Origin of the sequence: Streptomyces adustus, assembly GCF_009377175.1 — a bacterium.
Classification (GTDB): domain Bacteria; phylum Actinomycetota; class Actinomycetes; order Streptomycetales; family Streptomycetaceae; genus Streptomyces; species Streptomyces adustus.
The window spans coordinates 1-51,985 of sequence record NZ_VJZD01000038.1 but is presented as its reverse complement, the minus strand read 5'-3'; the positions used below and the strand labels follow the sequence as shown (position 1 = coordinate 51,985).

At 71.9% G+C, this 51,985-nt stretch carries 43 protein-coding genes, 1 tRNA gene and 1 pseudogene; 25 read left to right on the top strand and 20 right to left on the bottom strand.

From position 1 onward, the window contains the following. Positions 1-640: pseudogene (locus FNH09_RS47045) on the top strand (serine/threonine protein kinase); the annotation flags it as partial. Positions 641-767: 127 nt separating this feature from the next. Further along, positions 768-2,300 (top strand): substrate-binding domain-containing protein, encoded by a 1,533-nt coding sequence (locus FNH09_RS12515; RefSeq protein ID WP_162468481.1) that lies wholly within the window; start codon positions 768-770, stop codon positions 2,298-2,300. Positions 2,301-2,334: 34 nt separating this feature from the next. Here the strand turns inward: FNH09_RS12515 and FNH09_RS12510 are convergent, their stop codons facing one another. Continuing rightward, positions 2,335-3,081 carry an SLATT domain-containing protein gene (locus tag FNH09_RS12510; RefSeq protein WP_162468480.1) on the bottom strand — a complete coding sequence of 249 codons (747 nt, stop codon included), beginning with the start codon at positions 3,079-3,081 and terminating at the stop codon, positions 2,335-2,337. Positions 3,082-3,371: 290 nt separating this feature from the next. On the opposite strand from FNH09_RS12510, the gene FNH09_RS12505 reads away from it, so the two are divergent. From FNH09_RS12505 to FNH09_RS12475, 7 genes are all read left to right on the top strand, one after another. Beyond that, positions 3,372-3,716 carry a YbaB/EbfC family nucleoid-associated protein gene (locus tag FNH09_RS12505; RefSeq protein ID WP_162468483.1) on the top strand — a complete coding sequence of 115 codons (345 nt, stop codon included), beginning with the start codon at positions 3,372-3,374 and terminating at the stop codon, positions 3,714-3,716. Positions 3,717-3,815: 99 nt separating this feature from the next. Then, positions 3,816-4,415 (top strand): recombination mediator RecR, encoded by a 600-nt coding sequence (gene recR, locus FNH09_RS12500; RefSeq protein WP_152887147.1) that lies wholly within the window; start codon positions 3,816-3,818, stop codon positions 4,413-4,415. Beyond that, entirely contained in the window at positions 4,408-5,067 is a 660-nt protein-coding gene (locus tag FNH09_RS12495; RefSeq protein WP_152887144.1) for a DUF5063 domain-containing protein, read from the top strand. Before recR ends, FNH09_RS12495 begins: the two co-directional genes overlap by 8 nt. 266 nt (positions 5,068-5,333) lie before the next feature. Further along, complete coding sequence (locus tag FNH09_RS12490) at positions 5,334-6,608, top strand: aspartate kinase (protein ID WP_162468479.1); 1,275 nt, start codon at positions 5,334-5,336, stop codon at positions 6,606-6,608. Continuing rightward, complete coding sequence (locus FNH09_RS12485; protein ID WP_152887140.1) at positions 6,608-7,675, top strand: aspartate-semialdehyde dehydrogenase; 1,068 nt, start codon at positions 6,608-6,610, stop codon at positions 7,673-7,675. Before FNH09_RS12490 ends, FNH09_RS12485 begins: the two co-directional genes overlap by 1 nt. A 498-nt stretch (positions 7,676-8,173) precedes the next feature. Next, positions 8,174-8,749: a SigE family RNA polymerase sigma factor gene (locus FNH09_RS12480; protein WP_152887173.1), complete on the top strand. Its 576-nt coding sequence runs from the start codon at positions 8,174-8,176 to the stop codon at positions 8,747-8,749. A gap of 116 nt (positions 8,750-8,865) precedes the next feature. Beyond that, positions 8,866-9,903, top strand: coding sequence for a hypothetical protein (locus FNH09_RS12475; protein WP_162468478.1), 1,038 nt, complete (start codon positions 8,866-8,868; stop codon positions 9,901-9,903). A gap of 156 nt (positions 9,904-10,059) precedes the next feature. Here the strand turns inward: FNH09_RS12475 and FNH09_RS12470 are convergent, their stop codons facing one another. Further along, a complete protein-coding gene (locus FNH09_RS12470) occupies positions 10,060-10,842 on the bottom strand; it encodes an SURF1 family protein (protein WP_338017547.1) in 783 nt (260 codons plus the stop codon). Between the two features lie 172 nt (positions 10,843-11,014). Here FNH09_RS12470 and FNH09_RS12465 point away from each other — a divergent pair, with 172 nt between their 5' ends. Continuing rightward, entirely contained in the window at positions 11,015-12,841 is a 1,827-nt protein-coding gene (locus FNH09_RS12465; RefSeq protein WP_152887135.1) for a S9 family peptidase, read from the top strand. Between the two features lie 147 nt (positions 12,842-12,988). Here FNH09_RS12465 and FNH09_RS12460 read toward each other — a convergent pair whose 3' ends face one another. After that, the gene (locus FNH09_RS12460; RefSeq protein WP_152887169.1) at positions 12,989-14,944 is read right to left on the bottom strand and encodes an NAD(P)-binding protein; all 1,956 of its coding nucleotides are present in this window, start codon (positions 14,942-14,944) and stop codon (positions 12,989-12,991) included. Between the two features lie 186 nt (positions 14,945-15,130). On the opposite strand from FNH09_RS12460, the gene FNH09_RS12455 reads away from it, so the two are divergent. From FNH09_RS12455 to FNH09_RS12440, 4 genes are all read left to right on the top strand, one after another. Continuing rightward, a complete protein-coding gene (locus FNH09_RS12455) occupies positions 15,131-16,186 on the top strand; it encodes a permease (protein ID WP_162468476.1) in 1,056 nt (351 codons plus the stop codon). Then, positions 16,183-17,022 carry a TIGR03943 family putative permease subunit gene (locus FNH09_RS12450; protein WP_162468475.1) on the top strand — a complete coding sequence of 280 codons (840 nt, stop codon included), beginning with the start codon at positions 16,183-16,185 and terminating at the stop codon, positions 17,020-17,022. The genes FNH09_RS12455 and FNH09_RS12450 overlap by 4 nt, the downstream gene beginning before the upstream one ends. A gap of 123 nt (positions 17,023-17,145) precedes the next feature. Continuing rightward, a complete protein-coding gene (locus tag FNH09_RS12445; RefSeq protein ID WP_152887131.1) occupies positions 17,146-18,369 on the top strand; it encodes an amidohydrolase family protein in 1,224 nt (407 codons plus the stop codon). 114 nt (positions 18,370-18,483) lie between these two features. After that, entirely contained in the window at positions 18,484-19,407 is a 924-nt protein-coding gene (locus tag FNH09_RS12440; RefSeq protein WP_152887165.1) for an FkbM family methyltransferase, read from the top strand. Positions 19,408-19,510: 103 nt separating this feature from the next. Here the strand turns inward: FNH09_RS12440 and FNH09_RS12435 are convergent, their stop codons facing one another. Together FNH09_RS12435 and FNH09_RS12430 are read right to left on the bottom strand one after the other, a co-directional pair. Further along, the gene (locus FNH09_RS12435; protein ID WP_338017546.1) at positions 19,511-20,281 is read right to left on the bottom strand and encodes a glycosyltransferase family 2 protein; all 771 of its coding nucleotides are present in this window, start codon (positions 20,279-20,281) and stop codon (positions 19,511-19,513) included. Between the two features lie 185 nt (positions 20,282-20,466). Further along, the gene (locus FNH09_RS12430) at positions 20,467-24,657 is read right to left on the bottom strand and encodes an nSTAND1 domain-containing NTPase (RefSeq protein WP_420802752.1); all 4,191 of its coding nucleotides are present in this window, start codon (positions 24,655-24,657) and stop codon (positions 20,467-20,469) included. 550 nt (positions 24,658-25,207) lie between these two features. On the opposite strand from FNH09_RS12430, the gene FNH09_RS12425 reads away from it, so the two are divergent. Both FNH09_RS12425 and FNH09_RS49465 read left to right on the top strand, forming a co-directional pair. Further along, positions 25,208-26,458 (top strand): hypothetical protein, encoded by a 1,251-nt coding sequence (locus tag FNH09_RS12425; protein ID WP_162468474.1) that lies wholly within the window; start codon positions 25,208-25,210, stop codon positions 26,456-26,458. Between the two features lie 5 nt (positions 26,459-26,463). Then, a complete protein-coding gene (locus tag FNH09_RS49465) occupies positions 26,464-26,589 on the top strand; it encodes a hypothetical protein (RefSeq protein WP_274390220.1) in 126 nt (41 codons plus the stop codon). 87 nt (positions 26,590-26,676) lie between these two features. Here FNH09_RS49465 and FNH09_RS12420 read toward each other — a convergent pair whose 3' ends face one another. The 5 genes from FNH09_RS12420 to FNH09_RS12400 all read right to left on the bottom strand — a co-directional run bounded on the left by FNH09_RS12420 (position 26,677) and on the right by FNH09_RS12400 (position 32,119). Further along, positions 26,677-28,482, bottom strand: a complete 1,806-nt coding sequence (locus FNH09_RS12420) for a hypothetical protein (RefSeq protein WP_162468467.1) — start codon at positions 28,480-28,482, stop codon at positions 26,677-26,679. Positions 28,483-28,732: 250 nt separating this feature from the next. Further along, entirely contained in the window at positions 28,733-29,944 is a 1,212-nt protein-coding gene (locus tag FNH09_RS12415; RefSeq protein ID WP_152887123.1) for a helix-turn-helix domain-containing protein, read from the bottom strand. A gap of 202 nt (positions 29,945-30,146) precedes the next feature. After that, positions 30,147-30,220, bottom strand: a tRNA-Pro gene (locus FNH09_RS12410). Positions 30,221-30,262: 42 nt separating this feature from the next. After that, entirely contained in the window at positions 30,263-31,057 is a 795-nt protein-coding gene (locus FNH09_RS12405; RefSeq protein WP_152887121.1) for a Pr6Pr family membrane protein, read from the bottom strand. Positions 31,058-31,192: 135 nt separating this feature from the next. Further along, positions 31,193-32,119, bottom strand: coding sequence for a metallophosphoesterase (locus FNH09_RS12400; RefSeq protein ID WP_152887119.1), 927 nt, complete (start codon positions 32,117-32,119; stop codon positions 31,193-31,195). A gap of 212 nt (positions 32,120-32,331) precedes the next feature. Between FNH09_RS12400 and FNH09_RS12395 the strand changes: the two genes are divergently transcribed. After that, positions 32,332-32,796 carry a GatB/YqeY domain-containing protein gene (locus tag FNH09_RS12395; RefSeq protein ID WP_152887117.1) on the top strand — a complete coding sequence of 155 codons (465 nt, stop codon included), beginning with the start codon at positions 32,332-32,334 and terminating at the stop codon, positions 32,794-32,796. Between the two features lie 106 nt (positions 32,797-32,902). On the opposite strand, the gene FNH09_RS12390 is transcribed toward FNH09_RS12395, so the two are convergent. Beyond that, positions 32,903-35,152 (bottom strand): transglycosylase domain-containing protein, encoded by a 2,250-nt coding sequence (locus FNH09_RS12390; protein ID WP_152887115.1) that lies wholly within the window; start codon positions 35,150-35,152, stop codon positions 32,903-32,905. Between the two features lie 409 nt (positions 35,153-35,561). Here FNH09_RS12390 and wblA point away from each other — a divergent pair, with 409 nt between their 5' ends. Next, complete coding sequence (gene wblA / locus FNH09_RS12380; protein WP_202919653.1) at positions 35,562-35,900, top strand: transcriptional regulator WblA; 339 nt, start codon at positions 35,562-35,564, stop codon at positions 35,898-35,900. A 28-nt stretch (positions 35,901-35,928) separates the two neighbouring features. Here the strand turns inward: wblA and bagB are convergent, their stop codons facing one another. Next, positions 35,929-37,338, bottom strand: a complete 1,410-nt coding sequence (bagB, locus tag FNH09_RS12375; protein WP_152887113.1) for an ATPase BagB — start codon at positions 37,336-37,338, stop codon at positions 35,929-35,931. After that, entirely contained in the window at positions 37,335-38,312 is a 978-nt protein-coding gene (bagA, locus tag FNH09_RS12370) for an ATPase BagA (protein ID WP_162468473.1), read from the bottom strand. The genes bagB and bagA overlap by 4 nt, the downstream gene beginning before the upstream one ends. A gap of 278 nt (positions 38,313-38,590) precedes the next feature. Between bagA and FNH09_RS12365 the strand changes: the two genes are divergently transcribed. From FNH09_RS12365 to FNH09_RS12350, 4 genes are all read left to right on the top strand, one after another. Continuing rightward, on the top strand, positions 38,591-38,752 hold the full coding sequence (locus FNH09_RS12365) for a Sp36 family protein (RefSeq protein ID WP_010986011.1): 162 nt from the start codon (positions 38,591-38,593) through the stop codon (positions 38,750-38,752). Beyond that, the gene (locus FNH09_RS12360) at positions 38,749-39,216 is read left to right on the top strand and encodes a RidA family protein (protein ID WP_152887111.1); all 468 of its coding nucleotides are present in this window, start codon (positions 38,749-38,751) and stop codon (positions 39,214-39,216) included. The genes FNH09_RS12365 and FNH09_RS12360 overlap by 4 nt, the downstream gene beginning before the upstream one ends. A gap of 152 nt (positions 39,217-39,368) precedes the next feature. Continuing rightward, positions 39,369-40,238: an NUDIX hydrolase gene (locus tag FNH09_RS12355; RefSeq protein WP_152887109.1), complete on the top strand. Its 870-nt coding sequence runs from the start codon at positions 39,369-39,371 to the stop codon at positions 40,236-40,238. Next, entirely contained in the window at positions 40,235-41,080 is an 846-nt protein-coding gene (locus FNH09_RS12350; RefSeq protein ID WP_152887107.1) for an MBL fold metallo-hydrolase, read from the top strand. Before FNH09_RS12355 ends, FNH09_RS12350 begins: the two co-directional genes overlap by 4 nt. A gap of 23 nt (positions 41,081-41,103) precedes the next feature. On the opposite strand, the gene FNH09_RS12345 is transcribed toward FNH09_RS12350, so the two are convergent. Next, positions 41,104-41,925, bottom strand: coding sequence for a nucleotidyltransferase domain-containing protein (locus FNH09_RS12345; protein ID WP_162468472.1), 822 nt, complete (start codon positions 41,923-41,925; stop codon positions 41,104-41,106). 154 nt (positions 41,926-42,079) lie between these two features. Beyond that, entirely contained in the window at positions 42,080-42,754 is a 675-nt protein-coding gene (locus FNH09_RS12340; protein ID WP_020129286.1) for a Crp/Fnr family transcriptional regulator, read from the bottom strand. Between the two features lie 275 nt (positions 42,755-43,029). Here FNH09_RS12340 and nth point away from each other — a divergent pair, with 275 nt between their 5' ends. The 3 genes from nth to FNH09_RS12325 all read left to right on the top strand — a co-directional run bounded on the left by nth (position 43,030) and on the right by FNH09_RS12325 (position 46,181). Beyond that, positions 43,030-44,082 (top strand): endonuclease III, encoded by a 1,053-nt coding sequence (nth, locus tag FNH09_RS12335; protein WP_162468471.1) that lies wholly within the window; start codon positions 43,030-43,032, stop codon positions 44,080-44,082. A gap of 108 nt (positions 44,083-44,190) precedes the next feature. Then, positions 44,191-44,886 carry an NUDIX hydrolase gene (locus tag FNH09_RS12330; RefSeq protein ID WP_152887103.1) on the top strand — a complete coding sequence of 232 codons (696 nt, stop codon included), beginning with the start codon at positions 44,191-44,193 and terminating at the stop codon, positions 44,884-44,886. 95 nt (positions 44,887-44,981) lie between these two features. Next, positions 44,982-46,181: a MarP family serine protease gene (locus tag FNH09_RS12325; protein WP_162468470.1), complete on the top strand. Its 1,200-nt coding sequence runs from the start codon at positions 44,982-44,984 to the stop codon at positions 46,179-46,181. Positions 46,182-46,229: 48 nt separating this feature from the next. Here FNH09_RS12325 and FNH09_RS48440 read toward each other — a convergent pair whose 3' ends face one another. The 5 genes from FNH09_RS48440 to acs all read right to left on the bottom strand — a co-directional run bounded on the left by FNH09_RS48440 (position 46,230) and on the right by acs (position 51,683). After that, on the bottom strand, positions 46,230-46,409 hold the full coding sequence (locus FNH09_RS48440) for a hypothetical protein (protein WP_152887101.1): 180 nt from the start codon (positions 46,407-46,409) through the stop codon (positions 46,230-46,232). A 127-nt stretch (positions 46,410-46,536) separates the two neighbouring features. Beyond that, positions 46,537-47,487, bottom strand: a complete 951-nt coding sequence (locus FNH09_RS12315; RefSeq protein ID WP_152887099.1) for an alpha/beta fold hydrolase — start codon at positions 47,485-47,487, stop codon at positions 46,537-46,539. Next, positions 47,484-47,978, bottom strand: coding sequence for a phage holin family protein (locus FNH09_RS12310; protein ID WP_152887097.1), 495 nt, complete (start codon positions 47,976-47,978; stop codon positions 47,484-47,486). The genes FNH09_RS12315 and FNH09_RS12310 overlap by 4 nt, the downstream gene beginning before the upstream one ends. Before the next feature lie 118 nt (positions 47,979-48,096). Continuing rightward, the gene (gene nhaA, locus FNH09_RS12305; RefSeq protein ID WP_162468469.1) at positions 48,097-49,530 is read right to left on the bottom strand and encodes a Na+/H+ antiporter NhaA; all 1,434 of its coding nucleotides are present in this window, start codon (positions 49,528-49,530) and stop codon (positions 48,097-48,099) included. Positions 49,531-49,712: 182 nt separating this feature from the next. Next, on the bottom strand, positions 49,713-51,683 hold the full coding sequence (gene acs / locus FNH09_RS12300; RefSeq protein WP_162468468.1) for an acetate--CoA ligase: 1,971 nt from the start codon (positions 51,681-51,683) through the stop codon (positions 49,713-49,715). Positions 51,684-51,985: the final 302 nt, after the last annotated feature.

Sequence of the window (51,985 nt, the reverse complement as noted above, 5' to 3'; positions counted from 1 at the left end):
GTCGTACGGTCCCCCGCCCGTCGGCGCGACCGTCTTCCACCAGCCCGGCGGCCCTCAGGAGGAACAGCCGCGCGACGGCCGCTCCACGGCTCTCCTCGTCGTGATCGCCCTGGTCGTCGCGCTGGCCGCGGGCGCCTCGGTGTTCGCCCTGATGAGCGGCGGCGGCCCCACCGCGGGCGGCCCCACCGCCGCACCGACCGCCGCCGCCTCCGCGCACCCCACGGCCCCCGGCCCCTCCGGGAGCCGCCCGGCGAGTTCGGGGCCCGCCTCCGAGCCGCCCGCCGACGGGGCCGTGCCCGAGGCGTACCTCGGCACCTGGGCCGCGACGATCGACGGCGCCGACGGCCCGAACACCCGCCGGCTGACCATCAAGCAGGGCCGGGTGGGCGAGGCGGTCCTCACGCTGGTCGCCGAAGGACCCGCCGGACAGGGCACGTACCACTGCGAGTTCACCGCGCGGCTGACCCGGAAGCCGGGCGCGGACGGCCCGTTGGAGATCGGTCCGTCCACCGTGACGTCCGGCGAGCCGCGTGCGTCCTGCTCGCCGGGTGCGGCGACCGAGGTCACCCTGCTGCCGAGCGGCGGCCTGGAGCGCGTGAACACCAGCACGGGGGAGTCGCTGACGTACGTCAGAGGGTGAGCAAGTGCCCTGGGTCCTGGGCGTAGTTGAACGTACGGCGAACTTCGCAGGCGTGGCCTGGAATGCCCGTTCGCGCGGCCTTACGGTGACCGCACGATTTCGGCTCGGGGCAGCGGGGGCACCCACGGTGGAGTGGCTGAGCGCAGAGAACGTCGTGGCCGTGGGGACGGCGGTCCTCGGCATCGTCGCGTCGGGCGTCATGGTCTGGTACGAGCGCCGGGTGCCGCGCCGCAAGCGGATCGGCTACCGCGTACAGATGGACAACCCGATCGGCGACGACGTCAGATCGGGTCGGGCCAACCGACGGCTGGGCCTGTTCGACGAGGCCCCGGGGATGACGGACGCCACGCTCGTCCTGCTGCGGATAGAGAACGACGGTTCGCAGAGCATCGCCGACAACGACTACACCGGACGCGAACTCCACGGTCTGACCGCGGTGTTCACCGACCGCACCATCCGGGGGGTCTCGGTCACCCAGCCGTCCGGGACCGACCACCTCATGGACCACTTCACCCCGGCCGCCGGGCTCGGCTACGAGGGCAACACCCTGCGCATCCCGCGCGTCCCGCTCAACCGCGGCGACCATTTCAAGCTGCTCGTGCTGCTCTCCGGCGGCGACGTGGGCTGCGAGATCCGGCTCAGCGGCGGCATCCGGGACGGGGAGGTGCACCCCAACCGCAGCGCGACCCCGGACGAGAAGCCGCCCCTGTTCAGCCGGGCGGCCCGGATGATCACCATCATGCTCACGCTCAGCGTGCTGACCCTCGCCGGGATCGTCGTGTCCGGCGACGGGACCCCGCCGCCCATCGGCTGCGCGCACGGCACCCTGAAGGTCACCGGCTCGACGGCCTTCGCCCCGGTGCTGAAGGAAGTCGCGCAGAAGTACCAGCAGGACTGCGAGGGGGCGACGGTGGTGGTCGACGCGCACGGTTCGACGGCCGGCATCCGGGACCTGGCGGCGGCCGGCAAGGACGGCAAGGACGGCACGGGCACGCCGTCCCTGATCGCCCTCTCCGACGGGCCCAAGCCCGGCGACATGCCCGAGCTGCGCGAGAACCGGATCGCCGTGTCGGTCTTCGCGCTCGTCGTCAACGACGACGTCCCGCTGAAGAACCTGTCGACGCGGGACGTACGGCGTCTGTACCGCGGCGAGATCACCGACTGGCGGCAGCTCGGCGGGCCGGACCTGGCCGTGCGCATGGTCAGCCGGGACGCCAACTCCGGGACCCGGCAGGTCTTCCAGCGCCGGGTGCTGGGCCGGGGCGAGATCGCGAACTCCTCCGTCGACTGCGTCCACAAGGACGACCGGACGGCCCCGGTGATCCGCTGCGAGCTGGACTCGACGGACCAGGTGCTGTCGACGGTCGCCGAGCTGCCCGGCGCGATCGGCTACAGCGAGCTCAACGCGGCCGACCGCGCGCCGGGCCTGCACCATGTGAACCTCGACGCCGACCCGCCGTCCGTCGACGCCATCGAGCACGGCACGAGCGCCTACCCCTACCGGGAGATCGAGTACGCCTACACCTACGGCCGGCCCCCGGCCGACTCGCTGGCGTCGAGCTTCCTGACCTATCTCTCGCGCGGCAACGGCCAGGACGTGATCCGCACGTACGGGCACATCCCGTGCTGGACGCCGGAGGGCATGAAGCTCTGCGCGTAGGCCGCCCGCGCACGCGCCTGCGCCGGCCGCCGGTTCAGCGCGGCTCGGGCGGGCGCTGCCGGGGCATGTTCGGCCGGGTCGGGCCCGGTGGCAGCGGGAAGCGGCCCGGTCCGGACCCGGTGTCCTGCCGGGGCACCGAGGCCATCGCCGACTGGATGCCCAGCGGTGCCGACCCGGTGCGGAACTCCACCATCCAGTCGGCGGTCTCCGTGCGCACCAGCTCGGTCACGTCCTCCGAGAACCGCCGCAGCACGCCCAGACAGCGTTCGGCGGCCTCGCTGGCCGTGCCCTCCGCCGGTCCCAGCACCTCCCGCACGCTCTCCGAGGCCCAGTCGAACTGGAGGAGCTGGAGCCGCCGCTGGACCGCCTGCGCGGTCGCCACGTCCCTTATCCATCCCGACGTCACCCCGAAGAACCGGTCGACGCCCACGCACGCCCCCGCCAGCAGCAGCGCGAGATACCCCCAGGGCGCCGCCCCGTCGAGGACCCCGGTGAAGTCCAGGAAGGGCAGCGCGGCCCCCGAGACCGCCCCGACCGCGGTACCGGTGCGCAGGCCCCACGCGACCCGCCGCTTGCCCACCCGGTCGGACAGGTACCAGGACGCGGTCTCCAGCGCCCCGCGCTCCACCCACCGGTACAGCTCGTCCAGCCGCTCGGCGGGCTCACCCCAGTCGCCGAGCGGGAACGCCCGCCCGGTCAGGTCGCCCGGCCGCGGCCCGGCAGGGCCCTCGCCCCGCCCGTCCTGAGGCGGACCCTCGGGCTGCATCTCCGGCTGACCCACCCGGCACTCCCTACTGATCCCGACCGATCACGTTGTGTGACGTACTGACATCCTCACATCGCGACACCGTGACGTCTGATGCTGATGCGCCGCATCCTTCCTACCGCCCAATGGGTGGCGAAGAGGCCGGTTTCCATGCTTTTACGCCTGGAAGAGGGTCTTGATCAGGTATAGGGCGGACAATCGTGTCACTCGAAAGAGTGCTAGGGCGATGCCTGGCTGGACCACGTAGGCTCGTGCCAGGCGAGGAAAACCTCGCCCCGACAGCCGTACGAAACCAGGAGCTGATCGTGATTCCCGGTGGTGGCCAGCCCAATATGCAGCAGCTGCTCCAGCAGGCCCAGAAGATGCAGCAGGACCTGGCGCGGGCGCAGGAGGAACTGGCGCGGACGGAGGTCGACGGTCAGTCGGGTGGCGGTCTGGTGCGGGCGACCGTGACGGGGTCCGGCGAGCTGCGCGCCCTGAAGATCGACCCGAAGGCGGTGGATCCGGACGACACCGAGACCCTCGCCGACCTGGTCGTCGCGGCCGTCCAGGCGGCCAACGAGAACGCGCAGACCCTCCAGCAGCAGAAGCTCGGCCCGCTGGCCCAGGGGCTGGGCGGCGGCAGCGGCATCCCCGGCCTGCCGTTCTGACGTTCGTACCGAGTCGGGTCCGTACCGCCTTCCTCGAACGGGCGACGGCCAACTACGGTACGTACTGAAAGTCCTCGAAAACCCAGGAAGGGCAGTCCGTTGTACGAAGGCGTGGTCCAGGACCTCATCGACGAGCTGGGGCGGCTCCCGGGCGTCGGTCCCAAGAGCGCGCAGCGGATCGCCTTCCACATCCTCCAGGCGGAACCGACGGACGTCCGTCGGCTGGCGCACGCTCTCCTCGAAGTGAAGGCGAAGGTCCGTTTCTGCGCGACCTGCGGCAATGTGGCGCAGGAGGAACTGTGCGGGATCTGCCGCGACAGCCGCCGCGACGCCACCGTCATCTGTGTCGTCGAGGAGCCCAAGGACGTCGTGGCCATCGAGCGCACCCGTGAGTTCCGCGGCCGCTACCACGTCCTGGGCGGCGCGATCAGCCCGATCGAGGGCGTGGGCCCGGACGACCTGCGGATACGGGAACTCCTGGCCCGCCTGGCCGACGGCGCGGTCACCGAGCTGATCCTGGCCACGGACCCGAATCTGGAGGGCGAGGCGACAGCGACGTATCTCGCCCGCATGATCAAGCCCATGGGCCTGAAGGTCACCCGCCTGGCCAGCGGCCTCCCGGTGGGTGGCGACCTGGAATACGCGGACGAGGTCACCCTCGGCCGCGCCTTCGAGGGGAGACGACTCCTAGATGTCTGACGCCACGCTGCACGCGATCGAGCCGAGTCCGGACGACTTCGCGGTCCAGATCGCGGACCAGATCGAGAGCTTCCTGGTAGCCGTCACCGAGGTCGCGAAGGGCGACGAACCCGGTTCGACCGTTCCCTTCCTCCTGCTGGAGGTCTCCCAGCTGCTGCTGGCGGGCGGCCGGCTCGGCGCGCACGAGGACATCGTCCCCGACGAGCGCTATGAGCCCGACTCGGGCCCGGAGGCGGACGTGGACGACCTGCGCGAGAACCTGGCCCGGCTGCTGGACCCGATCGACGTCTACTCGGAGGTCTTCGACCCCTACGAGCCCCGCAAGGCGCCGGTCCCGGCCCGGATCTCCGACGACCTCGCGAACGTCATCACCGACCTGCGCCACGGTATGGCCCACTACCGCGCGGGCCGCATCACGGAGGCCCTGTGGTGGTGGCAGTTCTCCTACTTCTCCAACTGGGGCTCGACGGCCTCGGCCACGCTCAGGGCGCTGCACTCGCTGCTGGCCCACATCCGGCTGAACCAGCCCCTGGAGGAGCTGGACGGTCTGGACACGGACATGGACGTGAGCGACGACGCGCTGGAGATCGAGGCCGGCCGGGTCATGGCCGAGGAGATCGCGGGCCCGCTCGGGCTCGGGCCGGTCTCCTAGGGCGCGAGGGGGCGGGATACCCGGCCCGGGATCCCGGCTCCGCCCGCCGGGCGGGTGCCCGGTCGCCTCTGCAAGCTGGATCACAGTCCCCCGCCGGTGTGTCACGGGTGTCAGCGGGCAGGGAGTCCCCGGGTACGAACGAGCGGCCGGACATCTCACCATGCGATACCGCGGAGGTGAAATTCGGGCGCTCGTTAGACTGAGCCGACCCCGCAGTACACCGGCGTATGTGCGGGAAATCAGACAAAACTGAGCGAGGAGCGCACGTGGGCCTTGTCGTGCAGAAGTACGGAGGCTCCTCCGTAGCCGATGCCGAGGGCATCAAGCGCGTCGCCAAGCGAATCGTGGAAGCGAAGAAGAACGGCCACCAGGTGGTCGTCGTCGTTTCCGCGATGGGCGACACGACGGACGAGCTGATCGATCTCGCCGAGCAGGTATCCCCGATGCCTGCCGGGCGTGAGTTCGACATGCTGCTGACCGCCGGAGAGCGTATCTCCATGGCACTGCTGGCCATGGCGATCAAAAACCTGGGCCACGAGGCCCAGTCGTTCACCGGCAGCCAGGCAGGCGTCATCACCGACTCGGTCCACAACAAAGCCCGGATCATCGACGTCACGCCGGGCCGGATCCGCACCGCGCTGGACGAGGGCAACATCGCCATCGTCGCCGGTTTCCAGGGTGTCAGCCAGGACAAGAAGGACATCACCACGCTCGGGCGCGGCGGGTCCGACACCACGGCCGTGGCCCTGGCCGCCGCCCTGGACGCCGAGGTCTGCGAGATCTACACCGACGTCGACGGCGTGTTCACCGCCGACCCGCGGGTGGTGAAGAAGGCGAAGAAGATCGACTGGATCTCCTTCGAGGACATGCTGGAGCTCGCCGCGTCCGGCTCCAAGGTGCTGCTCCACCGCTGTGTGGAGTACGCCCGCCGTTACAACATCCCGATCCATGTGCGCTCGTCCTTCTCGGGACTCCAGGGCACCTGGGTCAGCAACGAGCCGAAGCAAGGGGACAAGAAGGTGGAGCAGGCCATCATCTCCGGTGTCGCGCACGACACCTCCGAGGCCAAGATCACGGTCGTCGGTGTGCCGGACAAGCCGGGCGAGGCCGCCGCGATCTTCCGCACCATCGCCGACGCCCAGGTCAACATCGACATGGTCGTGCAGAACGTGTCCGCCGCCGCGACCGGCCTGACGGACATCTCCTTCACCCTGCCGAAGACCGAGGGCCGCAAGGCCATCGACGCCCTGGAGCGCAACCGGTCGGGCATCGGCTTCGACTCGCTGCGCTACGACGACCAGATCGGCAAGATCTCCCTCGTCGGCGCCGGGATGAAGACCAACCCGGGTGTCACGGCGTCCTTCTTCGAGGCGCTGTCCGACGCGGGGGTGAACATCGAGCTGATCTCCACCTCCGAGATCCGCATCTCGGTCGTCACGCGTGCCGACGACGTGCCGGAGGCCGTCCGCGCGGTGCACACCGCCTTCGGTCTGGACTCCGACAGCGACGAGGCCGTCGTCTACGGAGGCACCGGCCGCTGATGACCGCAACCGGTCGCTCCGGACGGCCGGCGCTGGCGGTCGTGGGAGCGACCGGCGCCGTCGGCACCGTCATGCTCCAGATCCTGTCCCAGCACGCGGACATCTGGGGCGAGATCCGTCTGATCGCCTCGCCGCGCTCGGTCGGCCGCAAGCTGGCCGTGCGCGGCGAGCAGGTCGAGGTGGTGGCCCTGTCGGAGGAGGCCTTCGACGGGATCGACGTCGCCATGTTCGACGTGCCCGACGAGGTCGCCGCGCACTGGGCCCCGCTCGCCGCGGCCAGGGGCGTGGTGGTCGTGGACAACTCCGCCGCCTTCCGGATGGACCCCGAGGTGCCGCTCGTGGTGCCCGAGGTCAACGCGCACCGGGCGCGGGTGCGGCCGCGCGGGATCGTCGCCAGCCCGAACTGCACGACCCTGTCCATGATCGTGGCGCTGGGCGCGCTGCACGCCGAGTTCGGGCTGCACGCGCTGGCCGTCTCCTCCTACCAGGCGGTGAGCGGCGCCGGCCGGGCGGGCGTCGAGACCCTGCGACGGCAGCTGTCCCTGGTCGTCGGCACCGAGCTGGGGTCCGGCCCCGGTGATGTGCGCCGGGCCGTCGGGGACGACACCGGGCCCTTCCCCGAGCCCGTGGCCCTGAACGTCGTGCCGTGGGTCGGATCGCTGCGCGAGGACGGCTGGTCGTCGGAGGAGATGAAGGTGCGGGACGAGTCCCGCAGGATCCTCGGACTGCCGGAGCTGCCCGTCGCGGTGACGTGCGTACAGGTGCCGGTGGTGACCACGCACTCGCTCACCGTGCACGCCCGCTTCGAACGCGAGGTGACCGTCGGGCGGGCCCGGGAGATCCTCGCCACAGCCCCCGGGGTCGTCCTGTACGACGACCCGGGCGCCGGCGAGTTCCCGACGCCCGCCGACGTGGTCGGCACGGACCCGACCTGGGTCGGCCGGGTGCGCCGGTCGCTGGACGATCCCACCGCGCTGGAACTGTTCGTGTGCGGCGACAATCTGCGCAAGGGTGCCGCCCTCAACACCGCGCAGATCGCCGAACTGGTGGCGGCCGAGATCCGCTGAGCCGGTCGCCCGCCGGGGAAAATGCCTGGCGGCGGCCATCTTCTTTGTACTATCCATGAGTCGCGTGTGCGGTACGTGTGAGACGGCTGGGGGTGGACAAGTGGTCCGGACCACTTGATCATGAAGTGCGCACGGCCGAAGATTTTCTCCCCGTCCTCCGCAACCGCGCCGAGGGCGGGGAGCGTCTTTGCGGTCGCCCTTCCGGGTGTTGGGGGCGTGTGTGATCCAGGCGTGGGGACACCGTGGCGCGGGAGTGGGGACGCCCGCGTATGGACATAGGGGAAGAGCGGGACGCATGAGGGCGATAGAGGCAACTTTCGTTGTGCTGCCTGACGCGAGACCGTCGGCCGGCGCGGCCGACGCAAAACTGACGCCCGGCACGTACAACCCTCACCGGGGGGAGCGTGTCCAACTGGCGTGGCAGAGGTACTCGAACTCACAGCGGCGCCCCGCGGCATCATGCTGCGCCCGCCCCGACCGCCGCGCATGCCCGGCGGCATGCCGGTGATCTCGCCCGTGCCCGCAGCGCGGCCAGCCCGCATCCCGAGCCAGCGTGACGGCGCCGACGACACCGTGGCGGCCGGCACCACCGTCGACCATCTCACCGAGACCTACCGCACCCACTACCGCTCGCTGCTCGGGCTCGCGGCGCTCCTGCTCGACGACACCGCCTCCTGCGAGGACGTCGTCCAGGAGGCGTTCATCCGCGTCCACTCGGCGCGCAAGCGCGTACGGGACCCGGAGAAGACCCTCGCGTATCTGCGCCAGACGGTCGTCAACCTCTCCCGCTCCGCGCTGCGCCGGCGCATCCTCGGCCTCAAGCTGCTCTCCAAGCCGATGCCGGACATGGCGAGCGCCGAGGAAGGGGCCTACGACCAGCTGGAGCGCGACTCCCTGATCAAGGCGATGAAGGGCCTCCAGCGCCGCCAGCGCGAGGTCCTGGTGCTGCGCTACTTCGCGGACATGACCGAGGCCCAGGTCGCCGAGGCGCTCGGGATCTCGCTGGGCTCGGTGAAGGCGTACGGGTCCCGTGGCATCGCGGCCCTGCGCGTCGCCATGGAGGCGGCGGCGTGAGGGAAGAAGCCGAGGGCAGGGACTCCCATGAGCGGCACGAGCCGTACGCGTGGCACGAGCCGATGACGTCACTGCACGAGCAAGGATCGAAGCAATCGCACGCTGGGAACGGAACCGTGAACCACAGCCCTGACGAAAAGAGCCCGGCCGGGCTCGACTCGGGCGAGCTGGCGCTCCGCAGCCTGCTGCACGAAGCCGTCCGGGACATCGAGCCACGCGACGGCACCCTGGACCACCTGCGGCGCGCGGTACCGGCCCGCCGGGCGCGCAAGCGGCAGGCAGCCGTCGGTCTGGCGGCCGCCGCCCTCTTCGTCGGCACCGCCATCCCCGCGCTGCTGCACGTCTCCTACTCCGGCGGCTCCGACGCCGACCCGTCGATCGCGGCCGACAGCTCCCAGGCACAGGGCGGCGCCACCTCGGGCAAGGGCCCGGACGGCGGCTCCAGCACCTCGGGCGGGGCCGGCGGCAAGACCTCCGGCACCGGCCAGGGCGACTCCAAGGACAGCGGCCAGAGCAAGGACCCCGGCACCGCCACCGGCGCGTCCGCCGACCCCTCGGCCAGCAGCACGCAGACCGTCGCCGCCTGCACCGCCGACCAGCTCGGCTCCAGCAGCGCGACCGCCGAGGTCCCCGACTCGGCCGGCGTCGTCTACGGCACCTTCCGGATCGCCAACGTCTCCACCACGGGCTGTACCGTCGGCGGGCCCGGCAGCGTCTCGCTGCTCGCCCAGGGTGCCGCGGACGCCACCCGGATCACCGTCGTGGAACACGCCGCGGGCGACGCGGCGGCCGGACTGCCCGACCCGTCGCTCTACGTCCCCCAGCTGACCATCGCACCCGGTTCCGCCTACGAGGTGAAGTTCGCCTGGGTGCCCTCCGCGACCTGTCCCACCACCGGCACGGGCAGCGGCACCGACAGCGGCGGCTCCACCCCCGCCCCGAGCCCGAGCCCGACCGGAGCGAGCGCCGCGTCCGGCTCCACCACCGGCAGCGACACCGGCACCGCCGCCCAGATGATCAGGGCGGACGGCACGGTCGACGGCGGCGTGGCCGTCTCGTACACCCCGGAGGCGGGCTCGCCGACGGCTTCGGTGACGGTGTCCAACGCCTGCGCGGGCACGGTCTACCGGACGGGCGTGCTGGCGGCGTCGTAACAGCGACGGCGGCCGGCACGGTCACGGGCCCGGGATCCGGTGCTGCCCGGTCCGTCCGGGTCCGGCGCGGGATCCGGTGACGCCGGAGGCCGTCCGGGGCCGTGCGGGATCCGGTGACGAGACGGGCCGTCGGGGAAATCCTCGGCGGCGGCCCGGTCAGACGGCCGCCGGCTGCTCCCCCTCGGGCAGCAGCCCCAGCTCCGCGTCCCGCGCGAACTCCACCTCACGGCGCATCAGCCGGAACCACATGAAGACCACGAAGCCGGCGAACACGAACCACTCGCCGGTGTAGCCGAGGTTCTGGAACGCCTTCAGATCCAGCCCGGTGTCCGCCGGGGCGGCCGCGGGCACGGCCTTCATCCCCGAGTCCCCCCGGTCCAGCGTGACCCAGGCGTCGTACACGTCGTAGGGCACGAGGTTCACCAGGGACGCCGCGCTGATCGCCGCCGTCTGCCCGGCGGGCAGCCCGCCGCGCGCGCTGACGCCGTTGTCCCCGGGGGTCTCGGACGCCTGGAGCGCGCCGGTGACGGTGACGTCGCCGGCCGGCGGGGCCGGGGCCTTCGCCGGGTCGGCGTTGCCGGGCAGCCAGCCGCGGACCACGGGCAGGGCCTTGCCGTCGTCGGTGCGCAGCAGCGTCAGCACGTAGAAGCCGGCGCGGCCGTCCAGCTCACGGCCGGGGACGAGCAGCTGCTTGCCGTACCGGCCGGTCGCGGTGACCCGGTCGCCGGACGTCTCCTTGTCCACGGGCAGCAGCTCGGCCAGCGGCCGGGGCGTCTGCGTCCGGTCGGCCGTGGCCTGCGCGCCCGCCTCGCGGTGGTCGGCCACCCGGGACTCGAACCGACTCAGCTGCCAGGACCCCATGAAGACGCAGAAGGGGATGGCCAGCAGCACGAAGAGGTTGATCCCCCACCAGCGGGGCGTCAGCAGGAACCGGTACACACCGACCACGGTACGGGGCGCCCGTGCGAGGCCGGTCGGCGGGGGAGCGGCGGACCTTCCGGGGCGGGAAAGGTAAGAGAAGGAAAGCGGAACGGTAAGGGACTGCCTGAAGTTGTCCACAGCCTGGGGACCTCGCCGGTGGATCGGCGCGCGGGACGGGCAATATGGGGCCATGACTGAGAGCAACGGGTCCGTCTCGCCGGATCAGCAGGTACAGCGCGAGGAGATGCCGGACTGGGAGAAGCGCTTCCGGGCGCCGCGGGTGTCGCTGCCCGACTGGGCGGAGGACGCACCGCACCGCTCCGTGTTCGTGTCGAACGCGACCGGGACGTACGAGCTGTACGCCTGGGACCGTTCGACGGACGAGCAGCGTCAGGTCACGGACCGGCCGAACGGCACGACCGACGGCGTGCTCTCCCCGGACGGCGCCTGGATCTGGTGGTTCGACGACAAGGACGGCGACGAGTTCGGCGTCTGGCGCCGCCAGCCCTTCGAGGGCGGCGAGGACGAGCTCGCCGCGCCCGGCCTGGACCCGTCGTACCCGGCGGGCCTGGCCCTGGGCAGGGACGGCCGCACGGCCGTCGTCGGCCGCTCCACGGACGACGACGGTACGACCCTGCACCTCGCCCGGGTGGGCGAGCCCCCGGTGGAGATCTACCGGCACCGCGAGTCGGCGGGCGTCGGCGACCTCTCGCACGACGGCTCGCTGATCGCCATCGAGCACACCGAGCACGGCGACGCGATGCACTCGGCGCTGCGGGTGCTGCGCCCCGACGGCACGGCGGTCGCCGAACTGGACGACACCGAGGGCGGCACCCGGGAACTGGGCCTGGAGGTGCTCGGCTTCGCCCCGGTCGACGGCGACACCCGGCTGCTCATCGGCCACCAGCGGCGCGGCCGCTGGGAGCCGCTGGTGTGGGACGTGGCCACCGGCGCCCAGAGCGACCTGATGCTGGACCTGCCGGGCGATGTGAGCGCCGAGTGGTACCCGGACGGCAGCGGGCTGCTGATCGCGCACGGCTTCGAGGCCCGCAGCGAACTCTTCCGCTACGACCTCGCCACCGGCGCGCTGGAGCGGGTCTCCACGCCGCCCGGCACGGTCTCCGGGGCGACGGCCCGCCCGGACGGCACGGTGGAGTACCTGTGGTCGTCGTCGGCCGAGCCGTCCACCGTCCGCTCGACGGGCGGCGGCGTGGTCCTGGACCCGCCGGGCCTGAAGTCCCCGGGCTCGGTGCCGGTCGAGGACGTCTGGGTGGAGGGGCCGGGCGGCCGTATCCACGCCCTGATCCAGAAGCCCGCGGGCGCCACCGGCCCGCTGCCCACGGTCTTCGACATCCACGGCGGCCCGACCTGGCACGACAGCGACTCCTTCGCGGCGGCCCCGGCGGCCTGGGTGGACCACGGGTACGCGGTGGTCCGGGTCAACTACCGTGGCTCGACCGGCTACGGCCGGGCCTGGACGGACGCCCTGAAGCACCGCGTCGGCCTGATCGAGCTGGAGGACATCGCCGCCGTCCGCGACTGGGCGATCGGCTCCGGCCTGGCCGACCCCTCCCGGCTGATCCTCACCGGCGGCTCCTGGGGCGGCTACCTCACGCTGCTGGGCCTCGGCGTCCAGCCGGACGCCTGGACCCTGGGCATCGCCGTGGTCCCGGTCGCCGACTACGTCACGGCCTACCACGACGAGATGGAGGCCCTGAAGGCGATGGACCGCACCCTGCTGGGCGGCACCCCGGAAGAGGTCCCGGACCGCTTCGAGGCGTCCTCCCCGCTCACCTACGTCGACCGGGTCAAGGCCCCGGTCTACATCTCGGCGGGCGTCAACGACCCGCGCTGCCCGATCCGCCAGATCGAGAACTACGTCAAGCGCCTGGAGAGCCGCGCCGCGGTCCACGAGGTGTACCGCTACGACGCGGGCCACGGCTCGCTGGTCGTGGACGAGCGGATCAAGCAGGTACGGCTTGAACTGGAGTTCGCGGAGAGACACCTCGGCGGCTGACGACCGTACGGATCCGGGCCCGTCCGGCGGACCAGGACGGGCCCGCCCGCCCCGGCCGGCCTCCGGGACACCGCCCCCGAAGCCCGGAACGGGCGGGCGTGGGGGCGCGAACGGGAACCGGCGCCGCCCGGCGGGGTGCGGGTGCTCCTACACCCCGCCCTGCCTGCGGGTCCGGCGGCCCAGCAGCTCCGCCATGCCCCGTCGCGTCGCCGCCAGCACCACCCGGTCCTCGTTCCCCAGCACATAGGTGTCGGGCAGGTTCCACACCAGCCCCGACTCGCCCTGCCCCGCCTCGGGCGCATCCGTTCCCGATTCCGGCCGGGCACCGGCGGACCCGGACCCCGCCGGGACGCACGACCCCGTCGGGTCCAGCGCCAGCACCCGCCAGGCTCCCGCCCGGAACGCCTCGGCAACCGTCTTCCCGGCCAGCTGCGGATGGTCGGCAACCCGCACCGCCGCGAACAGCAGCACCCGCCGCTCCACCGGGATCGCCCCCAGGATCTGCCGCCCCAGCATCGCCCCGGCGAAAGCGGGCGCCGCCAGATGGGAGACGCTCCGGCTGCGGGTGAGCGCCTGGGGATGCGCGGCCCGCAGGGTCCGGAACACGGCGGTCGAGAAGTCGTCGTCGTACAGCCGCAGCACCACCCGCAGATCGGGCCGCAGGGCCCGCGCGTACAGCACCGCCTCCAGGTTCGTGGTGTCCGAACTCGTCACCGCGAGCAGCGCGTTGGCCCGATGGATCTTGGCAGCCTCCAGGACGCCCTCCTGGGTGACGTCCCCCAGCACCACCGGCACCCGCAGCCGCCGGGCCAGCGCCAGTCCCCGTGCCTCGGGTCCGCTCTCCACGCACACCACGGGGATGTTCAGTTCCCGCAGCCGCTTCAGCACCCGGGTGCCGATCTTGCCGAGCCCGAGCAGCACCACATGCCCGCTCATCCCGCGCGGCGGCTTGCGCAGCGCGGCCGCGCTGCGGAACGTGCCGAGCGCCTCGAGGACCGCCGCCAGCAGCACCGGCAGCAGCAGCAACCCGACCAATCCGGACAGCAGTTGCAGCACCTGCCGTTCGGTGGACGCCCCGATCGCCGGGTCGTCGATGGCGAAGAGGTCCAGCAGCGTGAGATACAGCGCGCCCAGCGGATGGATCCCGGTCACCAGCCACAGGGCCACCGCCAGCGCCAGCACACAGCCCGCGAGCCCGGCCAGCGACAGCCGCAGCTGCCGCGAGAACAGCGAGGTGAACGGCGGTACGACGCCCCTGCCGAGGCCGGCCGACGCCGATGCGGGCGGCGCGGAGTACGACACCTGTTCCAGCACGACGGTCCCGCGCCCGGAGGCGGCCCGGACCGTGGCCGCGTCGGGCAGCAGTTGCGGTTCGTGCTCGCCGCCGGTCTCGGAACCGTCCGTGCCCGAAGGGTCGTTGAGCGTCGGGGACAGCAGGGCGAGCGTGGCCAGCCCGGGATCGGCCGCCTGGCCGGGCCCCGGCGGCGGCCGGTCCACCGCGCGCAGCAACAGCCCTTCCGTCTGCACGACCTTGGTGGTGCCGGCGACGGCCGAGGCCACCAGCGCGGGCGCCGCGGTGTCGGCGTCGGACAGCACGATGGTGGAGGCGTCGCCCGGGCCCGCGGTACCGTCCGCGGCGGCCGCCAACGCGGCTGTCTGGTCCAGGAGTTCCTCGATGTGCTGGCCGAGTCGCCAGTTGTACAGCCGCAGCACGAGCCGCAGGCGGGGATTGATCCGCCGGGCGGTGAGGGCCGCACGGATGTTGGTCTCGTCGTCCTCGTACACCAGCGCCAGCGCGGCCGCCTGCGCCACCCCGGCCTCGGCCAGCACGACCTCGGACGGCTCGTCCGCCGTCAACGTCCGCTCGCGTGCGCCTGGTTCACTGCCGGAGCCACCGCCACCGCCGTTGCCCGAGGCCCGGTTGACCGCCGCGCTCACCACCCGGTCGAGCAGCGCCGCCGACACCGCCCTGGCCCGTTCGACCGCCGGCGCCCGGGTCGTGCGCTGCACCGGCGGGACGACGAGCGTGACCTGCTCCTCGTACACCCCGCGCAGCTCGGCGGCGAGCCGGTGCGCGAGCCCGTCGTCGCCGCAGACCACCATGTGCGCGCCGACGTCCGTCGGCAGACCCTGATTCGGAACGCTCGCCACGAGGGAGAAGACTGCCCCACCGGGACGGATGGTTCCAGACGGGACCTGAACACCGCCCCCCACGGCCACGTAGTAATGGGGGGAAACACGGAGAACCCGGAGAACCCGGAGAACGCGGAAAGCGGAGGTGCCCGACCCGTGGCGATCACCGACACGGCCCCGCCGGGAGCCGACGACGGTGCCGGTCTCGATCCCGAGGCCGGCCCGGGCCCCGACACCGGCCCCCGCGAGCCGCAGCGGGAGGCCCGCCGGCTCGACTCCACCCTCGCCCTGACGATGCTCCTGCTGGTGCTGGTGGTGTTCCAGGGCCCGCTGCGCCGGGCGCTGTCCGCACCGGTGATGCAGAGCTGGACCACGGTGTTCGTGGCGGTGGTCGTCCAGGCCCTGCCCTTCCTGGTCCTCGGAGTCCTGCTGTCGGCGGCCATCGCCGTCTTCGTGCCGCCCTCCTTCTTCGCTCGCGCCCTGCCGAGCCGCCCCGCGCTGGCGGTGCCCGTCGCGGGGATGGCGGGTGCGGTGCTGCCGGGCTGCGAGTGCGCGTCGGTGCCGGTGGCGGGCGCGCTGGTGCGCCGGGGCGTCACCCCCGCCGCGGCCCTGGCCTTCCTCCTCTCCGCCCCGGCCATCAACCCGATCGTGCTGACCGCGACCGCCGTGGCCTTCCCCCGCGACCCCGAGATGGTGCTGGCCCGCTTCGTCGCGAGCCTGGTGGTGGCGTGTGTGATGGGCTGGCTGTGGCAGCGCCTGGGCCGTACCGACTGGCTGCGGCTGCCCGCGCACGCGCCGCACGACGGCGAGAGCAGGGGCGCCGCGTTCTGGGGCTCGGTCCGGCACGACGTGATGCACGCGGGCGGCTTCCTGGTGCTGGGCGCGATGGCGGCGGCGACCCTGAAGGCGGTGGCGCCCGCGAGCTGGCTGCGGACCGCGGCCGACAACCCGGTGCTCGCCGTCCTCGCGCTGTCGGTGCTCGCCGTGCTGCTGTCGATCTGCTCGGAGGCGGACGCGTTCGTGGCCTCGTCGCTCTCCCAGTTCTCGCTGACCGCCCGGCTCGCGTTCCTGGTCGTCGGCCCGATGATCGACCTGAAGCTGTTCGCCATGCAGGCCGGCACCTTCGGCCGGGCCTTCGCCCTGCGCTTCGCTCCCGCCACGTTCGTCCTCGCGATCACCGTGGCGGTCCTGACCGGGACGGTGCTCCTGTGAACCGCCTTGCCCAGGCAGCCGTGATGTTCCTGCTCGGCGCGGCCCTGCTGCACGCCGGGACGACCGACCTCTATCTGCGCTACGTCAAGGCGGGCCTCCAGCCGCTGCTGCTGGCCTCGGGCGCGGTGCTCATCGTGACGGCGCTGGCGACCGCGTGGTACGACCGACGCGCGACGAAGGCACCCGCGACGGCCGCGACGGCCGCGACGGCCGCGACGGCCTTGGTCGCCGAGGCGGCGAAATCGCCCGCGCCGACCGCGACGGCCGGAACGCCGGAGGAAGCCTCCGCGGCCGAAGCCGCCCACGGCCACGGTCACACCCACGTCCACCGCGAGCCCCGGATCTCGTGGCTCCTGGTCCTTCCCCTGCTGGCCCTCATCCTGGTCGCCCCGCCCGCCCTCGGCTCCTACAGCGCGACCCGCACGGGTACGGCGCTGCAACAGCCGCTCGCCTATTCACCGCTGCCCGCCACCGGCCCGCTGCGCCTCAGCGTGGTCGACTACGCGGGCCGGGCGGTCTACGACCACGGCCGCACCCTCACCGGCCGCCGGATCCAGCTCACCGGCTTCGTGGCCCTCGACCGCGACGGCACCCCGTACCTGGTCCGGATGGCCCTCAACTGCTGTGCCGCGGACGCCCAGCCGGTCAAGGTCGGCCTGACCGGGCACATCCCGCCGGTCCTCCAGCCGGACACCTGGCTCCGGATCACCGGCACCTACACCCCCCGGCGGGTGAAGGACCCCGTCAACAACGGCCCGATCCCGTTCATCGAGGTCATCGCGGCCGAGCCGGTGCCGGTGCCGCACGACCCGTACGACGAGACCTGGAACACCTGACGGGGTCCGCGGGAGCCGGGGGAGGGAACCGTCCGGCTGCCCCTTGCGGTCGAGGTGAGCACCACCTAACTTGAACTGACGGACCGTCAGATTCGATGGTGGGTCGGCAGTGAGGGGTTGGTCATGGTCGGCAAGGACGGCGGCACCGCGGAACTGCCCAGGGTCATCAGCGTGGACGACCACGTGATCGAGCCGGCGCACCTGTTCGAGACCTGGCTGCCGAGCAAGTACCGGGACAAGGGGCCGAAGCCCTTCACCGCCGGGATCGGCGACCTGGCGTACGTCGGCGGGAAGTACCGCTTCACCACCGACCCGGACGGCCAGCAGACCGACTGGTGGGAGTACGAGGGCGAGATCTTCCCGTACAAGCGCATCATCGCGGCCGTCGGCTTCTCCCGCGACGAGATGACCCTCGACGGCATCACCCGCGAGCAGATGCGCCGCGGCTGCTGGGACCCGAAGGCCCGGCTGGCGGACATGGACCTCAACCACGTCGAGGCCTCCCTGTGCTTCCCGACCTTCCCGCGCTTCTGCGGCCAGACCTTCGCGGAGGCCCGGGACAAGGAGGTCGGACTCGCCTGTGTGCGCGCCTACAACGACTGGATGGTCGACGAGTGGTGCGGGGACAGCGGCGGGCGCCTGATCCCGCTGTGCCTGATCCCGCTGTGGGACGTGCACCTGGCCGTCGCGGAGATCCGGCGCAACGCGGCCCGCGGGGTGCGGGCGGTGACCTTCAGCGAGATCCCCACCTATCTCGGGCTCCCCTCGATCCACTCCGGCTACTGGGACCCGTTCTTCGCCGCCTGCGAGGAGACCGGCACGGTCGTCAACATGCACATCGGCTCGTCGTCGCAGATGCCCGCCGCCTCCCCGGACGCGCCCCCGGCCGTGCAGGCCGCGCTGAGCTTCAACAACGCCATGGCGTCGATGATGGACTTCCTCTTCTCCGGGGTGCTGGTGAGGTTCCCGCGGCTGAAGCTCGCCTACAGCGAGGGGCAGATGGGGTGGATCCCGTACGCCCTGGAGCGCGCCGACGACGTGTGGGAGGAGCACCGCGCCTGGGGCGGGGTCAAGGACCTGATCCCGCAGCCGCCCTCGACGTACTACTACCGGCAGATCTTCTGCTGCTTCTTCCGCGACCGGCACGGCATCGAGGCGATCGAGACCGTGGGCGTGGACAACGCGACCTTCGAGACGGACTACCCGCACGTCGACTCGACCTGGCCGCACACCAAGGCGGTGGCGCAGGAGCATGTGGCGGGTCTGCCGGACGAGGTGACGTACAAGCTGCTGCGCGGCAACGCCATCCGGATGCTGGACCTGCCCTTCGACCGCGACGGGAGCTGAGCCGGGCGGTTCGCCGGGTCCCCGCACGGGCAGGCATCAGGCAGGCGGCCGCGCGGGCCGCAGCACCGGGTTCCGATCGATCCGACGGGAGTGTGGATGACGGCCTTCGCCCCGATGAGCGGTCCGGTCGCGGAGCTGCTGGTCACGCTCGGCCGTCGCTACGTACGGGACGCCCCCGGCTCGTTCGGCAAGGGACGGCTCGCCGCGCGCCACCTCAACCCCTATCTGCGCGAGCACCCGCGCCGACGCGTCGTCGAGACCCGCTCCGGAGCCCGGTTCGCGGTCGACACCCGGGACCTGATCCAGCGTTACCTGTATCTCTTCGGGGTGTGGGAGCCGCATCTGACGAGCTGGCTGCGGCGTCGGCTGGGGCCGGGCGACTGCTTCGTCGACGTCGGCGCCAACGTCGGGGTGTTCAGCGTGCTGGCCTCACAACTCGTCGGTGACACCGGCCGGGTGGTGGCGATCGAGGCCTCCCCGGACTTCCACCGCAGGCTGTCGCAGCAGTGCCGGCTCAACGGCTGCCGCAACGTCCGCGCGGTCAACGCGGCGGTCTCGGACGGCCGCCGGACCCTGACCTTCGTCCTGGCCAGCTCCGCCAACACGGGGGCGAACAGCATCGTCCCGTACGACGGTCCGGCGGAGTCCACCTTCGACATCGAGGCCCGGCCGCTGCCGGAACTGCTCGAACCCGCCGAGATCGCCGCCGCCCGGGTCGTCAAGATAGACGTCGAGGGCGCCGAGGGGAGCGTCGTACGCGGCCTGGCGCCCTTGCTGGACCGGCTCCGGCCCGACGCGGAGATCTGCGTCGAGGTGACTCCCGAGCGGATGGCCGCGCTCGGCGACTCCCCGGGGGAACTGTTGCGCACGATGACCGACGCGGGTTTCCACGTCTACCGGCTGGCCAACGACTACGCCGCCGAGAGCTACCCCGCGGCGCTCGGCGGAACCCCCGGCATCGCGGTCCGCCTGCGCGGCCCGGTCAACGCCGAGAGCGACCTGATCTTCTCCCGCGTGGACGCGGAGATACTTCCCTAGGCCCTGTCCGACGGAGTCATGCCGCAGACGCGGGATCCGACAAGGCGCCGCTGCTTTCCCGCGACGTGATCCGCCGGACAGGCCCCGGCGGCGCGGCCGGGCGTCAGTCCGCGGCCGGATACCCCCACCGCAGCCCGGCCAGCGCCCGCGCCCGCTGCTCCACGACCGTCATCCGGGCGGCCCGTTCGGCCGGGTCGGTGTGGGCCGCCTGGCCGGTCGCCTGCCCCTCCCACTTGCGGTACAGCAGCCCCACCTCCGCCGAGAACCAGCCCCGGCTCACGGAGTTCAGCGCCAGCAGCAGACCCGTGTCCTCGGACGCGGGCAGCGCCATCCAGCCGCCGAGGGCGAGCAGCAGTTCCCGGCGCACGCAGAGCGTCGCCGGATGGACCGGGGCACGGAAGTCGTTCGCCTTCCAGAAGTCGAGCACGGCGCCCCGCTCGACGGGCCCGTCGTCGGGGTCGCCGGGGAAACCGGCCGTCGAGCCGTCGGGCAGCACGTCCAGGGCCCGGGACGTCGTCCAGCCGATACCGGGATCGGCTTCGAGGACCGCCAGGTCGCGGGCGAGCGCCCCCTCGGCGAGCCGGTCGTCGGCGTCCAGGACCTTCACGTACGGGCCGTCCGCGCGGGCCAGGGCGATCGTGCGGGCGACGCCGGGGCCACCGGGGCGGCCCTGCCCGAAGGAGATCCGCCGGTCGTCGGGGACGTGACGGCGGACCGCGTCGGTGCGGCCGTCCTCCTGGATCACCCACTGCCAGTCCCAGCCCCGCGGCAGCCGCTGCTCGCACAGCGAGCGGTACGCCTCCGGCAGGAACCGGGCCGAGGGCGGGTGGACGGCGGTGACGATGACGACGCGCCCGTTCACCGCGGCACTCACCACCTCTCCAGGGGTTCGGACGAGCGGGGCAGGCGCGGGCCGGGGCCACCGGCACGCAAGCGCCCGACCGCTGGCGACGGGGGATGCACCAGCGATCGGGCTACGACCAAGCCTAACAAGGCTGCTCCTTCGGCGGAGGGCGACGGCTCGTCCCCTCAGGTGCTGTGATCGGGATCACCGAGATGTCAGGGGGCGCACGGGGGGTCGTAGGAGAGCCGGGGCAGGTATTCGTGCCATTTCTCCGGGGTCAGGACCCCCCGCGTGGTCGAGCAGATGTGCCGGATGGCCGCGTCGGCGTCCAGATTCCACAGCCGTACGGTGTCGGCGCCGCTGGACACCCCGAGCAGCCGGCTGCCCGGACCGAACGACAGGAAGTTGCCCGTCTTGGCGTTGGGGCTCAGCGACTGCCCGATGGGCGTGGCGTCGGACGGGTCGGCGATGTTCCAGAGCCGTACGGTGTTGTCGTTGCCGCCGCTCGCCAGGGTGCGGCCGTCCGCGCTGAACGTCAGCGACACGACCGCCTCGGTGTGACCGGTGAGCGGGGAACCCAGCCGTCTGGCCCGGCCGGGGTCGGTGATGTCCCACAGCCGCACGGTGTCGTCGTCGCTGCCACTGGCCAGCGTCTGCCCGTCCGGGCTGAAGGCGAGTGTGTTGACCGGGCCGAGATGCCCCGCGAGCGGCGCGCCGAGCGGGACGGCGGCGGCCGGGTCGGTCACGTCCCACAGCCGTACGGTGTCGTCCGCCCCGCCGCTGGCCAGCGTCCGCCCGTCCGGGCTGAACGCGAGGGTGTACACGTACCCGCGGTGGCCGGTCAGCGGGGTGCCCAGCGGCCGCAGCCGGGCCGGATCGGTGGCGTCCCACAACCGGACGGTGCGGTCGTCGTAGGCGGTCGCGAGGGTGTGCCCGTCGGGGCTGAACGCCAGCGCGTCGGGGCCCGCGTACCGCGTCCGCAGCGCCACCGGCGGCGCGTAGGGCACCGGCCGGGCCGGGTCGGCGACGTTCCACAGCTGCACCGCCCGACTTCCGGTCAGCACCGCCAGCGTGCGGCCGTCGGGGGAGAACACCAGGGAGCGCACGTCGCTCTCCGCGGGCGTGAACGGCTTGCCCAGCAGCACCGGCCGACCGGGCGTGCCCACGCTCCACAGCCGGACCCGCTGGTCGCGCGCGGCCGTGGCGAGCACCCGGCCGTCCGGCCGGAACGCCCCGATCCGGCCGATCATGTCGGACGTCGGTATCGACCACAGCCGGACCTTGCTGTCGCCGCTGCCGGTGGCGAGGGTGCGGCCGTCCGGACTGAAGCCCAGCGCGTACATCTCGCCGCTGCTGCCCGCCAGGGGCTCGCCGACCTGCGAGGGGTAGGCCGGGTCGCTGACGTTCCACAGACTCGCCGTGCTGTCCGCGCTGGCCGCGGCGAGCATGGTCCCGTCCGGGCTGAAGGCCACCGACCAGACGGGTCCGGTGTGGCCGGCCAGCGGCGCGCCGAGCGGGACGGCGGCGGCTGGGTCGGTCACGTTCCACAGCCGTACGGTGTCGTCCGCGCTGCCGTCGGCGAGCGTGCGCCCGTCGGGGCTGAAGGCCAGCGAGTGCACCGTGCCGGTGTGGCCGGTCAGGGCCGCGCCGACGGGCACGGGCCGCCGCGGGTCGGCCGTGTTCCACAGCCGGACCGTGTCGTCGTCGCCCCCGGCCGCCAGCGTGCGCCCGTCGGGGCTGAACGCCACGGAGCGCACCGCGGCCGTCGCCCCCCGCAGCGCGCCGATCGCCCGCGGGCGGCCCGGATCGGCCGTGTTCCACAGCCGTACGGTGCGGTCCTCGCAGGCGGCGGCCAGGGTGCGGCCGTCGGGAGCGAACGCGAGCAGATAGATCGTCCCGCCGTGACCGGGTACCGGCTCGCCGAGCGGCCTGGGCCGGGCGGGGTCGGCCAGGTCCCACAACCGGATCATGCCGTCGTCGCCGGCCGCGGCGAGGGTGCGGCCGTCCGGGCTGAAGACCGCGCTGCTCACCCAACTCGTGGGCCCGGTCAGGGGCTTGCCGAGCGGCTTCGGGCGGGTCGGGTCCGACACGTCCCACAGCCGTACGGTCCGGTCGTAGCTGGCGGTGGCCAGCAGCCGCCCGTCCGGGCTGAACGAGGTGAGATAGACGGCGCCGGTGTGGCCGAGCAGCGGAGTGGCCAGCGGCGCGTTCACGATCGAGACCAGCCGGTTGTTCGCGCCCTCGTCGTCCGGCCGCAGCTGGTGGGCCACCAGGTCGAGCTGGGCCGACAGCGACGGATCCGTGTACTGGACGCGGTCGGCCTCGGCGACCACCTGCTCGAACACCGCGTCGTTGCGCTGCTGCCAGGCCACCACCGCCGAACCGACGGCCAGCAGAGCCAGCACGATCAGTGCCGACACCGCGCTCCGGCCGATCCACACGGTGCGCCTGCGCAGCCGTACCGAGGCGGCCAGGAACTCCACCGCGCTGCGGGTCAGGAAGGTGTCCCCGGCGGTCTTCGCCCAGGTGCGGGCCTGGTCCAGCCGGGAGCCGCGGTAGAGCAGGGAGTGGTCGCGGGCCGATCCCTCCCAGGACCGGCCGTCCTCCTCCAGCTGCTGGCGCACCAGGTGGTCGTTGCGGTCCTCGTCGATCCAGTCGCGCAGCCGCGGCCAGGCGTGCAGCAGCGCCTCGTGGGTGATCTCCACGGTCTCCGAGTCGAGCGTCACCAGCCGGGCGCGCACCAGCGCCTCCAGCGACTCCTCCGTCTTGCCGGGGTCCGTCGACTCCTCCGCCAGCTGGCGCCGCGTGCCACGTCTGCGGGTCGCCTGGGTGTCCTCGCCGAGGCGGACCAGCCTGAGCAGCAGCAGTCGCGCGGCCGTGCGGGCCGCCGGGTCGAGATCGGACCAGGCCTGCTCGGCGGTGGCCGCCACCGCCCCCTGGATCCCGCCCGCCGCGCGGTAGCCGGCCAGCGTCAGCCGGCCCGCCTTGCGCCGCTGCCAGGTGGCGAGCAGCGCGTGGGACAGCAGCGGCAGCACCCCCGCGTCGTGCGCCCCGCGGGGGCCGTCGGCGCTCACCTCCCGCACGATCAGTTCCGCGAGCCCCGGCTCCAGTTCCAGCCCCACCGCCCTGGCCGGTCCGGTCACCGCCTCGCGCAGCTCCGTGGTGGTCAGCGGACCCAGCACCATGTGCCGGTGCTGGAGCGCGTCGGACAGCTCGGGGTAGCCGAGGCACTGCTCGTAGAAGTCGGCGCGGATACCGAGGACCACGAGCACGGGGGGCGAGGCGTCCGGGCCGCCGTCCGGTGCGCCGGGGCCGGCCGGCGTGGTGGGGTCGGCGGGCGTGCACGCGGCGTGCAGGAGCCGGACGAAGATACGCCGGTCCGTCTCGTCGGAGCAGAGGGTGAAGGTTTCCTCGAACTGGTCCACGATGACGACCGGGCGGGCGGCCGGGGCCGACCCGCGGTGCGCCCACGCGGTGACGGCCTCCCGTACGGCACGGGCGAAGCGCGGGGTGTCGGCCTCCCGCGCGGCGGCCGCGAACCGCTGCGCGCCGGACTCGTGGGCGGCGGCGTCCCGCGTTCCGGGCTCGGGGGTGGCCGCGTTCCGTGCGCCGGGCTCGGGGGTGGCCGCGTTCCGTGCTCCGGGCTCGGGGGTGGCCGCGTTCCGGGCGTCGGCGACGATCTCGCGCAGCCCGGGTATCCGCCGGATGAGTTCCGCGAGCGGATCCGCGCCCGGCACCAGCTGGAGCACCTCCCGGGCCCGGCCGTCCGTGGCGCTCTCGGCGCCGCCGGGCGCGCGGTCCCGCAGCGCGGGCACCAGACCGGCGTTGAGCAGCGAGGACTTGCCCGCTCCCGAGGCGCCCACGAGCATGACCAGACCGCCCGAGCGCTCCGCCGCGCGGAGTTGGGCGACCAGGGAGTCGGTGCTGCGTTCCCGGCCGAAGAACCACCGGGTGTCCTGGGGGCGGTAGGGCGCGAGCCCGCGGTACGGGCACACCCCCGCGGGGACGGCCGAGGCGTCGGTCGGCGGCTGTCCCGGCTCGGCCGCCGCGGCCGGTGGGTCGCCGACCGGGTCGGCCACCGCCCGCTCCCACAGCCGCTGCCACTGGACCAGGTCGTAGAGGCCCGCGGACACCGGCGTGGGCCGGGCGCGCCGTGCCTCGGGGATCAGGATGTGCAGCACCGCGGCGAGGGCGGTGAACTGGGCCGGTACGTTCCGGGCCCGTCGCCAGTCGCTGATCCGCTGCACGGACACCCGTACGGGCCGGCCGCGTTCGTCGAACCTCTGCAACCGCACGACCGCGTCGGACACGCTCCGCAGCGGCGGGTTGCCGGCCTCCCGGTACAGCAGCGCGAGGCGTTCCGCGAAGGCCGTGCGTGCCCCCGAGTCGGAACTCAAGGTCGCCACCCCTTACTTCCCCGCACCGGAACGTCCGGACCGGAAAACCCACTTTATACGGCTGACCTGCGAAGAAGGCATGGTTCCGGCCCCGGAACCTCCTCTGTGGGCGCCTTGGCTGGCAGGATCATGCCGTAGCGGAGCGGTGACGGGTTGTCGCACAGGCGGTCGACCAGCCCGGCGTTCGGAGAGGCACCTCATGACACCGTACGTTCTCGGCCGGATTCGGCCGGGACCACGGGGCGGCGGCCGAGGCCGCGGCGCATGAGTCCGGCAGGACCCGCGGAGCCGGCCCCCAGGGGGCGGGCTCGCACCTGACCGCGGATCCGGCTCTTCCGGGGCCGTGCCGACCCGCCGCGACGGTACGGGCCGACGCCGTTCGCGGCACCGCTCGACACCGGTCCCCACGAGGGGAGGGACCGGTGCCGGACGATCCGACACCGGCCGCTGCACGCAGAGGCCGTCTTCCTGGTGGAGGACGGCCTCGGAGCCGTTTCCGGCGCTCCGGAGGTGCCGAACCCGTCGCGCAGAATGGTTCCTTCCTGTCAGGCTCGGACCCGTGACGTACGTAGTGACCGTGGACACCTGCATCCCGGAGGGGACTCCGGAGATGGACCCGCTGCAACGTGCCGGAGCCGTGGCACTCATCGAAGAGGGATTCGACTCCGTCAGGTCCGTCGAAGGACCCGACGGCGTGGAGGTCGAACTGCTCGACAGCATCGTGGCCGTCCACCCCGGCGGCGCCCTGCTGAAGGTCGTCGTGGACGCCCCGGCCCTGGAGCTCGCCGAGGAGTCGGTGCAGGCGCTGGTGGACGAACTGCTGGAGCGCACCGAGCTGCTGGTCGACTGGACGATCGAGCGGTGCGAGGTCGAGCTGCACGAGGATCTGGCCAGGAAGAGCCTCGACGCGGCCGACGGCCCCGACGCCCCGCCCGACGACCCGGCCGCCCGCCGGGCCCGCCACATCGAGGACCGCGCGGCGGAGGACCCCGAAGGCCTCCCCGACACCGAGGCGAAGGCGACGGCCGCCCGGGCCCGGATGATGGACCTGGCCGGCGAACTCCGCTCGTTCTCCCCGGCGGTGTTCGGCGCGCCGGACGAGGACGAGTCCGGGGGCGGAGACGAGTCCGGTGCCGGAGACGAGGCCGGCACTGGTACCAGGACCGGGCCCGGTACCAGGACCAGGACCGTGCTCGGGACCGGGCCCAGGACCGGGCTCGGAGAGGAACCTGACCGTCAGGAGCGCGCGGTCTCCGCGGAGAGCGCCAGACTCGCCGCCGGCGCCCTGGTCCACGCGACCGACATCCTGGTGGACGGGCTGTTCCAGGACATGCAGGTCCTGACCCAGGAGGACGCCACCGTCGCCGAGTGCGAGGGCCCCCTGTGGCATCTGGAGCGCCTGCCCGACCGCTATGCGCTCAGGTACGACGCCAACTTCGCCCGCCGCTTCCTGGTGACGGTCATCGCCATGACCACCCGCTTCACCGACGGCAGCTTCCAGCGGCTCAGCTGCGTCGCCGAGGAACTCGCCCTGAGGTTCCTCCTGAGCGAGACGATCACCACCCTGGAACTGCACGGCCTCCTGGACGACGACGTCGCGGCCGCCCTCGACTCGTTCGCGGCCAACGTCTACGAGGACATGGACCACGAGTGGCTCTACGACGGCACCCTGCACGGCACCGACGAAACCGCCCCGGGGGCCGCTCTGGGGGCCGCCCCCATGTCCTTCCGGTCCTGGTTCACCCCGTTCGACCCGGGCAGATACGTACACCCCTCGGCGACGGACGAAGCGGAGAGCGCGGCGCGCTGAGCGGCGTGATGGTGGTCCTGCTCGCGCTCGTCGCCATCCCGCTGTACCTCCGGTACCTCTTCCGCAACCGCGGCACCGCCGCGAACGTCCGGGCGGGCCTCCACGACAACCGGACCTCCACCTGGTCCTGACGACGGCCGGGCCCGGGCCCGGCGACGGCGAAGGGCGCCCCGGAGGTTTCCGGGGCGCCCTTCTCGGTTCTCGTCAGCCGGGATTGCTCAGCGCACGTCGACGTAGTCGTGGTAGCTCTCGGCGTCCACGTAGGAGCCGGACGCGAGGTAGACCGCGACCCAGGTGCCGTCCTGCTTCGCGGTGAAGCGGGCGGTGAAGCGGCCGTGGGAGTCGGTCTTGACGGTGCCCAGGGTCGTCCAGGACTTCTTGCCCTTGGCCTGGAAGACGATGTACACGCGCTGCTTGGCGAACGCCGCCCACTTCGTGCCGCTGAGCCGCTGCAAGGTGCCGGTGGCGGTCACGGTGTGGCCCTTGCGCACCGGCTCGGGACCCGCGTTGAAGCCGGTGATCCGGGTGGCGGTGCGGTTGAAGTGCACGGAGTTGGAGTAGCCGGCCTGGTAGTCCGCCGACCCCGCCGAGTACAGCCGCCAGTAGCCCTTCGGCACCGCCACGTACCCGTCGAGGTTGAAGGTGCCGTCGGCCTTCGTGTTGAACCAGCCGAGCGTCTTCCAGCCGGTCCTGCCGTCGGCCGACTGCTGGAGGTACAGCTTCCGGTTCGGCGGCACCTTGCCGTTGCTGCCGTTCATGCTGCCCTGGATGTGCAGGTTGGAGTATTCGTCGATCCAGCTCGAACAGAAGCAGATGTTGGTCCTGTTGATGACGTCGACCTTGAACTGCGCCTGCGAGGGCGTCAGATACCGGTCGGCCAGGTAGCTGTCGCGGCTGGTCTCGACCGTGAACGTGACGTCGTCGTACGGCATGTACGGGTCGGTGAGCGTGAAGCGCCCGTCGGCACCGCTGGTCGCCGTGGCGTAGTAGCCCATGTCCAGCGCGACGCCCTTGGCCGGGCGCCAGGTGCCGTCGTACAGGTACTCCACGACACCGGACGAGGAGGCCTTGGCGCCGAACTTGATCTGCGCGCTGGAGTGGTCCAGCCGGATCCGGCTCGGGCTGACCACGACCGGCAGGGTCTTCGAGTCGACGACCACATAGGTGCTCGTGCCGTCGGGGTTGGTGATCCAGAAGGAGAGGGAGACCGGCACGGACGTGGCGTCCGTGCCGTTCAGCCTCGGTGCTATGTCGATCGCGTAACTGCCGTCGGCGGCGGTGAGGGTTCTGTAGCCGTACTCGGCCGTCACGTTCAGCTGCTGGCCGGCCAGCGGCGAGGTGTCGCCGGTGATCGGGTCGAAGAGCGAGATGCGGCCGCTGAGCTTGACGTGCGTGTGCTCCACGTCCAGCACGTCGGGGCTGATGCCACGGTCGGCGAAGACCGGCTTCGGCTCGACGTCCACGGTGGTGGCGTGCGCCGAGGAGGTGCTGTCGCCGTCGCTGTCCTGGGCGCCGACCGACACGTCGTAGCGTCCGTGCGAAGGCAGTTGCGACATGCGCGGCGAGCGCCAGACGCCGTCCTGGGGTGTGCCGGAGACGAGCGTGAAGCCGGTGACCGCGACGGTCGACGGGTTCGCGCCGTTCAGCTCGGTCAGGTCGGCGGACACCTCGGTGATCGCCGAGTCCGAGGAGACGGCGACCGTCAGGAAGCCGGTGTCGGAGGGGTCGGAGCCGATGGCGCCGAACACCGGGGCGACGGCGCCGTCGACGGGCGCACTGTCGCTCGGGGTGGGCGTCGGTTCGCCGGAGGGCGGGTCGGTCGGGGTCGGGGTGTCCGAAGGAGTGTCGGACGGGGTGTCGGACGGGGTGTCGGTCGGAGTGCCGGTGGGCGTGTCCGCCGAGGTGGGCTCGGCCGTCGGGCTCGTGGTCGCGGCGGCCGCCGGGTCCTGGCCCGGTGTGTCGCCGTCGGCCGCGAACGCCGACGTGGGCGCGGCGAGGAGCGCGGCGCCCAGTGCGGCGGACACGGCCGCCGACGCCAAAGAGCGTGTTCTCACTGCTGGGTTCCCCCCACGGGAATGGCGCGGCCGCGCTGCCTCGGACATCCGGAGGCCGGGCGCGCTCTATGTGCGGTTGCTGTGAACATGACGCAGCGGGTCGAACTGTAGTGCCTTCCCCAGACATGCGAGCAACGGGTTTACGGCACCGCCCTGGAACGTCATCCGCTCCTGTCCGTAAGGCAGTTGGCCGGCCGGTGAGACGTTGCCGGCCGCCTCGTCAGTCGCCGGTCGCCGCCATGTCGGCGGCGGGGACCGGGACCCAGCCGCCGGGACGGTGATAGACGCGGTCGTACCGGTAGCCCCGCATTCCGATGGTGCTGGTGCTGCGGAAGGGGCGGCCGCGGTCGTCGATGCGGATCGTGCCGGTGCGGCCCTGGGAGGACCAGTCGAGGTCGAGGTACCAGTCGCAGGTGCAGGACTCGTTGCGCGAGGAGACCACCAGGACCTCGGGCTCCTGCAAGGACACCCGGTAGGGGAAGTCGATCGCCGGGATCGGCCTGCCCACCCCGTTGTTGTCGCCGGGCCTCGAACGGGCCAGGGGCTGGTGCGCGTCGAGGTCCACGGAGAAGAAGCGGGGGACGATGGCGGCGCCGCAGCCGTCGCTCAGGGAGTAGACGCTGCCCCGGCCGGAGGCGGGGGTGACGCGGCTGGTCACGCGCACGTGCAGGGCCTCCAGGACGACGGCGGCGGAGCTGCGTCCCTGCAACGTGATCCGCACGCCGGTGGTGCCCCCGTGCACCGCCCGCTGGGAGGCGGCCCACGCCGCGATGTCCTCCGTGTAAGGGGGCGGCGGGACCTGCCCCGGCGGCTTGGCGACGACGTAGGACTCGCCGCAACCGAAGAGTCCCGGCGTGTGCGAGTTGACGGTCCAGGTGAGCGGGGCCGGCGCGGAGGGGGGTCCGGCGGCGGATGCGGCGAGGCCGAGGAGCACGGCGACCAGCGAGGCCGCCAGCGCCGCCGACCGCACGGGTCGTCGCCGGGGGCGCCGGCCGCCCGCTGGGTTCGGCTCGGGGTGCCGGCTCCGCGGTGGGTTCGGCCCGGGCGCCTCCACGGCCGGGCCGGTGCCGCGCGCGGAGACGGCCGATGCGGCACCGCCGGCGGAGACGATCGACGCCGCCGCGCTCGCGCTGGTGCGGGGCGCCGGTGCCGGCCGGGCAGGGGACGGGCGTGGTCCTTGCCGCGCGGCGTCGGCCATGACCCACCGGCGGTGCAGCTCCATGCGTTCTTCGGGGGAGGCGCCGCAGAGCACGGCGAACCGCTCGACTCCGGCGAAGTCCTGCGGGACCGCTTCTGCGGAGCAGTAGCGGTGCAGGGTGGAGGCGTGCACGCCCACCCGGCGGGCCAGTGCCGCGTAGCTGCGGTCGGTGCGTTCCTTGAGCCGCGTCAGCAGTAACGCGAACTCCGCTACGTCATCGTGGATCGAAGCCATGTGTCCCGTACTCGTATCCGTGTGTCGGCCCGTACGGGGCCGGTCCCGATGGGGCACGGCATCCCCGGCGCTCCCCATGACTGCACGCCATTGCGCCGGGGATGGTTCCAGGGCCACGAAGCATGAACACGCACACGGAAACAACAGAAACAGGTGAGGCACCTCCCAGATCTGGGAGGTGCCTCACCTGCTGTTTCGGCTGTCGGGGTGGCGGGATTTGAACCCACGACCTCTTCGTCCCGAACGAAGCGCGCTGCCAAGCTGCGCTACACCCCGATGTCGCTGCTTGTCCTGCTTGTCGCGGCGACGTCGTTTACTTTAGCCCACGGGTGGCCTCAGACGAAATCCGGTTTTGCCGAGGTGGCGCATCGGGTCGGGGCGGACGTGGTCGAGGGCCACGAGGACGATGGCCAGGGCGTAGATGGAGAGGCCCAGGAGGAGCGCGTTGGCGAGGGCGTGCTTGTAGCCGTGGCGGTCCACGTCGAGGAACGGGTAGAGGTAGCGGCCCGGCGTGCCGGAGGGGATCAGTTCGCCGCGGCCGAGGAAGAACAGCAGGTAGGCCAGGGGGTAGAGGAGCCAGGCGCCGGCCTGGCGCAGGTGCAGGAGACCGGGGACGGTCAGGAGCAGCCAGTCCAGTACGGCCGCGGCCGGGGTGATCGTGACCAGGATGTGGTTCGCCACCGTCTGCCCGAGCGTGTGGACGCCCGGCGCGTTCGTCAGGGAGAACGTGGGCGTCGCGTCGGTCAGGAGCAGGTGGTGGACCAGGGCCGTGACGATTGTGTAGAGGAGTGTGGCTCCTGTCACAAGGGCTGGGAGGGGGCGCCGTGCCGACCAGGCCCGCCGCGCGGACAGGGCCATGACCACGGCCAGCAGGATGTTGCTCTGGATCGCGAACTGGCTCAGGACCCGGACCGGACTGCCGATGAGCAGGCAGATCGTCACGCCCGCGGCCGCCGTGCCTGCGACCAGCAGGCGGAAGACGGCGGTCAGCGGGCGGTGTACGGGGTTCATCACCGCCGAGGCGGGGACGTAGCCGGACGGCAGCAGCGTGGGCGCGACCATGCCCGGGATGGCGGGGAGGTCGGGGATGTCCCTGGGTATAGGCGCGGTCATGCCCTCAAGCTAGGCAGAACCGACATGTCGGGCGATACGGGTGGTGCGTGTGGGTGACGGCCGGTGCCCGGCCCCGTGCAGGGGGACCACACCGGCCGTCCGACGGCGATCCGTGGCCCCGCCCCGCCCCCGTGATTACTCCTTGCCCACCAGCGTCAGCAGCGTCGCCTCCGGCGGGCACGCGAACCGTACCGGCGTGTAGCGGCTGGTGCCGCAGCCCGCCGAGACGTGCAGGAAGGCCCTGCGGCCGTCCGCAGTGTGCGCGGACAGGCCCTTCACCCGGTCGGTGTCCAGGTCGCAGTTGGTGACCAGCGCGCCGTAGAAGGGGATGCACAGCTGGCCGCCGTGGGTGTGGCCGGCCAGGATCAGCGGGTAGCCGTCCGCCGTGTACGAGTCGAGCACCCGCAGATACGGGGCGTGCACCACGCCCATCGAGAAGTCGGCGGAGGCCGACGGGCCGCCGGCCACCTGGGTGTAGCGGTCCCGCTTGATGTGCGGGTCGTCCACGCCGGTCAGCTCGATCGAGACGCCCTCGACCTTCAGCGTGCCGCGCGTGTTGGTCAGGTTGAGCCAGCCCGCGCCGTCGAAGCCGTCGCGCAGGTCCTCCCACGGGTTGTGGACCACGCCCACGGCGGGCGCGTTGCCGTTCAGGCCGTGCCGGCCGCTGGTCTTCTCCAGCAGGTAGCGGGCGGGGTTGCGCAGCGTCGGCCCGTAGTAGTCGTTGGAGCCGAAGACGTACGCGCCCGGGAAGTCCATCAGCGGGCCCAGCGCGTCCAGGACCTCCGGGACGGCCTCCGGGTCGGAGAGGTTGTCGCCCGTGTTGATCACGAAGTCCGGCCGCAGCCCCGCCAGCGAGCGCAGCCAGCGCTGCTTCTTGCGCTGCCCGCCGACCATGTGGATGTCGGAGACCTGGAGTATGCGCAGGGGGCGCATTCCGGCGGGGAGGACGGGCACCGTCACTCGACGGAGACGGAAGGAGCGGGCCTCGAAGCCCGCAGAGTAGAGGAGTCCGCCGGCCACGACCGCCGTGATGCCCAGGGGTACTCCGTATCGCGCGCGCATACGACCATCGTGTCAGACCCCGTCCGCCCGCCGAACTCGGCCGTCCCTACGGCCGCCCGGCCTCACCGCGGCCCGGCGGTAGCCCCCAAGGTCGCCCGGCCCGGTTTCGAGCGGTGCCTTCCGACCCGGCCGCGCGGGTCCCCGTGGCCGCTCGCGACCGGCCCTTTAAATCAGCGGGCGTTCCGGGTTCCACACCTGCGACAATCGGACGCATGACCACGCTCAAGTCGAAGTTGCAGGAAGACCTCAACGCCGCGATCCGGGAGCGCGACGAGCTCCGCTCCTCGACGCTCCGGCTGACGCTCACCGCGATCACCAAGGAGGAGGTCGCGGGCAAGGAGAAGCGCGAGCTCTCCGACGACGAGGTGCTGAAGGTGATCACCAAGGAGGCCAAGAAGCGCCGCGAGGCCGCCGATGCCTTCGAGCAGGGTGGTCGCCTGGAGTCGGCCGAGCGGGAGAAGGCGGAGGGCGAGCTGCTCGGTGCCTACCTGCCCAAGCAGCTCTCCGACGACGAGCTGAACGAGATCGTCTCCCAGGCCGTGCAGGAGGCCAGGGCGGCCGGTGCCGAGGGGCCGCGGGCCATGGGCGCCGTCATGAAGATCGTGAACCCGAAGGTGGCCGGTCTGGCCGAGGGCGGCCGGGTGGCCGCCGTCGTCAAGCAGCTCCTGGCGGGCTGAGCCACCGCCCCTGAACGGCACCGGCCCCTTCCTCCGCGTCGTGACGGCGCGGGGGAAGGGGCCGGTCCTCGTTCACAGGACGTGTATCAGGTCCCGGCGGGGCGGCTCAGTGCCGTCCCCCGTTCCCGTTGTTGCCCTGGATGAACCCGTCCGGGAGCGAGTACGTGGGGTTCGGGTTGCCGCCGTTGTTGCCGCCGTTCGTCAGACCGGAGATGAACCCGCCGTTGGTGGGGTTGCTGCCGTTGTTGCCGTGGTCGTCGCCCTTGTCCTGGTCCCTGTCCTTCGGGGCGTCCGGGATGTCGACCAGGTTGAAGGACTGGACGGGCTTGCCCGAGAGCGCGCCGGTCATGGCGTCCTTCCAGATCGGGCCCGGGACCTGACCGCCGTAGACGAGCGCGCGGTAGACGCCGCCGATCGTGATCTTCGTCATCTGGACCTTCTGGGAGGCGCTGCCGACCCAGACGGCACCCGACAGGTTCGGCGTGTAGCCGACGAACCAGGCGTTCTTGCGCTCGTCCGTCGTACCCGTCTTGCCCGCGCTCTCACGGTCGGTGAGGCCGGCCTGCTGGCCCGTACCGGAGTCGACCACGCCGCGCAGCAGCGTGTTCACCGTGTCGGCCGTCTTCTCGGTCATCGCGCGCGAGCACGTCGACTTCGGGACCTCCAGCGACTTCCGCTGGTTGCCGAGCTTCTGCGAGATCGACTCGATCGCGATCGGCGTGCAGTACATGCCCCGGGAGGCGAAGGCGGCGTACGCGCTGGCCATCGTCAGCGGCGAGAGGCCGACGGCGCCGAGGGCGATGGAAGGGGTCTCGGGAAGCTTGGTGCCGTTGCCCTGCGTGACATGCAGCGCGTCGGTCATCTTCACCACGGGGCACAGGCCGATGTCGGAGATCATCTGCACGAAGTAGGTGTTGACCGACTTGGCCATCGCCTCCTTCATCTGGTACGGGCCGGACTCCGACTCGCTCTCGTTCTCGACCTTGTCGCCGTCCTGGTTGGTCCACGGCTTGCTGCTGCACGTCTGGACCGGGCTCGGGTAGTCCATGTCGTACGGCGACGAGTACTCCTGGGTGGCGGGCTTGCCGCCCTCCAGCGCGGCCGCGGCCACGAACGGCTTGAACGTCGAGCCGGTCGGGAAGCCGAAGTTCGATCCGCCCATCTGGGCGTTGACCGAGAAGTTGTACTCGGTCTCGTTCTTGCCGTAGCCGTACGGCTTCGACTGGCCCATCCCGACGATCTTGCCGGTGCCGGGCTCCACCAGGGTGGCCGCCGCGGCGACCTTGTCCGACTTGTTGACGTGGCTCTTGAGCGAGGCCTGCACCGACTCCTGGGCCTGCGGCTGGAGCGTGGTGCGGATGGTCAGGCCGCCCTGGTTCCAGAGCTTCGCCCGCGCCTCCTGGGTCTTGCCGAAGACCGGGTCGTTCAGGAAGACCTTCTCGACGTACTTGCAGAAGAAACTGGCGCCCCGGACGGCGGTGATGCAGCCGTTCTTGGGCTGGCTGACCTTCAGCTTCAGCGGCGTCTCCTTGGCCTGGTCGGCCTCGGCCTGGGAGATGTCGCCGACATCGGCCATGCGCTGGAGCACGACGTTGCGGCGCTTGGTGGCCTCCGCCTCGTCGTTCACCGGGTCGTAGCGGCTCGGGGACTGCACGATTCCGGCGAGCATCGCCGACTCCGGCAGGGTGAGGTCCTTGGCGTGCTTGGAGAAGTAGCGCTGGGCCGCCGCCTCGACGCCGTAGGCCTGCTCACCGAAGAACGTGATGTTCAGGTAGTTCTCGAGGATCTTCTTCTTGCCGAGCTCCTCCTCGACCTGGATCGCGAACTTCAGCTCCTGGATCTTGCGGCCGAGGGTCTGCTGGGTGGCCTGGGCGACCTTCGTCGGGTCGTCGCCCGCCTCCTCGACGAAGACGTTCTTCACGTACTGCTGGGTGAGCGTGGAGGCGCCCTGGGCGACACCGCTGCTCTGCACGTTCTTGTTCAGTGCGCGCAGGACGCCCTTCAGGTCGACGGCTCCGTGCTGGTAGAAGCGCGAGTCCTCGATCGCGACGATCGCCTTCTGCATGTACGGCGAGATGTTCTTGAGCTCGACCACCGTGCGGTCGCGCGAGTACACCGTGGCGAGCTGGCCGCCGTCGGCGTCGAGGATGGTGGTGCGCTGACTCAGCGGTGGCGTCTTCAGGTTCGCCGGGAGCTCGTCGAAGCTTTCCACCGATCCCTTGGCTGCCAGGCCCAGCACACCGAAGGCGGGCAGGGCGATACCGGCCAGGAGGGCTCCCGCGAGCACGCTGACACCGAGGAACTTGGCGGCCTGCTGTGTTGCCGACAGGCCACCGCCCGAGCGCTTCTTTGGCATGGGGGCAGCCTACGTTCTCATTCGCCGGACACGCGTATATGCCTTGGCCTAAGCTGCTCCCAACTGTCACAGCAGTAGGGCTACGTATCAATACGTCCGGCGACCCCGAATCGTTCCGGAGGTTCCCCGACTTTTTTGGTGGGGGCGTGTCCGAATCCGCCTCCTGTGTCACATGGCGCCCGTTGTGACTAGACAGAACTGTCCCGTTTCTGTCGGGATAGTCGCGCATGTCGCCAGCTCACTCCCCCGGGTGATCTGCCGCTTACCCATAGTCCGTTCGGGCCATTCAAGATTGGGCCCGACGGGGGTGTTGCGCTGCCCTCGCCTTCCGTAACGTCCTCAACTGGCGGCGGTGAATATGCCGCTGCCGCCGTGGGGGAGCCTCGATTCGGGAGAGGACGGCGCCGGTATGGGCTGGGTTACCGACTGGAGTGCGCAGGCCGCCTGCCGCACTACCGATCCGGATGAACTGTTCGTGCAGGGAGCAGCGCAGAACAGGGCCAAGGCGGTGTGCACCGGATGTCCGGTGCGCACCGAATGTCTGGCCGATGCGCTCGACAACCGCGTCGAATTCGGCGTGTGGGGAGGCATGACGGAGCGGGAGCGCCGCGCACTGCTGCGCAGGCGACCCACCGTGACCTCCTGGCGCAGGTTGCTGGAGACGGCTCGTGCGGAGTACGAGCGCGGCGCGGGCATTGTGTCGCTCGACGACGACCAGGTGTACGAGAACTATGCGGCGGTGAGCTGAGCGGACCATCGGCTCGGCCGGCGGCGACTCAGTCGCCGGCGGCCTCGGGCAGCTCCGGCCGGTTGGCCGCGAGCCGGTTCCCGATGTCCCGCAACCCTGTGAGGTCGTGCACGTCACCCGGCAGCGCGCCCACTTCGGCCACGGCCACCTCGGGGTGGAGCGCGGTGAAGCGGTCACGTGTGCGCTGCTCGCGGGAGAGTAGTTGCATACGTTCGGCGTGCAGGCGCAGCAGACCTGCGGTGAGCTGCTCGACGCTCTGATGGGCTCCGGTGGGCTGGTCGGCTTCGCTGGGCCGCTCCGGGGCCGGGGGGCCGGGCCGCGACGCGGGGGACTCTGAACTGCCGTACGTGTCGGGAGAGTTACGAAGACCAACCTTCCCGCCGTCCTGATCCACAATGCGGGAGTCTTCAAGATTTTCCGCGGCGGGTTCGACGGCGGGGTCGGAACCCTCCTCCGCGGTGTCGGCGGCGAGGTCGAGATTCTCGGCGGCGGCGAGCGCCCGCTCGGCAGACAACCGGGCGGCTCCGCTGCCGTGGACCCGGTTGAGCACCAGACCGGCCAGCGGCATCTTCTCCGCGGCCAGCCGTTCCACGAAGTAGGCGGCCTCGCGCAGCGCGTCCCGCTCCGGGGCCGCGACCACCAGGAACGCCGTTCCGGGCGCCTGGAGCAGCTTGTACGTCGCGTCCGCGCGGGTCCGGAAGCCGCCGAAGGTCGTGTCCATCGCGGCCACGAACGTCTGTACGTCCTTCAGCAGCTGACCGCCCAGCAGCTTGCCGAGCGTGCCGGTCATCATCGACATCCCGACGTTCAGGAACTTCATGCCCGCGCGCCCGCCCAGCTTCGCCGGCGCCGTCAGCAGCCGGATCAGCCGTCCGTCCAGGAACGACCCGAGCCGCTTCGGCGCGTCGAGGAAGTCCAGCGCCGAGCGGGACGGCGGTGTGTCGACGACGATCAGATCCCACTCGTCCCGGGCCCGCAGCTGCCCGAGCTTCTCCATCGCCATGTACTCCTGCGTGCCCGCGAAGCCCGCCGAGAGCGACTGGTAGAAGGGGTTGGCGAGGATCGTGGCCGCCCGCTCCCGGTCGGCGTGCGCCTCGACGATCTCGTCGAAGGTGCGCTTCATGTCGAGCATCATGGCGTGCAGCTCACCACTGCCCTCGACGCCCTTCACGCGCCGCGGGGTGTTGTCGAGCGAGTCGATGCCCATCGACTGGGCGAGCCGACGGGCCGGGTCGATGGTGAGGACGACGACCTTGCGGCCCCGCTCGGCCGCGCGCAGACCCAGCGCCGCCGCGGTGGTGGTCTTCCCGACCCCGCCCGAGCCGCAGCAGACGACGATGCGGGTCCCGGGGTCGTCGAGCAGCGGATCGAGGTCGAGCACGCGCGCGGGGGCGAGACGTCGCGCGGTGTCCTGCGCGTGCGCCGGGTCCGGACTCATGACATCCCCTGCTTCCGCAGCTCGGTGGCCAGCTCGTACAGGCCCGCCAGGTCCATGCCCTCGGCGAGCAGCGGCAGTTCGTGCAACGGCAGGCCCAGCTCGCCCAGCACGGCCCGCTGCTCGTGTTCCAGCGTGTGCCGTTCGGCGTACTCCTCGGCCTGCGCCAGCAGCGGATCCACCAGCCGCTCGGCGTGCCCGCCGCGCCGCGCCCCGCCGAGTCCGGCGGCCGACAGCGAGCGCGCCACGGCGGCGCGCGGCACGGTCCGTACGAGTTCCAGGTCGGCGGCGTCCAGCACCTCGGGCCGCACCATGTTCACGATGACCCGACCCACCGGCAGCCGGGCGGCGCGCAGTTCCGCGATGCCGTCGGCGGTCTCCTGGACGGGCATCTCCTCCAGCAGTGTCACCAGGTGCACGGCCGTCTCCGGCGACTTCAGCACCCGCATCACGGCCTGGGCCTGATTGTGTATCGGCCCGATCTTCGCCAGGCCCGCCACCTCGTCGTTGACGTTGAGGAAGCGCGTGATGCGGCCCGTGGGGGGCGCGTCCATGACGACGTAGTCGTACCGGAACCGGCCGGATTTGTCCTTTCTGCGCACCGCCTCGCAGGCCTTGCCGGTCAGGAGCACGTCCCTGAGGCCGGGCGCGATGGTGGTGGCGAAGTCGATCGCGCCGAGCTTCTTCAGGGCCCGGCCGGCGCTGCCCAGCTTGTAGAACATCTGGAGGTAGTCCAACAGGGCCAGTTCGGGGTCGATGGCGAGGGCGAACACCTCCCCGCCCCCGGGAGCGACGGCGATCTTCCGCTCCTCGTAGGGCAGCGCCTCCGTCTCGAAGCGCTGCGCGATGCCCTGCCGGCCCTCGACCTCGACGAGAAGCGTCCGCTTCCCCTCGGTCGCGAGGGCCAGCGCGAGGGCGGCGGCGACCGTCGTCTTTCCGGTCCCGCCCTTGCCGCTGACGACCTGGAGCCTGCTCACGTCTTCGAGCGTAACCAGTCCGCGCCCGAGCCAACCGGCAGGCTGTGGACAACAGGGGTGCGACTCGGCCACATGGCCTGTGGACGGCGGGGCCGCGACACGGCCGCCAGGCTGCGGTTTCCCGGACGGCGGGAGGCCGCCGGGGCGATGGCCGACGGTCCGGAAAGCGCCGCGACGACCGCCGAGCCCGCTGCTGTACGGCCGTTCGTATCGCCGCTCGTGCCGACCCTCGTGGTCGGCCGCCTGTCCCACCGGTCACAGCGGATAAAGTCGGCCACATGACCAAGTGGGAATACGCAACCGTGCCACTGCTCGTCCATGCCACGAAGCAGATCCTGGACACCTGGGGCGAGGACGGCTGGGAGCTCGTCCAGGTCGTACCCGGACCGAACAACCCCGAGCAGCTCGTGGCCTACCTGAAGCGGGAGCGGCAGGCATGAGCGCCGTCGAGGAGAAGCTCGCCGAGCTGGGCCTGACCCTGCCGGCCGTCGTGCCCCCGCTCGCCGCGTACCAGCCGGCCGTGCAGTCCGGCGTGTACGTGTACACCTCCGGCCAGCTCCCGATGGTGGACGGCAAGCTTCCGGTCACCGGCAAGGTGGGCGGGGAGGTCACCGCCGAGGAGGCCAAGGAACTCGCCCGCACCTGCGCGCTGAACGCGCTGGCCGCCGTGAAGTCCGTCGCGGGCGACCTGGACCGCGTCGCGCGCGTGGTGAAGGTCGTCGGCTTCGTGGCCTCGGCGTCCGACTTCACCGGCCAGCCCGGTGTCGTCAACGGTGCCAGCGAGCTGCTGGGCGAGGTGCTCGGCGACAAGGGCGTGCACGCGCGCAGCGCGGTCGGCGTGGCGGTGCTGCCGCTGGACGCCCCGGTCGAGGTCGAGATCCAGGTGGAGCTCACGCACGCGTGAACCCGTTCCCCCGGGCTATTCCGGCCGGGGTTTCCCCAGGGGCCCGGCCAAGGGCTCCCTGGGGCTCCTACAGGGTTCTTCCTGGGGTTCTTCCGCCGGGCTCGGTGATCGTGGCCCTCGAACATCCGCGCGCTACGGGATAGCCTCCGCCCATGGCGAATGGGCAGTGGTTTCCCGCGGACTGGCCCGAGCGCATCCGTGCGCTCACGGAGGGCACCCTCACCCCTGTGGTCCCCCGGCGCGCGGCCACCGTCATGCTCCTGAAGGACACCGACGGCGGCCCCGCCGTGCACATGCTGCGCAGACGCGCCTCCATGGCCTTCGCCGGAGGCGCGTACGCGTACCCGGGCGGCGGTGTCGACGCCCGTGACGACGACCACCTCGTCCGCTGGGCGGGCCCCACGCGCGCGTGGTGGGCCGACCGGCTCGGCGTCGAGGAGAGGGCCGCCCAGGCGATCGTCTGCGCGGCCGTGCGGGAGATGTACGAGGAGGCCGGCGTCCTGCTGGCCGGACCGACCCCCGAGACGGTCGTCGGCGACACCACGGGCGCGGACTGGGAGGCCGACCGTGCCGCCCTGGTCGCCCGCGACCTGTCCTTCGCGGAATTCCTCGACCGCCGCGGCCTGGTCCTGCGCTCCGACCTGCTCGGCGCCTGGACGCGCTGGATCACCCCCGAGTTCGAGGCGCGCCGCTACGACACCTGGTTCTTCGTGGCCGCCCTCCCCGAGGGCCAGCGCACCCGCAACGTCTCCACGGAGGCCGACCGCACGGTGTGGATCCGGCCGGTGGAGGCGGCGGCCTCGTACGACAAGGGCGAGCTGCTGATGATGCCGCCCACCGTGGCGACCCTGCGCCAGCTGGTCCCGTACGCCACCGCGGCCGAGGCGCTGGCCGCGGCGCCCGGCCGCGACCTGACCCCCGTGCTGGCCCGCGCCCGCCTGGAGGACGGCGACGTCGTGCTCTCCTGGCCCGGCCACGACGAGTTCACCAAGCACATCCCGACCGGTGGAGCCCCCGAATGACGGACGCAGCAGCCCTTCCCGGCCAGCCGCGCGGCGCTGTCCTCTCCGGCCCCGCCACCCGACGGGCCGTCAACGTTCTGGCGCCCAACGCCTCCGCGATGACCCTGGACGGCACGAACACCTGGATCCTCGCCGAGCCGGACTCGGAGCTGGCCGTCGTGGTCGACCCGGGCCCGCTGGACGAGGGCCACCTCGGCGCCGTCGTCGACATGGCCCGGCAGGCCGGCAAGCGGATCGCGCTGACCCTGCTGACGCACGGCCACCCCGACCACGCGGAGGGCGCCGCCCGCTTCGCCGAGCTGACGGGCACGAAGGTGCGGGCCCTGGACCCGGCCCTGCGGCTGGGCGACGAGGGGCTGGCCGCCGGTCAGGTGATCGAGGTCGGCGGCCTGGAGCTGCGGGTGGTGCCGGCCCCCGGCCACACCTCGGACTCCCTGTGCTTCCACCTCCCGGCCGACGGCGCCGTCCTGACCGGTGACACGGTCCTGGGCCGCGGTACGACGATGGTGGCGCACCCCGACGGCCGCCTGGGCGACTACCTGGACTCCCTGCGGCGGCTGAGGTCGCTCACGGTCGACGACGGCGTCCACACGGTGCTGCCCGGCCACGGACCGGTCCTGGAGGACGCCCAGGGCGCCGTCGAGTTCTATCTCGCCCACCGCGCCCACCGGCTCGCCCAGATCGAGACGGCCGTCGAGAACGGCCACCGGAGCCCGGCGGAGGTCGTCGCCCACGTGTACGCGGACGTCGACCGTTCCCTGTGGCCGGCGGCGGAGCTGTCGGTACGGGCGCAGCTGGAGTACCTGGAGGAGCACGGGCTCATCCCGGGCCGGCGCCTCTGACCGGACTTCCCGGCCCCGGTGTGTCAGTCGGGCCTGGCCGCCTTGACGCCGTGCACGCGCGCGTACTCCTCGGCGAGCCACGGGCCGAGGTCGTCGACGTACGACCGCAGGACGTCCCGGTCGCCGGTCGGCTCGTACCCGAGCACGGCCGCGGCCCGGAGCTGCCCGGCCCGCTGCGGGTAGTAGTCGCCGAACGCCCCGGCCATCTCGCGCAGGTCGCTGGTCCAGCCGTTCCAGCGGGGCATGACGAGGGTGAAACCGGTGCGGACCAGATGCCGCGACATGAAGCGGACGAGGGGCCGCCGCGCCTGCTCGGTGTCCTCGGCGTCGGCGATCCGCCGACGCCAGCGGGGCAGGAGCAGGGCCAGGTCCCCGTTGGTCTCACGGGCGAGCAGCGGGCCGGGGCGGTAGCGCGGCAGAGCGGCGGCGAGGTCCTCGCCCAGCAGCGGTGTGCACAGACACGCGACGAACCAGCCGAGGTCGTGGCGCTCCAGGTCGCTCAGCACCCGCTCGCGGCCGAACAGCAGCGTGCCGCACCCGTCGAGCTGCGGGAACCTCGTGTCGAGCTCCGCGTCGAGGGCCCGTGCGTCCGCCCGGTCCGCCTCGGTCGGCTCCGCGTGCAGGACGAGAAGCAGATCCAGGTCGCTGCGCCCCGGGCGCGCGGTGCCCCGCGGGATCGAGCCGTAGAGGTACGCGCTGTGCAAGCGCGTGCCGAACACCTCCGGCAGTCGCTGCCGTGCCGTGGCCACGACGGGGCCGTAGCCGGGCGGCACGCGCGCGAGGGAGCCTTCGCGGACGATGTGTCCCTCGGCGTCGAGGCCGGGGCGGCGAACGGGTTTGGTCACGCGTTCACTGTGCCCCGACGGCTGCGGCGGCGTCTCCGCGTTTTCGGCGCGGTACGGGACGTGGGGCCGGCTCGGCGGCGTCGGCTCGGTGTGACGGCGGCCGGTTGACGACGGGTCAGTGTGCGGTGTCGTCAGCCGGCCGGTCGACGCCGGGTCAGCGCGAGCGCTTCGCCAGTCGCTCCACGTCCAGCAGGATCACCGCACGGGCCTCCAGCCGGAGCCAGCCGCGCTGGGCGAAGTCGGCGAGCGCCTTGTTGACCGTCTCGCGCGAGGCGCCGACGAGCTGGGCCAGCTCCTCCTGCGTCAGGTCGTGGACGACGTGGATGCCCTCCTCGGACTGCACGCCGAAGCGTCGGGAGAGGTCCAGCAGCGCGCGGGCCACGCGGCCCGGGACGTCCGAGAAGACCAGGTCGGACATGGCGTCGTTGGTCTTGCGCAGACGGCGGGCGACGGCCCGCAGCAGCGCGGTGGCCACCTCGGGGCGGGCGTTCAGCCAGGGCTGGAGGTCGCCGTGACCGAGGCCGAGCAGCTTCACCTCGGTCAGCGCCGTGGCCGTCGCGGTGCGCGGGCCCGGGTCGAAGAGCGACAGCTCGCCGATGAGTTCGCTGGGGCCGACCACCGCGAGCATGTTCTCGCGGCCGTCGGGGGAGGTGCGATGCAGCTTGACCTTGCCCTCGGTGACCACGTAGAGCCGGTCTCCCGGGTCGCCCTCGTGGAAGAGGGAGTCGCCGCGAGCCAGGGTCACCTCACTCATGGAGGCGCGAAGCTCCGCGGCCTGCTCGTCGTCGAGTGCCGCGAAGAGCGGGTTGCGCCGCAGAACATCGTCCACGAGTTCTCTCCTTGTCGACCTGCTCAGGGGATCTTGCTCCCCGGTGTACCAGGGGACCGTGTTCCCCATTTTGCCGGACGGTCCAAACAGTGTGATCTGTCACAAGGATGCCGCACACATGTCCCGAGGTAAGCGGCAGGGGGCCAATTGGGGGCCGATCTTCGGGGTCCAAGGCGGATGTCGGTGCCGGGCTCTAGGCTGGCCGGGTGTCCAAAAAGCCGGTGAGAGCACAGGCCAAGGGGGCTGTACGGGTGGGTGCAGGGCGTGATTCCGCTGTGGGCGAACAGGAGTCCGATGGTGGAGAGAAGGCGGCGGAGGCGGCCGTCGAGGCCACGGCGAAGAAGCCGGTGACGGGGGCTCGGGCGAAGAAGACGGCCGCGAGGGCGGCGGAGCCGGCCGCAGCCGCCACGCCCGCGAAGCCCGCCGAGCCTGCCGCGTCCGCCAAGCCCGCGAAGACCGCCAAGCCTGCCGCGTCCGCGAAGACCGCCAAGTCCGCCAGGACCGGCGCGTCCGCGAAGACCGCCGAACCGGTCAAGGCCGCCAGGCCGGCGAAGGCCGAATCGCACACCGCCCTCGTCCGCCGCGCCCGGCGCATCGACCGCGAGCTCGCCGAGGTCTACCCCTACGCCCACCCCGAACTGGACTTCGAGAACCCCTTCCAGCTGCTGGTCGCCACGGTGCTGTCCGCCCAGACCACGGACCTGCGGGTCAACCAGACCACCCCCGCGCTCTTCGCCAGATACCCCACCCCCGAGGACCTCGCCGCGGCCAACCCCGAGGAGGTCGAGGAGATCCTCCGCCCCACGGGATTCTTCCGGGCCAAGACCAAGTCGGTGATAGGCCTCTCCAAGGCCCTGGCGGAGCAGTTCGGCGGCGAGGTCCCGGGCCGGCTGGAGGATCTCGTCAAGCTGCCCGGCGTCGGCCGCAAGACCGCGTTCGTCGTGCTCGGCAACGCCTTCGGCCGACCCGGCATCACCGTGGACACGCACTTCCAGCGGCTGGTGAAGCGCTGGCGGTGGACCGAGGAGAGCGACCCGGACAAGATCGAGGCAGCCGTCGGGGCGCTCTTCCCCAAGAGCGCCTGGACGATGCTCTCGCACCATGTGATCTTCCACGGCCGCCGCATCTGCCACGCCCGCAAACCGGCCTGCGGCGCCTGCCCCATCGCCCCGCTCTGCCCGGCGTACGGAGAGGGCGAGACGGACCCGGAGAAGGCGCGGAAGCTGCTCAAGTACGAGAAGGGCGGCTTCCCGGGCCAGCGCCTGAAGCCCCCGCAGTCCTACCTGGACGCGGGCGGCAGGCCGGCGCCGCCGCTGGGGGCCGGATGACGGGCCGGGCGGACGGGCCCGGCGAGCGGGCCGAACAGGTCGGACGGGCCGGCCGGAACGATCTCGGGGGTGCGGCGCGTTGGAACGGGCAGGACGAGGGGGGTGGCGATGACGCGGGCGAGTAATACCCAGGGCGGGCCGGTGGTGCTGAGCAGGAGCGGACTTCCCGAGTGGCTCGACCCGGTGGTGCACGCCGTCGAGACGGTGGAGCCGCTCCAGTTGAGCCGCTTCCTGCCCCCGGAGAACGGTGCGGGACGGCAGTCGGCCGTACTGATCCTGTTCGGCGAGGGGGACCTCGGTCCGGAACTGCTGCTGATGGAGCGGGCCGGCTCGCTGCGCTCCCACGCCGGCCAACCCTCCTTCCCGGGCGGCGCCCTGGATCCCGAGGACGGCGACCCGAAGGCCGACGGCCCCCTGCACGCGGCCCTGCGCGAGGCCGAGGAGGAGACCGGTCTCGATCCGGGCGGTGTCCAGCTCTTCGGTGTGCTGCCCAAGCTGTACATCCCGGTGAGCGGCTTCGTCGTGACCCCGGTGCTGGGCTGGTGGCGCGAGCCGAGCCCGGTCGGGGTCGTCGACCCGAACGAGACGGCCCGGGTCTTCACGGTCCCCGTGGCGGATCTCACGGACCCGGCGAACCGCGCCACCACGGTCCATCCCAGCGGCCACCGGGGTCCGGCATTTCTGGTCGAATCGGCCCTGGTGTGGGGATTCACGGCCGGTGTGATCGACCGGCTGCTGCACTTCGCGGGCTGGGAGCGGCCCTGGGACCGGGAGAAGACGGTGCCACTCGACTGGCGGTCATGACAGGGTGTCCACCAAGTCGTGTCCATCCGGAGGACAACCTCCGGGCCCCCGGCCGTCTGGAGTAACCGGAAAGTGTTGAGGCGAGGCCTGAAGCGGTGAACGTGCTGGACATCCTGCTGTTGGTCGCGGCCGTGTGGTTCGCGATCGTCGGCTATCGCCAGGGGTTCGTCGTCGGCATCCTGTCGGTGATCGGCTTCCTGGGCGGCGGTCTCGTCGCCGTCTATCTCTTGCCCGTCATCTGGGACTGGCTCACCGACAACTCCGAGGTAAGCACCACGGCCGCCGTCGTCGCGGTGGTCGTCGTCATCGTCTGCGCCTCCGTCGGGCAGGCCCTGACCACCCACCTCGGCAACAAGCTGCGCCGGTACATCACCTGGTCCCCGGCCCGCGCCCTGGACGCGACGGGCGGCGCCCTCGTCAACGTGGTCGCGATGCTGCTGGTCGCCTGGCTGATCGGCTCGGCGCTGGCGGGCACCACCCTGCCGACGCTCGGCAAGGAGGTCCGCAGCTCCAAGGTGCTCCTCGGGGTGTCCCGGGCGCTGCCCGACCAGGCCGACAACTGGTTCGCCGATTTCTCCTCGGTCCTCGCGCAGAACGGCTTCCCGCAGGTCTTCAGCCCGTTCTCGAACGAGCCGATCACCGATGTGCAGCCGCCGGACCCGGCCCTCGCCAACAGCGCGGTCGCCCTGCGCGCGCAGCGCTCCATCGTCAAGGTCACCGGCACCGCCGAGAGCTGCGGCAAGGTCCTGGAGGGCACCGGCTTCGTCTTCGGCAACCGCCGGGTGCTGACCAACGCCCACGTCGTGGGCGGCGTCGACGAGCCCACCGTCCAGATCGGCGGCGAGGGCAAGCGCTACGACGCCACGGTCGTCCTCTACGACTGGCGGCGCGACATCGCCGTACTCGACGTACCGGACCTCCAGGCACCCGCGCTGCGGTTCGCGTCCGAGGACGCCGCGAGCGGCGACGGCGCGATCGTCGCGGGCTTCCCGGAGAACGGGTCGTACGACGTCCGTGCCGCGCGCGTGCGCGGGCGCATCTCGGCGAACGGTCCGGACATCTACCACCGGGGCACCGTGCGCCGCGACGTCTACTCGCTCTACACGATCGTCCGGCAGGGCAACTCCGGCGGCCCGCTGCTCACACCCGACGGCAAGGTGTACGGCGTGGTGTTCGCGAAGTCGCTCGACGACGCCGACACCGGGTACGCGCTCACCGTGGACGAGATCCGGCAGGACATCGTCGCGGGACGGAGCGCGAACCAGCAGGTGGACAGCGACAGCTGCGCGCTCTGAGGCGTTCGTGCCGGACCGTCACCGGGCCGGTGCGGCCGCCCGCGCGGGTCAGCCGCGCGGGTGGCGCAGACGTACCGAGACCCAGCGGGCCCGGCGGCGCAGGATGCGCGGGATTCCCACCCCGGGGTTCGCGCCCGCGAGCTCCGGGGCGCCCCTCTGGTGGGAGCTCAGACCACCGGCGGAGCGGCGGTTGCGTGCTGCGTCACTGTAGTCGTGCGTCCAGCCCATACCCCGACGTCTGCCCCTGCCCCAAGGTCGATAACCGCCTCCCGGGCCCTCAATTGGCCTATGCGTCGGGCAATTGGCTGTTCGTAGGACAGTTGTTCACGTTCGGATACCGGGCGCGTCACGAGGGTCACCGATCGGGCTCGGGATCCTTCAGCCAGTTGACCAGTTCGGTCGAGAAGGCGACCGGATCCTCCTCGTGCGGGAAGTGCCCCAGTCCGTCGAACAGACGCCAGCGGTACGGCGCTTCGACGTACTCCCCGGAACCGGCCGCACTGCGCGTGCGCATCACCGGGTCCAGCGAGCCGTGCAGATGGAGGGTCGGCACCCGCACGGGCCGCTTCATCCGGCGGTTGAACTGGATGCCGTCGGGCCGGGCGAGGGAGCGGACCATCCACCGGTACGGCTCGATGGAGCAGTGCGCCGTCGAGGGGATGCAGATGGCACGGCGGTACGTCTCGACCGCCTCGTCGTCCGGCAGTCGCGGCCCGGACCAGTCCCGGATCAGCCGGCCGACCAGCGCGCCGTCGTCGGCGGTGAGCTGCCGTTCCGGGATCCAGGGCCGCTGGAACCCCCAGACGTAGGAACTCGCCGCGGACTGCTTGACGTCGGAGAGCATCGCGGAGCGCCAGCGCCGGGGGTGCGGCATCGAGGCGACCGCGAGGCGTCGTACCAGCTTCGGACGCATCACGGCCGCCGTCCACGACAGATAGCCGCCCAGGCCGTGGCCGACCAGCGCGGCGTCCGGCTCGCCGAGCGAGCGGATCACGCCGGTGATGTCCAGGGCGAGGTTGGCCGGGTCGTAGCCGCGCGGGGTGCGGTCGCTGCCGCCCACCCCGCGCAGGTCCATGGCCACGGCCCGGTAGCCCGCCTCGGCCAGGGCGACCAGCTGGTGCCGCCAGGTCCACCAGAACTGCGGGAAGCCGTGCACCAGCATCACCAGGGGGCCGTCGCCCAGCTCGGCGATGTGGAAGCGGGCGCCGTTGGCGGCGACGTCCCGGTGCGTCACCTCGTGTCCGCCGGGTACGTCCGAGCGTACGACCGAGGTGGGCTGCGCCGAGGGGGTGCCGGGGTCCGTCATGAGGACGAGCGTGCCACAGCTTCGATGGCGGCGGGCGCCGCGTCCTCCAGCGCGGCGGGCTGCGGGCGCGGGTGCGGCTTGGCGTTCTGGAGCACGACGGCCGTCTCCTTCATCGAGGCGGCGACCTTCTGCGGGCCCTTGCTGCGCTTGGCCTTCTTCGCGAAGACGACGCCGATCAGGGCCAGTACGGCCGCTACGAGGACGTTCGCCGCGAAGGACAGCAGGAAGCAGATGGCGAGGTTCCAGCCGCTCCAGGTCCGGATGCCGTAGGCGAGGGCGAAGTTCAGCATCGGCAGGGAGAACAGCAGGACCATCGCGGCGACGGAGAACGCGCCGCCGCTCGTCGCGCCCTTCTTGACGTCCTGCTTCAGCTGGGCCTTCGCCAGCGCGATCTCGTCGTGCACCAGCGCCGACAATTCGGTCGTCGCCGAGGCGAACAGCTGGCCGATGCTGCGTTCGGCGCCGACCGGGCTGCCGTCGGGTGCGCTCATCGAGGTCTCCCTGTGTCTGCGTGCGGATGGTGCGGCCTTGCGACCGACATCGGTGCGGAGTCCGTCCGACGTCTGTCCGGCTGCGTCCGGTCCCGCTCTTTTGTACCGTCTCGTCAGATCATGCCGGACCGTCGTCCTCATCGCCTGCCCCGCCCGCCACTTCGGCAAGCCTGCTGCGGGCCTCGGCCGTCTCCCGGGCCTTCCTGCGGTGCTCGGCGGCCTTGCGGTCGTGGATCTCGGCCATCCGCAGGTGGTACGCGGGATCGTCCTCCTCGTAGATGTCCGGGATGCCGTCGAGGTCGTCGTCACGCTCCTCGTTCTCGCACAGCGCGCGGTACTTGGCGTTGCGCAGCTTCAGCAGCACGGTCGCCAGCGTCGCCGCGATCAGCGAGCCGGTGAGCACGGCGGCCTTGATCTCGTCCGTCAGCACGTCGTCGCCCGCGAAGGCGAGCTCGCCGATGAGCAGCGAGACGGTGAAGCCGATGCCGGCGAGCGTGGCCACGGCGAACACGTCGGGCCAGGCCAGGTCCTCGCTGAGGGAGGCCCGGGTGAAGCGGGCGGTGAGCCAGGTGCCGCCGAAGATCCCGATCGTCTTGCCGACGACGAGCCCCAGCACGACGCCCAGGGTCTCCGGTTTGGTGAAGACGTCCCCGAGCGCGCCGCCGGAGACCGTCACACCGGCGCTGAACAGGGCGAACAGCGGCACGGCCAGGCCCGCCGACAGAGGTCGTGCCAGGTGCTCGACCTGCTCGCCCGGGGAGTGCTCCTCGCCCTCGCGAGTGGTGCAGCGCAGCATCAGGCCCATGGCGACGCCGGCGATGGTGGCGTGCACGCCGCTGTTGTACATCAGCCCCCAGATCACCAGGGCGAGCGGTACGTACACGTACCAGCCGCGGACGCCCTTGTGCAGCAGCAGCCAGAAGACGGCGAGGCCGACGACCGCGCCGCCGAGCGCGACGAAGTCGATGTCCGCGGTGAAGAAGACGGCGATGATCAGGATCGCGAACAGGTCGTCGACGACGGCGAGGGTGAGCAGGAAGGCGCGCAGGGCGCTCGGCAGCGAGGTGCCGATGACGGCGAGCACCGCCAGCGCGAACGCGATGTCGGTGGCCGTGGGCACCGCCCAGCCGTCCATGGAGCCCCCGCCGACGACGTTCGTGAGGGCGTAGACGACGGCGGGCATCGCCATGCCGCTCAGGGCGGCGACCACGGGCAGTACGGCCGCCCGGGCATCGCGCAGATCCCCGGCGACGAGCTCACGCTTGAGTTCGATGCCGGCGACGAAGAAGAAGACGGCGAGCAGCCCGTCGGCCGCCCAATGGGCGACGGACATATGCAGGCCGAGCGCCTCGGGGCCGAACTCGAAGTGGCTGACGCTCTCGTAACTGTCGTGCAGCGCGGGTATGTTCGACCAGATCAGCGCCGTGACCGCGGCGGCGAGCAGCAGTACGCCGCCGACCGTCTCGGCGCGCAGGGCGTCCATGACGTAGGTGCGCTCGGGCAGCGAAAGACGTCCGAGGAACTTGCGTCGACTGGTGCTGGGCGCGGCCACGACGGGCACCTCCGGGTCGGTACGGCTGCTGACAGCCGTCGCGCGGGGTCGCCGACGGCATCGCCGACCAGACTTCCCGGCACACCCTGAGCCGTCAGGTTACCCGACCATTACACCGGCAAATGCCTCTTCATGGACAAAAGGGGCGCCCGATGTGTGGCCGGGCGCCCCTCGGGCCGTCCTCAGTCCTCGCTCGGCGCCGCCGGGAGCCTGGACTGGATGAGATCCATGACCGAGGAGTCCGTCAGGGTGGTGACGTCACCCAGCTGGCGGTTCTCGGCGACGTCCCGCAGCAGCCGGCGCATGATCTTGCCGGAGCGGGTCTTCGGCAGCTCCGCCACCGGCAGGACGCGCTTGGGCTTGGCGATCGGGCCGAGGGTGGTGCCGACGTGGTTGCGCAGTTCGGCGACGAGGTTCTCGTCCTCGGCGTCCGCCGTGCCGCGCAGGATGACGAAGGCGACGATGGCCTGCCCGGTCGTCTCGTCCGCCGCGCCGACCACGGCCGCCTCGGCGACCGCCGGGTGCGAGACGAGCGCCGACTCGACCTCGGTGGTCGAGATGTTGTGGCCGGACACCAGCATCACGTCGTCGACCCGGCCCAGCAGCCAGATGTCGCCGTCCTCGTCCTTCTTCGCCCCGTCGCCGGCGAAGTACTTGCCTTCGAACCGGGACCAGTACGTGTCGAGGAACCGCTGGTCGTCGCCCCAGATGGTGCGCAGCATCGACGGCCACGGCTCGGTGAGGACGAGGTAGCCACCGCCACCGTTCGGCACCTCGTTCGCCTCGTCGTCGACGACCGTCGCGGAGATGCCGGGCAGCGGGGTCTGCGCCGAACCCGGCTTGGTCTCGGTGACGCCCGGCAGCGGCGAGATCATCATCGCGCCGGTCTCGGTCTGCCACCAGGTGTCGACGATCGGCGTGCGGTCCGCGCCGATGTGCTTGCGGTACCAGATCCACGCCTCGGGGTTGATGGGCTCGCCCACCGAACCCAGGACCCGCAGGGACGACAGGTCGAACTTCGCGGGGATGTCGTCGCCCCACTTCATGAACGTGCGGATGGCGGTCGGCGCCGTGTACAGGATCGTCACCCCGTACTTCTGCACGATCTCCCAGAAGCGGCCCTGGTGCGGGGTGTCGGGCGTGCCCTCGTACATCACCTGGGTGGCGCCGTTGGCCAGCGGCCCATAGACGATGTACGAGTGCCCGGTGACCCAGCCGACATCGGCCGTGCACCAGTACACGTCGGTCTCCGGCTTGAGGTCGAAGACGGCGTGGTGGGTGTACGCGGCCTGGGTGAGGTAGCCGCCGGAGGTGTGCAGGATGCCCTTCGGCTTGCCCGTCGTGCCGGACGTGTAGAGGATGAACAGCGGCTGCTCGGCCTCGAACGCCTCCGGCGTGTGCTCGGCCGACTGCCGCTCCACGATCTCGTGCCACCACACGTCACGCTCGTCGTGCCACGCGACCTCCTGGCCGGTGCGGCGGACCACGAGCACGTGCTCGACGTTGTCGACCTTGCCGATCGCCTCGTCGACGGCCGGCTTCAGCGCGGACGGCTTGCCGCGCCGCCAGCCACCGTCGGAGGTGATGACGACCTTGGCGTCGGCGTCCTGGATACGGGTGGCGAGGGCGTCCGCGGAGAAACCGCCGAAGACGACCGAGTGCGCGGCGCCGATACGGGCGCAAGCCAGCATCGCGATCGCGGTCTCGGGGATCATCGGCATGTAGACGGCGACCCGGTCGCCCTTGCGGACACCCAGCTCCAGCAGCGCGTTGGCGGCCCTGGAGACCTCGTCCTTGAGGTCGGCGTAGGTGAGGGCACGGCTGTCGCCCGGCTCGCCCTCGAAGTGGATGGCGACCCGGTCGCCGTGTCCGGCCTCGACGTGCCGGTCGACGCAGTTGTACGCGACGTTCAGCGTGCCGTCCTTGAACCACTTGGCGAACGGCGGGTTCGACCAGTCCAGCGTCTCCGTCGGCTCCTCGGCCCAGGTCAGCCGACGGGCCTGCTCGGCCCAGAAGCCCAGCCTGTCAGCCTTGGCCTGTTCGTACGCCTCCGCGGTGACATTGGCGTTCGCGGCCAGGTCGGCGGGTGGCGCGAACCTGCGTTCTTCCTTGAGCAGGTTGGAGAGGGACGAACGCTCGTTGGACTCGTTCACTGTCCTCCCTCCTCCCTCAGCAGGTTGGCCAGGCTCTCGTTGCTCACGACATCTCCCTTTCGAAGGGTGTCCGTTGTGTCCCAGACCACACCTCATCAGACACGGGGGCCCGATGACAAGGCCCGCCGTGAAATTGGTTTAGACCTATGAGGAGGGCGGTGCGGGGTCCGGGAAGTCGAGGTCATCCCTACCCACGGACGCCCGCACGGCCCGGTTCAGCCCCCGCGCCATCCCTCACGCCCCCGGGCCCGGCACCGGATGCGGGAGCGGATGCGGGAGCGGGGCGGGGCGCGGGGCGTGAG

Coding starts and splice junctions, on each gene's coding strand:
- FNH09_RS12495 (WP_152887144.1), top strand. CDS start 4,408: ATGTCTGACGCCACGCTGCACGCGATCGAGCCGAGTCCGGACGACTTC.
- FNH09_RS12485 (WP_152887140.1), top strand. CDS start 6,608: ATGACCGCAACCGGTCGCTCCGGACGGCCGGCGCTGGCGGTCGTGGGA.
- FNH09_RS12480 (WP_152887173.1), top strand. CDS start 8,174: ATGCCGGTGATCTCGCCCGTGCCCGCAGCGCGGCCAGCCCGCATCCCG.
- FNH09_RS12465 (WP_152887135.1), top strand. CDS start 11,015: ATGACTGAGAGCAACGGGTCCGTCTCGCCGGATCAGCAGGTACAGCGC.
- FNH09_RS12460 (WP_152887169.1), bottom strand. CDS start 14,944: ATGGTGGTCTGCGGCGACGACGGGCTCGCGCACCGGCTCGCCGCCGAG.
- FNH09_RS12445 (WP_152887131.1), top strand. CDS start 17,146: ATGGTCGGCAAGGACGGCGGCACCGCGGAACTGCCCAGGGTCATCAGC.
- FNH09_RS12440 (WP_152887165.1), top strand. CDS start 18,484: ATGAGCGGTCCGGTCGCGGAGCTGCTGGTCACGCTCGGCCGTCGCTAC.
- FNH09_RS12415 (WP_152887123.1), bottom strand. CDS start 29,944: ATGGCTTCGATCCACGATGACGTAGCGGAGTTCGCGTTACTGCTGACG.
- FNH09_RS12405 (WP_152887121.1), bottom strand. CDS start 31,057: ATGACCGCGCCTATACCCAGGGACATCCCCGACCTCCCCGCCATCCCG.
- FNH09_RS12400 (WP_152887119.1), bottom strand. CDS start 32,119: ATGCGCGCGCGATACGGAGTACCCCTGGGCATCACGGCGGTCGTGGCC.
- FNH09_RS12395 (WP_152887117.1), top strand. CDS start 32,332: ATGACCACGCTCAAGTCGAAGTTGCAGGAAGACCTCAACGCCGCGATC.
- FNH09_RS12390 (WP_152887115.1), bottom strand. CDS start 35,152: ATGCCAAAGAAGCGCTCGGGCGGTGGCCTGTCGGCAACACAGCAGGCC.
- wblA (WP_202919653.1), top strand. CDS start 35,562: ATGGGCTGGGTTACCGACTGGAGTGCGCAGGCCGCCTGCCGCACTACC.
- bagB (WP_152887113.1), bottom strand. CDS start 37,338: ATGAGTCCGGACCCGGCGCACGCGCAGGACACCGCGCGACGTCTCGCC.
- FNH09_RS12365 (WP_010986011.1), top strand. CDS start 38,591: ATGACCAAGTGGGAATACGCAACCGTGCCACTGCTCGTCCATGCCACG.
- FNH09_RS12360 (WP_152887111.1), top strand. CDS start 38,749: ATGAGCGCCGTCGAGGAGAAGCTCGCCGAGCTGGGCCTGACCCTGCCG.
- FNH09_RS12355 (WP_152887109.1), top strand. CDS start 39,369: ATGGCGAATGGGCAGTGGTTTCCCGCGGACTGGCCCGAGCGCATCCGT.
- FNH09_RS12350 (WP_152887107.1), top strand. CDS start 40,235: ATGACGGACGCAGCAGCCCTTCCCGGCCAGCCGCGCGGCGCTGTCCTC.
- FNH09_RS12330 (WP_152887103.1), top strand. CDS start 44,191: ATGACGCGGGCGAGTAATACCCAGGGCGGGCCGGTGGTGCTGAGCAGG.
- FNH09_RS48440 (WP_152887101.1), bottom strand. CDS start 46,409: ATGGGCTGGACGCACGACTACAGTGACGCAGCACGCAACCGCCGCTCC.
- FNH09_RS12315 (WP_152887099.1), bottom strand. CDS start 47,487: ATGACGGACCCCGGCACCCCCTCGGCGCAGCCCACCTCGGTCGTACGC.
- FNH09_RS12310 (WP_152887097.1), bottom strand. CDS start 47,978: ATGAGCGCACCCGACGGCAGCCCGGTCGGCGCCGAACGCAGCATCGGC.